This window comes from Spirochaeta thermophila DSM 6192, from assembly GCF_000147075.1.
GTDB lineage: Bacteria > Spirochaetota > Spirochaetia > Winmispirales > Winmispiraceae > Winmispira > Winmispira thermophila_A.
Genome location: NC_014484.1, coordinates 2402360 through 2456693, shown reverse-complemented (window position 1 = coordinate 2456693; position 54334 = coordinate 2402360). Strand labels below are relative to the sequence as shown.

54 protein-coding genes, 3 tRNA genes and 1 other RNA gene (2 of these 58 cut by a window edge) are annotated in these 54334 nt (G+C 61.3%); 31 read left to right on the top strand and 27 right to left on the bottom strand.

What is annotated here, in order from left to right:
- The 9 genes from STHERM_RS11190 to STHERM_RS11155 all read left to right on the top strand — a co-directional run.
- Window positions 1–87 (top strand) — tRNA-Ser (locus tag STHERM_RS11190); it begins 1 nt to the left of the window's first position.
- Window positions 88–232: 145 nt separating this feature from the next.
- Window positions 233–320: transfer RNA gene (locus STHERM_RS11185), tRNA-Ser, on the top strand.
- 6 nt (window positions 321–326) lie between these two features.
- Window positions 327–424, top strand: an RNA gene (gene ffs / locus STHERM_RS11545) — signal recognition particle sRNA small type.
- 72 nt (window positions 425–496) lie between these two features.
- Window positions 497–1639, top strand: coding sequence for a cation:proton antiporter (locus tag STHERM_RS11180; RefSeq protein ID WP_013315002.1), 1143 nt, complete (start codon window positions 497–499; stop codon window positions 1637–1639).
- A gap of 52 nt (window positions 1640–1691) precedes the next feature.
- Window positions 1692–2528 (top strand): PTS sugar transporter subunit IIA, encoded by an 837-nt coding sequence (locus STHERM_RS11175; protein WP_013315001.1) that lies wholly within the window; start codon window positions 1692–1694, stop codon window positions 2526–2528.
- An 11-nt stretch (window positions 2529–2539) separates the two neighbouring features.
- Window positions 2540–4072, top strand: a complete 1533-nt coding sequence (dnaX, locus tag STHERM_RS11170) for a DNA polymerase III subunit gamma/tau (RefSeq protein WP_013315000.1) — start codon at window positions 2540–2542, stop codon at window positions 4070–4072.
- A gap of 9 nt (window positions 4073–4081) precedes the next feature.
- On the top strand, window positions 4082–4387 hold the full coding sequence (locus STHERM_RS11165; protein WP_013314999.1) for a YbaB/EbfC family nucleoid-associated protein: 306 nt from the start codon (window positions 4082–4084) through the stop codon (window positions 4385–4387).
- Window positions 4384–4992, top strand: a complete 609-nt coding sequence (recR, locus tag STHERM_RS11160; RefSeq protein ID WP_013314998.1) for a recombination mediator RecR — start codon at window positions 4384–4386, stop codon at window positions 4990–4992. Before STHERM_RS11165 ends, recR begins: the two co-directional genes overlap by 4 nt.
- A complete protein-coding gene (locus STHERM_RS11155) occupies window positions 4989–6020 on the top strand; it encodes an NAD-dependent epimerase/dehydratase family protein (protein ID WP_013314997.1) in 1032 nt (343 codons plus the stop codon). The genes recR and STHERM_RS11155 overlap by 4 nt, the downstream gene beginning before the upstream one ends.
- On the opposite strand, the gene STHERM_RS11150 is transcribed toward STHERM_RS11155, so the two are convergent.
- Genes STHERM_RS11150 through STHERM_RS11135 form a run of 4 tightly spaced genes read right to left on the bottom strand, consistent with a single transcriptional unit; the run spans window position 6004 to window position 10068 of the window.
- Window positions 6004–7143, bottom strand: a complete 1140-nt coding sequence (locus tag STHERM_RS11150; protein ID WP_237223288.1) for a hypothetical protein — start codon at window positions 7141–7143, stop codon at window positions 6004–6006. The genes STHERM_RS11155 and STHERM_RS11150 overlap by 17 nt on opposite strands.
- Window positions 7144–7177: 34 nt before the next feature.
- On the bottom strand, window positions 7178–7759 hold the full coding sequence (locus tag STHERM_RS11145) for an ATP-binding protein (RefSeq protein WP_013314995.1): 582 nt from the start codon (window positions 7757–7759) through the stop codon (window positions 7178–7180).
- A 19-nt stretch (window positions 7760–7778) separates the two neighbouring features.
- The gene (locus STHERM_RS11140; protein WP_013314994.1) at window positions 7779–8111 is read right to left on the bottom strand and encodes an STAS domain-containing protein; all 333 of its coding nucleotides are present in this window, start codon (window positions 8109–8111) and stop codon (window positions 7779–7781) included.
- 37 nt (window positions 8112–8148) lie between these two features.
- Window positions 8149–10068 (bottom strand): PP2C family protein-serine/threonine phosphatase, encoded by a 1920-nt coding sequence (locus STHERM_RS11135; RefSeq protein ID WP_013314993.1) that lies wholly within the window; start codon window positions 10066–10068, stop codon window positions 8149–8151.
- A 294-nt stretch (window positions 10069–10362) separates the two neighbouring features.
- Here STHERM_RS11135 and STHERM_RS11130 point away from each other — a divergent pair, with 294 nt between their 5' ends.
- From STHERM_RS11130 to deoD, 5 genes are read left to right on the top strand one after another with little or no spacing between them, the layout of a single operon-like run.
- On the top strand, window positions 10363–10818 hold the full coding sequence (locus STHERM_RS11130) for a hypothetical protein (RefSeq protein WP_013314992.1): 456 nt from the start codon (window positions 10363–10365) through the stop codon (window positions 10816–10818).
- Window positions 10815–11825 carry a FecR family protein gene (locus STHERM_RS11125; RefSeq protein ID WP_013314991.1) on the top strand — a complete coding sequence of 337 codons (1011 nt, stop codon included), beginning with the start codon at window positions 10815–10817 and terminating at the stop codon, window positions 11823–11825. The genes STHERM_RS11130 and STHERM_RS11125 overlap by 4 nt, the downstream gene beginning before the upstream one ends.
- Window positions 11826–11867: 42 nt before the next feature.
- The gene (locus tag STHERM_RS11120) at window positions 11868–12266 is read left to right on the top strand and encodes a hypothetical protein (protein WP_013314990.1); all 399 of its coding nucleotides are present in this window, start codon (window positions 11868–11870) and stop codon (window positions 12264–12266) included.
- Entirely contained in the window at window positions 12266–13144 is an 879-nt protein-coding gene (locus tag STHERM_RS11115; RefSeq protein WP_013314989.1) for a lipoate--protein ligase family protein, read from the top strand. The genes STHERM_RS11120 and STHERM_RS11115 overlap by 1 nt, the downstream gene beginning before the upstream one ends.
- Complete coding sequence (deoD, locus tag STHERM_RS11110; RefSeq protein ID WP_013314988.1) at window positions 13141–13860, top strand: purine-nucleoside phosphorylase; 720 nt, start codon at window positions 13141–13143, stop codon at window positions 13858–13860. Before STHERM_RS11115 ends, deoD begins: the two co-directional genes overlap by 4 nt.
- 21 nt (window positions 13861–13881) lie before the next feature.
- On the opposite strand, the gene STHERM_RS11105 is transcribed toward deoD, so the two are convergent.
- Window positions 13882–15297, bottom strand: a complete 1416-nt coding sequence (locus STHERM_RS11105; RefSeq protein ID WP_013314987.1) for an MGH1-like glycoside hydrolase domain-containing protein — start codon at window positions 15295–15297, stop codon at window positions 13882–13884.
- Between the two features lie 177 nt (window positions 15298–15474).
- Between STHERM_RS11105 and gatC the strand changes: the two genes are divergently transcribed.
- Genes gatC through aspS form a run of 4 tightly spaced genes read left to right on the top strand, consistent with a single transcriptional unit; the run spans window position 15475 to window position 19837 of the window.
- Window positions 15475–15753 (top strand): Asp-tRNA(Asn)/Glu-tRNA(Gln) amidotransferase subunit GatC, encoded by a 279-nt coding sequence (gatC, locus tag STHERM_RS11100; RefSeq protein ID WP_013314986.1) that lies wholly within the window; start codon window positions 15475–15477, stop codon window positions 15751–15753.
- 23 nt (window positions 15754–15776) lie between these two features.
- Entirely contained in the window at window positions 15777–17138 is a 1362-nt protein-coding gene (locus STHERM_RS11095; protein WP_041623802.1) for an amidase family protein, read from the top strand.
- A 3-nt stretch (window positions 17139–17141) separates the two neighbouring features.
- Entirely contained in the window at window positions 17142–18566 is a 1425-nt protein-coding gene (gene gatB / locus STHERM_RS11090) for an Asp-tRNA(Asn)/Glu-tRNA(Gln) amidotransferase subunit GatB (protein ID WP_013314984.1), read from the top strand.
- A complete protein-coding gene (gene aspS, locus STHERM_RS11085; RefSeq protein WP_013314983.1) occupies window positions 18563–19837 on the top strand; it encodes an aspartate--tRNA(Asn) ligase in 1275 nt (424 codons plus the stop codon). The genes gatB and aspS overlap by 4 nt, the downstream gene beginning before the upstream one ends.
- Before the next feature lie 47 nt (window positions 19838–19884).
- Here aspS and STHERM_RS11080 read toward each other — a convergent pair whose 3' ends face one another.
- From STHERM_RS11080 to STHERM_RS11070, 3 genes are read right to left on the bottom strand one after another with little or no spacing between them, the layout of a single operon-like run.
- Complete coding sequence (locus STHERM_RS11080) at window positions 19885–20823, bottom strand: SPFH domain-containing protein (protein WP_013314982.1); 939 nt, start codon at window positions 20821–20823, stop codon at window positions 19885–19887.
- Window positions 20820–21758 (bottom strand): SPFH domain-containing protein, encoded by a 939-nt coding sequence (locus tag STHERM_RS11075; RefSeq protein WP_013314981.1) that lies wholly within the window; start codon window positions 21756–21758, stop codon window positions 20820–20822. Before STHERM_RS11075 ends, STHERM_RS11080 begins: the two co-directional genes overlap by 4 nt.
- Before the next feature lie 33 nt (window positions 21759–21791).
- Window positions 21792–22253, bottom strand: a complete 462-nt coding sequence (locus tag STHERM_RS11070; protein ID WP_013314980.1) for an NfeD family protein — start codon at window positions 22251–22253, stop codon at window positions 21792–21794.
- A gap of 87 nt (window positions 22254–22340) precedes the next feature.
- Between STHERM_RS11070 and STHERM_RS11065 the strand changes: the two genes are divergently transcribed.
- Both STHERM_RS11065 and ppk1 read left to right on the top strand, forming a co-directional pair.
- Window positions 22341–23864 carry an HD domain-containing protein gene (locus STHERM_RS11065; protein WP_013314979.1) on the top strand — a complete coding sequence of 508 codons (1524 nt, stop codon included), beginning with the start codon at window positions 22341–22343 and terminating at the stop codon, window positions 23862–23864.
- Window positions 23861–25906 (top strand): polyphosphate kinase 1, encoded by a 2046-nt coding sequence (gene ppk1 / locus STHERM_RS11060; RefSeq protein ID WP_013314978.1) that lies wholly within the window; start codon window positions 23861–23863, stop codon window positions 25904–25906. Before STHERM_RS11065 ends, ppk1 begins: the two co-directional genes overlap by 4 nt.
- A gap of 4 nt (window positions 25907–25910) precedes the next feature.
- On the opposite strand, the gene STHERM_RS11055 is transcribed toward ppk1, so the two are convergent.
- Window positions 25911–26234: an LB_289 family protein gene (locus STHERM_RS11055; RefSeq protein ID WP_013314977.1), complete on the bottom strand. Its 324-nt coding sequence runs from the start codon at window positions 26232–26234 to the stop codon at window positions 25911–25913.
- 116 nt (window positions 26235–26350) lie between these two features.
- On the opposite strand from STHERM_RS11055, the gene STHERM_RS11050 reads away from it, so the two are divergent.
- Window positions 26351–27775 (top strand): MATE family efflux transporter, encoded by a 1425-nt coding sequence (locus STHERM_RS11050; protein WP_041623656.1) that lies wholly within the window; start codon window positions 26351–26353, stop codon window positions 27773–27775.
- Here STHERM_RS11050 and STHERM_RS11045 read toward each other — a convergent pair.
- Window positions 27770–28915 carry a M23 family metallopeptidase gene (locus STHERM_RS11045; RefSeq protein ID WP_269464877.1) on the bottom strand — a complete coding sequence of 382 codons (1146 nt, stop codon included), beginning with the start codon at window positions 28913–28915 and terminating at the stop codon, window positions 27770–27772. The two genes, STHERM_RS11050 and STHERM_RS11045, sit on opposite strands and share 6 nt — an antisense overlap.
- Window positions 28916–28997: 82 nt before the next feature.
- Here STHERM_RS11045 and STHERM_RS11040 point away from each other — a divergent pair, with 82 nt between their 5' ends.
- The 3 genes from STHERM_RS11040 to STHERM_RS11030 are packed head-to-tail and all read left to right on the top strand — an operon-like array spanning window position 28998 to window position 31545.
- Entirely contained in the window at window positions 28998–30176 is a 1179-nt protein-coding gene (locus STHERM_RS11040; RefSeq protein WP_148223915.1) for a CapA family protein, read from the top strand.
- 35 nt (window positions 30177–30211) lie between these two features.
- Window positions 30212–31057: an FAD-dependent thymidylate synthase gene (gene thyX / locus STHERM_RS11035; RefSeq protein ID WP_013314973.1), complete on the top strand. Its 846-nt coding sequence runs from the start codon at window positions 30212–30214 to the stop codon at window positions 31055–31057.
- Window positions 31054–31545 carry a SixA phosphatase family protein gene (locus STHERM_RS11030; RefSeq protein WP_013314972.1) on the top strand — a complete coding sequence of 164 codons (492 nt, stop codon included), beginning with the start codon at window positions 31054–31056 and terminating at the stop codon, window positions 31543–31545. Before thyX ends, STHERM_RS11030 begins: the two co-directional genes overlap by 4 nt.
- Here STHERM_RS11030 and STHERM_RS12705 read toward each other — a convergent pair.
- Entirely contained in the window at window positions 31519–34038 is a 2520-nt protein-coding gene (locus STHERM_RS12705; RefSeq protein WP_013314971.1) for a tetratricopeptide repeat protein, read from the bottom strand. The two genes, STHERM_RS11030 and STHERM_RS12705, sit on opposite strands and share 27 nt — an antisense overlap.
- A complete protein-coding gene (locus STHERM_RS11020) occupies window positions 34039–35514 on the bottom strand; it encodes a fibronectin type III domain-containing protein (RefSeq protein ID WP_013314970.1) in 1476 nt (491 codons plus the stop codon). It abuts the gene before it with no gap.
- Window positions 35515–35540: 26 nt separating this feature from the next.
- On the opposite strand from STHERM_RS11020, the gene uvrC reads away from it, so the two are divergent.
- Window positions 35541–37379: an excinuclease ABC subunit UvrC gene (gene uvrC, locus STHERM_RS11015; protein WP_013314969.1), complete on the top strand. Its 1839-nt coding sequence runs from the start codon at window positions 35541–35543 to the stop codon at window positions 37377–37379.
- Here the strand turns inward: uvrC and holA are convergent.
- From holA to STHERM_RS10950, 13 genes are read right to left on the bottom strand one after another with little or no spacing between them, the layout of a single operon-like run.
- Window positions 37324–38304, bottom strand: a complete 981-nt coding sequence (gene holA / locus STHERM_RS11010; protein ID WP_013314968.1) for a DNA polymerase III subunit delta — start codon at window positions 38302–38304, stop codon at window positions 37324–37326. The genes uvrC and holA overlap by 56 nt on opposite strands.
- Entirely contained in the window at window positions 38297–38902 is a 606-nt protein-coding gene (lexA, locus tag STHERM_RS11005; protein WP_013314967.1) for a transcriptional repressor LexA, read from the bottom strand. Before lexA ends, holA begins: the two co-directional genes overlap by 8 nt.
- Window positions 38899–40269, bottom strand: a complete 1371-nt coding sequence (locus STHERM_RS11000; RefSeq protein ID WP_013314966.1) for a sigma-54-dependent transcriptional regulator — start codon at window positions 40267–40269, stop codon at window positions 38899–38901. The genes lexA and STHERM_RS11000 overlap by 4 nt, the downstream gene beginning before the upstream one ends.
- On the bottom strand, window positions 40266–42020 hold the full coding sequence (locus tag STHERM_RS10995; protein ID WP_013314965.1) for a sensor histidine kinase: 1755 nt from the start codon (window positions 42018–42020) through the stop codon (window positions 40266–40268). The genes STHERM_RS11000 and STHERM_RS10995 overlap by 4 nt, the downstream gene beginning before the upstream one ends.
- Complete coding sequence (locus tag STHERM_RS10990) at window positions 42017–42523, bottom strand: hypothetical protein (protein ID WP_013314964.1); 507 nt, start codon at window positions 42521–42523, stop codon at window positions 42017–42019. Before STHERM_RS10990 ends, STHERM_RS10995 begins: the two co-directional genes overlap by 4 nt.
- Window positions 42520–42786: an HPr family phosphocarrier protein gene (locus STHERM_RS10985; protein ID WP_013314963.1), complete on the bottom strand. Its 267-nt coding sequence runs from the start codon at window positions 42784–42786 to the stop codon at window positions 42520–42522. The genes STHERM_RS10990 and STHERM_RS10985 overlap by 4 nt, the downstream gene beginning before the upstream one ends.
- Before the next feature lie 17 nt (window positions 42787–42803).
- Window positions 42804–43790, bottom strand: a complete 987-nt coding sequence (gene hprK, locus STHERM_RS10980; protein ID WP_013314962.1) for an HPr(Ser) kinase/phosphatase — start codon at window positions 43788–43790, stop codon at window positions 42804–42806.
- Window positions 43787–44101, bottom strand: a complete 315-nt coding sequence (gene hpf, locus STHERM_RS10975; RefSeq protein WP_013314961.1) for a ribosome hibernation-promoting factor, HPF/YfiA family — start codon at window positions 44099–44101, stop codon at window positions 43787–43789. The genes hprK and hpf overlap by 4 nt, the downstream gene beginning before the upstream one ends.
- A complete protein-coding gene (gene rpoN, locus STHERM_RS10970) occupies window positions 44091–45491 on the bottom strand; it encodes an RNA polymerase factor sigma-54 (protein WP_041623654.1) in 1401 nt (466 codons plus the stop codon). The genes hpf and rpoN overlap by 11 nt, the downstream gene beginning before the upstream one ends.
- Before the next feature lie 56 nt (window positions 45492–45547).
- The gene (lptB, locus tag STHERM_RS10965) at window positions 45548–46279 is read right to left on the bottom strand and encodes an LPS export ABC transporter ATP-binding protein (RefSeq protein WP_013314959.1); all 732 of its coding nucleotides are present in this window, start codon (window positions 46277–46279) and stop codon (window positions 45548–45550) included.
- Entirely contained in the window at window positions 46272–46922 is a 651-nt protein-coding gene (locus tag STHERM_RS10960; RefSeq protein WP_148223914.1) for an LptA/OstA family protein, read from the bottom strand. The genes lptB and STHERM_RS10960 overlap by 8 nt, the downstream gene beginning before the upstream one ends.
- Entirely contained in the window at window positions 46915–47460 is a 546-nt protein-coding gene (lptC, locus tag STHERM_RS10955) for an LPS export ABC transporter periplasmic protein LptC (protein ID WP_013314957.1), read from the bottom strand. The genes STHERM_RS10960 and lptC overlap by 8 nt, the downstream gene beginning before the upstream one ends.
- Window positions 47457–49088 carry a CTP synthase gene (locus tag STHERM_RS10950; RefSeq protein ID WP_013314956.1) on the bottom strand — a complete coding sequence of 544 codons (1632 nt, stop codon included), beginning with the start codon at window positions 49086–49088 and terminating at the stop codon, window positions 47457–47459. The genes lptC and STHERM_RS10950 overlap by 4 nt, the downstream gene beginning before the upstream one ends.
- A gap of 120 nt (window positions 49089–49208) precedes the next feature.
- Between STHERM_RS10950 and STHERM_RS10945 the strand changes: the two genes are divergently transcribed.
- Window positions 49209–50027, top strand: coding sequence for a CheR family methyltransferase (locus STHERM_RS10945; RefSeq protein WP_013314955.1), 819 nt, complete (start codon window positions 49209–49211; stop codon window positions 50025–50027).
- Window positions 50028–50035: 8 nt separating this feature from the next.
- Window positions 50036–51232 (top strand): protein-glutamate methylesterase/protein-glutamine glutaminase, encoded by a 1197-nt coding sequence (locus STHERM_RS10940; RefSeq protein WP_013314954.1) that lies wholly within the window; start codon window positions 50036–50038, stop codon window positions 51230–51232.
- Here the strand turns inward: STHERM_RS10940 and STHERM_RS10935 are convergent.
- Complete coding sequence (locus tag STHERM_RS10935; protein WP_041623651.1) at window positions 51181–52026, bottom strand: TIGR00282 family metallophosphoesterase; 846 nt, start codon at window positions 52024–52026, stop codon at window positions 51181–51183. The genes STHERM_RS10940 and STHERM_RS10935 overlap by 52 nt on opposite strands.
- Window positions 52027–52151: 125 nt before the next feature.
- Between STHERM_RS10935 and STHERM_RS10930 the strand changes: the two genes are divergently transcribed.
- Together STHERM_RS10930 and STHERM_RS10925 are read left to right on the top strand one after the other, a co-directional pair.
- Entirely contained in the window at window positions 52152–52664 is a 513-nt protein-coding gene (locus tag STHERM_RS10930; protein ID WP_013314952.1) for a ferritin-like domain-containing protein, read from the top strand.
- A 54-nt stretch (window positions 52665–52718) separates the two neighbouring features.
- A tRNA-Leu gene (locus STHERM_RS10925) sits at window positions 52719–52802 on the top strand.
- A gap of 74 nt (window positions 52803–52876) precedes the next feature.
- Here the strand turns inward: STHERM_RS10925 and STHERM_RS10920 are convergent.
- Window positions 52877–53047, bottom strand: coding sequence for a DUF362 domain-containing protein (locus STHERM_RS10920; RefSeq protein ID WP_041623649.1), 171 nt, complete (start codon window positions 53045–53047; stop codon window positions 52877–52879).
- A 106-nt stretch (window positions 53048–53153) separates the two neighbouring features.
- On the opposite strand from STHERM_RS10920, the gene STHERM_RS10915 reads away from it, so the two are divergent.
- Together STHERM_RS10915 and STHERM_RS12700 are read left to right on the top strand one after the other, a co-directional pair.
- Window positions 53154–54200: a metallophosphoesterase family protein gene (locus STHERM_RS10915; RefSeq protein ID WP_013314951.1), complete on the top strand. Its 1047-nt coding sequence runs from the start codon at window positions 53154–53156 to the stop codon at window positions 54198–54200.
- Window positions 54197–54334, top strand: the start of a protein-coding gene (locus STHERM_RS12700) for an ATP-binding protein (protein ID WP_013314950.1). 2013 nt of this gene lie beyond the right edge of the window; 138 of the gene's 2151 nt are visible here — the first part of the coding sequence; it begins with the start codon at window positions 54197–54199; its stop codon lies off the right edge, out of view. Before STHERM_RS10915 ends, STHERM_RS12700 begins: the two co-directional genes overlap by 4 nt.

The window sequence follows — 54334 nt, the reverse complement described above, 5'->3', positions numbered from 1 at the left end:
GAGAGGTGCGAGAGTGGTTGAATCGGGCGGACTCGAAATCCGTTGTACCGCGCTGCGGTACCGAGGGTTCGAATCCCTCCCTCTCCGGACCGGCTGCCGTGAGGCAGCCGTTTTTTTCTCACCGTGTGGAAAACTTGGGGAAAGCGGGGATACATCGAGGGAATTTCCTGTGGACTCCTCGTATACTCTCTCCTTGATCTTCCCCTGCAAGTTGGGTATAGTGAGTATCCGTGGAGAGATGACCGAGTGGCCGAAGGTGCACGCTTGGAAAGCGTGTGTACCCTAACCGGGTACCGGGGGTTCGAATCCCCCTCTCTCCGCCTACCTGTCAGGCCCTGTATGACGTGAGCGCTCCGAACCCCGTCAGGTCCGGGAGGAAGCAGCGGTAGGAGCTGCTCCCGTGTGTACGGTACGCCTGGCAGGTTTTTTTTTGCCTCCTTCACTTTCCCCGCCCTTTTCTTTTACGATAGGGGAAACGAGTGGGGAGTATACGCGGATGATCCACGAACACGTCCTGGTCCACCTCGCCGTGATCCTGGTGCTCGCGAAGTACGGATCGGCTCTCTTCGTGAGGCTCAAACTCCCTCCTGTTCTCGGCATGCTCCTCGCGGGTCTCCTCCTCGGTCCCTCGGGGCTCCACCTCCTGGAAGCCGATGTGGCCATACAGTGGTTGGCGAGGCTCGGTGTGATCTTCCTGCTTTTCGCCGCAGGACTCGAGACCGATCTCGATCAGATGCGCCAGCAGGGAAGGATCTCCGTGCTCGTGGCCCTGGGGGGGGTGTTGCTCCCTTTCCTGGCCGGCATGGGGCTCGAATTCGCCTACGGGGCTTCCTCGGCGAAGGCGGCGGTGATGGGGACCATGCTCACGGCCACGAGCGTGAGTGTGACGGTGATGGCCCTCATCGATCTCAAACGTCTCCGTTCTCCCGAGGGGACCACCATCCTTTCCGCCGCGGTGATCGACGACGTGATCGGGTTCCTCCTCCTCACCTTTTCGTTCGCCATCTATGGAGGGGGGGAGCACATCCTCTGGGTGATCGCGAAGGTGGTCCTCTATTTCGGGGTCACTTTTCTGGTGGGGAGCTTCCTCTTCCGGCCCTTCATGGAACTGTCCAGGAGGATTCACATCGAGAAGGCGGTCGTTTCCATGGGGATCGCCCTGTGTTTCATCTTCGCCTGGGCGGCGGAACAGGTGGGTGTCGCGGAGATCACGGGTGCCTATCTCGCCGGACTCTATCTCAGTCAGACCGAGTTCAGGCGCACCATCCTCGAGGGAATCGAGGATCTCGGACAGAGCTTCTTCGTCTCGATATTCTTCATCACCATAGGGCTCGAGACCTACATCGAGGGGATCTCGGGCGATCCGGTCTACATCGTGCTCCTCGCCTCCATCGCCCTCTTCACCAAGCTCATAGGGGCTGGAAGCGGTGCGCTCCTGGGGGGATTCTCCCCGATCCAGGCCCTACGCGTGGGGGTGGGGATGATCCCCAGAGGGGAGGTGGCCCTCATCGTGGCCTCCATGGCCATGGATAGGGGGATCTTCTCCCACGTGGAGTTCTCGCTCACCGTGCTGGTGGTGGTGATCACCGCACTCATACCCCCGCCGGTCCTCAAACTCTCGTATCGGGGCTCGGCATGAGATTGAATTTTTTTCTCCCAGGAGGGAAAATGAAACCTCGAAGGAGGGGGCCATGTATGTGATCGACTATCTCAAGCCCGAGGGGATCTTCCTCAACATGAAGGCCTACAAGAAGAAGGAGGAACTCTTCAAAATACTGGTACGCAGAGCGTGCGAAGTGGGTCTCGTGCCGGGAGAGATGGAGGAGCCGGTGCTGAACGAGCTCCTCGCGAGAGAGGCGCAGAGCACCACGGGAATAGGAGAGGGAATCGCCATCCCCCATTGCAAGATGGAGGGACTCCCCCATGCGGTCATCATCGCGGCCACCATACCCGAGGGGATGAAGTACGGGAGCGTGGATGGAAAACCGGTCCGTCTCCTCTTCAGCTTTCTCTTTCCTGCGGATCAGGGGACTCAGTATCTCCAAGTGCTCGCGAAACTCTCCCGCATCCTCAAGGAGGAGGCCCTCAGAAACAGGCTGATCCTCTCCTCTTCCCCGGAGGAGTTCCGTGACATCCTCGCGCAGGCTGATGTGGTTCCCCTCGTGAAGGAGGGGAAGGCGGCGAAAGTCGTCTTCCTCCTCTGTATCAACGAGGAAGGGAAGGAGCAGGAAGTCTCTTCCAGTCTGGTGGAGGTGGGGGCTCAAACGACCGTGATCCTGGAGACAGAGACCCTTCAGAAGAAGCTCCTCTACGACATACCCATCTTCGCGGGGGTGAAGTTCTTCCACTCCCGTACTCCTTATTCCAAGACCTACATGGGGATACTCTCCAGTGTGGAACAGGCCGACTATCTCGCAGACCTCCTCAAGAAACAGGGGATAGATCTCACACGCCCGGGCTCCGGATTCCTGGTGGCCTTCGAGGCGGGAAAGGTGATAGGAGGGATCCCGGAGGAACTCGATGTGTAGGGGAGGTGTTCATGTCCTTTGAGGTGACCGCCAACAGGCGAAGGCCGCAGACGTTCAAGGATCTCAAGGGGCAGGAGTTCGTGGTCTCCACCCTCACCAATGCGTTGAAGGCGGGGCGTGTGGCTCACGCGTACCTCTTCTCGGGACCTCGCGGGGTGGGAAAGACGTCCGCAGCCAGGATACTGGCGAAGGCTCTCAACTGTGAGCAGGGCGTGACTCCCGAACCGTGCGGGACGTGCACCAGCTGCAAAGAGATCTCCCAGGGTACCGCCATCGATGTGATCGAGATCGATGGTGCTTCCAACACGTCTGTGAACGACGTCAGGGTGATACGTGAGGAGGTCCTCTTCGCCCCCGGCAAGGCGCGCTACAAGGTGTACATCATCGACGAGGTGCACATGCTCTCCAACAGCGCCTTCAACGCCCTCCTCAAGACCATAGAAGAGCCGCCTCCCTACGTGGTCTTCATCTTCGCGACCACCGAACTCCAGAGGGTCCCTGCAACCATCCGATCGAGGTGTCAGCAGTATCATTTCCGGCTCATCTCTCCAGAGGTGATAGCGAGCCTCCTCAGAGAGGCGGCCTCGGAGATGCAGGTAGAGGTCGAGGAGGAGGCTCTTTCCTGGATCGCAAAGGAAGCCGACGGATCCTTGCGCGATGCCTACACCCTCTTCGACCAGGTGGTCTCCTTTTCCGAGGGGAGGCTGTCGTACGCCCTCATCCAGGAGAAGCTGGGTCTCGTGGGGTTCGAACGCCTCCAGGCAGTGGTCGAGGCCTGTGCGAGGGAGGAGGTGAAAGGTGCTCTCGATCTCGTCCATGAAATCCTGATGTCCGGGGTGTCGGTCGAGCAGTGCGTGGTGGATCTTGCCGAGTACTTTCGGGCGCTCACCCTGGTTGAGGCCGGCATCGAACGGGAGAGCATCCTGGGGGTCGCACCTTCGCGGTTCTCGAAATCGGTGCGTACGGCCTTTTCTCCCGCCCAGCTCGAGCGGGCGATGGAACTGATCCTGGAGACGTATCGCAACATACGATATTCCCTCAACCAGCGGTATGATCTCGAACTCCTCGTCTCCCGACTCGCCCACCTTCGCAGGTGGGTCTCTTCCGAGGATCTGGTGTCGAGACTCGAACGCCTGCGGGCGGGGCTCGTCGGAGGAGCGGTTCAGGCCTCTCCTCCTCCCGAGGGTGCGCCGGATTCCCGAGAGGAGGGTGCGGGACCCCGGTCCCCTGGAGAGATCAGGGAAGCGGTGCTCGCAAGGGCCCGCGCCCATTCCCCCACGCTCCAGGCGGCTCTTTCACAGGGGCAGTGGCGGATCCAGGGACGACGGGTGGAGATCCTGTTCTCTTCCAAGGCTCCCCTCGCCCTTTGCGAGGAACAGGTGGATGTCATAAAGAGATTGTTCGAGGAAGTGGCGGGGAGGGGTGTGGAGTGTGTCCTGGGACGGATGCGAGGACAGGAGGACAGGAGCCCGGGGGAAGACGTGCAGATCGAGGAGCCGGTTGAACAGGTTCGGCGTATATTCAAAGGCGAGATCGTGAAGTGAGGAGTGATTATGAACCCCTTTGATGTGCTGAAGCAGCTCCAGGACCTTCCGGAGCGGATGCAACGTATTCAGGAGACCCTCACCGAGCTTCGGGTGACCGGATCGGCCGGGGGAGGAATGGTGGAGGTGGAGGTGGGGGGTGATTTTTCCGTGCACCGTGTGAAGATCGATCCCGAAGCCGTGGATCCGAACGACGTGGCGCTTCTCGAGGACCTGGTGAAGGCCGCGCTCACCAATGCCCTGGGGAAACTCCGTACTGAGCTCGTGGGCAAGCTCCAGTCCGGGCTCTTCCCTCCTCTCCTGGGGGGAGTATGAACTCCCTCGAGGTGCTCATCGGCCATCTCTCCCGTCTGCCGGGGGTGGGGAAGAAGAGTGCGAGCAGGATCGCCCATTGGTTGCTCAAGGCGGACAGGGCGTTCGTACAAGCCCTGGGTCGGCTCATCATGGAGCTCCCGGATCGCGTGAAGCGGTGCAGCCGGTGTGGCATGTACTCGGATGCGACTCTCTGCGAGATATGTAGTGACCCTGCACGTGACCATGGGACCATATGTGTGGTGGAACAGCCCTCTGATGTGTGGGCGATCGAGGCGACGCATACGTACAGGGGCCTCTATCACGTCCTGCACGGCGCCATCGCCCCCCTGGAGGGGGTTCGCCCCGAGGACCTCACCATCGATGCCCTCGTGAGACGCCTCGAGAGGGAACCGGTGGAAGAGGTGATCATCGCCACCAATCCCACGGTGGAGGGCGATACCACCGCTCTCTATCTCGTCAGGCTCCTCAAGGACTGGGGGGGGAAGGTCTCCCGTCTCGCACTGGGACTCCCGGTGGGTGGAGACCTCGAGTACGCCGACAGGGTCACGCTCGCGCGGGCGCTTGAGGGCCGTCAGCGCATTTCCTCCGGGGAGGGGGACGGATGAGGATCTTGTTCATAGGGGGCACAGGGAACATCTCTTCCGCCTGCGTGAGGGAGGCGCCCGCAGAGGGGGTGGAGACATGGATCCTCGTTCGGGGCTCGTCTGACCGCCCTGTGCCGGAGGGAGCCCGCGTACTCCTTGGGGACATCACGGACAAGGATTCGATACGGGATCTCCTCCGGCCCTATTCCTTCGATGTAGTGGTGGACTGGGTGGCCTATACGCCTCGCGATGTGGAGCGGGATCTCGAGCTCTTCGAGGGGAGGACGCAGCGGTACGTCTTCATAAGCTCTGCCTCCGTGTATCGGAGACCTGCACCCGGGGTGTTCCATCGGGAGAGCGACCCCCGCGGGAACCCCTTCTGGGACTACGCGAGGGAAAAGATCCGGGGAGAGGACCTCCTCCTCGAGGCGGCACCTTCCCGGGGGATCCAGCCGCTCATCGTGCGGCCCTCCCACACCATAGGGGAGGGATGGATTCCCACATCGTTCGGGTCGCGCGACTTTACGGTGCCCGCGCGTATCCTTCGCGGAAAGCCGATCGTGATCCACGATGATGGGCTCGCCCTCTGGACGCTCACCCATGCCGAGGACTTCGCGAGGGCCTTCGTCCCTCTCATCCTCAAACCCTCACTCCGCCATGCGGCCTATCACATCACCTCTCCCTTCGCCTATACCTGGGAGGAGATACACGAGCGCCTCGCGGAGGCCCTCGGAAAGCGCTCCCGGGTGGTCTACGTCCCCTCACGCCACATCGCCCGCCTCCTTCCCAGACAGGGGGCGAGTCTCATGGGGGACAAGCGGTACACCACCCTCTTCGATACCTCCCGTCTCAGGGAGGAGGTGCCCGACGTGCAATTCCGCATCCCTCTCGAGGAGATGATCTCCCGGTCGCTCGCGTGGTACGAGAGGCATCCGGAGAAGCAATGCATCGACTCCCGTCTGGATGAAGCTATCGACAGGCTCGTCGCCCTCCAGGATCGGGTGGAGTCCCTGTGGAAAGAGGGTGAGGGTGTCAGATCTGAAGGGTGAGAGTCACTGCTGCGGCGTCGTTCCGTGAGAGATGGGTGATGGTCGCGTCGAAGTGGATGGAGACGGCTTCGCATTCCTGCTTGAGCGACTGTATGTAGAATCCCGTCATGTCGATGGAGCCGAAGGGGATGTCCCCTCCCGAGGCGAGGTACTGCTCGAGGCTCTGCTCGGTGAGGGCCGCCTTGGTGTCGTGGAGGGACTCCTGGGTGAGGTGCGCGCGGTACTCCCGGTTGTACACCGAGATCTGAAACCGTACCGCAGACCCCTGCCGCGCCTCCACGGTCTTGAAGAGCCACATGACGTAGAGCTTCTGCTCCTCCTTCGACATGTGGGTGAGGACCATGTTGCGAAGCTTTTGATCGAAGAAGATCTGATCTATCTTGATTCCCGGGATGTTCTTTCTCGTGGCGAAGGAGTAGATGTTGGCGTTCTCGGTGTTCATGATGAGTTCGATGAGGGTGGCTCCGAGGAAGTCCCCGATCTTCGACCGTCTCACGTATTGGAGAATGAGATCGGAGACGGCGGTGTAGAGGCTCTTATCGTCCCTGTCCTTGATGAAGGCGAAGAGATACCAGGTGAAGGGGGCCTGGTGGAGGAAGAATTCCCTCGCCACCTCCTTCTGGAGGGCGGCTTCCGGTGTCTCCGCCCCTTGCTCCTTCTCGACCGCGAAGTAGACCGGGGCGAGGAGGATGCCCTGGATCTTTTGGAACACCTCCCCATGGCTTTGGAGCAGCTGTTTCTGCGCAGCCTCGCTCACCACGGTGTTCTCGGTGATGGCCTTCTGCGGATTGGTCCTATTCCAGTGGGCCACCATCCGGGACTTGAGGAGGACCCTCTTGAGGTCCTCGTTGAATCGTTCCTGGAGGAGGGCCCTGAAGAGCATGCGGTTGAGGGTGAGGATGTCGTCACGCCGGGAAAGGATATCGCTGTCCGAGGCCTCTATGCCGTCCACATAGTGTTTGGAGAGGAGCTGGGAGAGTGTCTGGGCATTGATCCCGTTCACCACGAGCCCGAAGGTTTCGCGTGTGTCGGCGAAGCGGATCTTCTGGAGGGGGCGTCTGTTCTGGAGAAAGAGGTTCACCCCCTCCGGGCTGAGCGCGATCTTGAGTGGGATCTGAATCACACTTTTTTCGGATGGACTCTTCATCCCCTGCCTTCTATATGGAAGCCATCTTCTGTATCTCTTCTATTGTAATCCCTCTATGTCGTTTTGGGAAGGTCTTGAGGACGGCGACGGCGTTCCGCTTGTCGTTGTAGACCATGCCTCCGTTCCAGTACTCGATGGCGGCGAAGAGGGCGTTCCCTCCGTCCATCTCGTCGCTCTCCTCGGTGCGAAAGGAGATATACTTCTCCAGGGTGTCGAAGTCCTGGCGGAGAAAGGCCTCGGTACGGATCCTATGGAACTCGTTCCACTTTTCGAGGTTCTTGAACCCTTCCCCTTCGTCCTCCACGATGAGGTGGGCGAGTTCCGGAGTGAACCGGTACCATACCTTCACCTTCTTGTTGATGTCGCCTTTGTTGCCGTGCTTGATGGCGTTGATGATGAGCTCGCTGATCTGCTGTTCGAGGAGGTTCACCTCGCGGATCTCGGGAGGGGCCTTCTGTACGATGAGGAGCGTGAAGTAGCGCACCTGTCTCAGATCGCTGGGGAATTCCTTGTAGAACATGCCTTTCCGGTCGAAGAGCGGACTGTTCTCGTCCACCACGAGCTGTCTGATCTCATAGTCCTTGTCTTCCATGGTCGATCCTCCTTCCTGGTTACATCTTCTGGATGGCTTCCTCGTCGGAGTTGGCGATGGGCAGGTATCCGATGAGCTTTGTGAGCTCTATCACCCTCCGGACGGAGCCGTTCACGTGGGTGAGGAAGAACTTTCTCCCCGCCTTCTTGAAGAGTGAGTTCGTATAGATGAGGACACCCACCCCACGACTGTCGATATAGGGGACCTTGTTCATGTTGAGTATCATCTTCTGAGCCCCGGCGTTGAAGAGCCTGTCGATCTCCTGTTTGAGGGTGACGCAACTGAAGACGTCGAGGTCACCCTCCAATTCGACGATGTACACATCGCCTTTCGTGTTCGTCTGTACCTTCATGTTCACCCCTCTCAAAGAGTATAGACGGATGAAAGCGTCATTCCACTTTCATCAGCAAGAACGTCTGGTCGTCGTGCTGCTTCGCCCTCCCCACGAAGGAGGAGAGGTCTTCCCTCACCTCCCTGGCGATCTCGTCGAGCGGTTTCTCCACGTTCCGGAGGAGTACCCGGAGGAACCGTTCCAGACCGTATTGCTCCCCTTCCATGTTCATGGCCTCGGTGATCCCGTCGGTGTAGAGGACCACTACGTCCTCTTTCTCGAGGGGGATGTGTTTTTTCTCATAGACCGTGTTGGGTTCTATGCCGATGGGAAGGCCTCTGGTGTCCACCCGGATCACCTTGCGTGCGGAGGGCCGCAGGATGAGCAGGGGGTGGTGGGCCGCGTTGGTGTACTCGAGGGTGCGGTTCTGTGCATCGTAGACGGCATAGGAGACGGTGGCGTAGTGGTCCATGCTGATCCGGCCGAAAAGACCGCGGTTGAGCCAGGTGATGGTCACGGCCGGATCCCGCTGCGGGGTGGCGATGAGGTGGAGGATCGAGTGGATCATCACCATGATGAGGGCAGCCGGGACGCCCTTGCCCGCGACGTCACACATGAAGAGCCCCAGTTTGTGCTCGTTGAGCGCGAAGATGTCGTAGTAGTCGCCGCTCACACCGTGGAGGGGAACGGAATACACGTTGAGGGAGACTCCCGGCATGGATGGCATGGATTGGGGGATGAGCTTCTGCTGGATCTCCGCGGCGATGTTCACCTCCCTCTCCATCTCGCGCTTCTCGATGAGTTCCAGGTAGGTGTACACCATGTCTATCATGAGTGATGCGTAGTCGGCGAACGTCTGGATGTGGGTGAAGTCGTTCTGGGTGAAGTAGCGGTTCCTCCGCCTCTTGGAGACCGAGAGGACGCCGAAGACCCTGTTGCTCGCGATGAGTGGAACCGAGATGTAGGAGCTTATGTAGAGCAGGTCGTCGCCCCGGTTGTACTTGAGTCTCTCGTCCTGGGCCGAGTTGCGGATGAAGACGGGTTTCACCTCTCGGACGGTCTCCGCGAGCACGTTGTCACCCGCGATGGGAACCGGTTGGGATCTGAAGTACTCCTCGAAGGCGCTCGATTTGGTCTTCACCATGGAAGGTACGGGGAACGGAGGAGGATAGAACCCCGAGACCGCACGCACCCTGAGGGACGAGGGGTCGTATTCGTCTACGATGAGGATGGCTGCACCGTCGGCGTCGGTGTTCTGCATGGCTGATTCGGCCACGTACTGGAGGATCTCGTCCATGTTGAGCTCGGAGCGGGCTACGGTGGACACGCGACGCATGAAATCGAAAAGGCGCTCGATATCGGCGGTGAGGGCACCTACGTTGTGTTCCTGCTGGGAGAGGTAACGGTGGATGTAGTAGGAATAGAGGACGCCGAGGAAGAGAAGGGGGAAGAGGGGGATGTACTGGCCCACCCGTGTGGTGGAGTACCCGAAGAGAGAGAAGAGGAGCGGGGGGAGGCCGAAGAGGGGGAGTGCGACGGGTCTGATCGCGATGATGTCCTCGGCCCCTTCGGTATTGTGTATGGTGATCTGGGAATACTCCACCATGAAATAGATGGCGAGGAGGAGGAGGGGAACGACGGCGGTGAAGAACAGAAGGGGCTGGATGCCCGATATCTCGAGGACGGCGAGGAGGAGACCGAGGGTGAAGCCGACGGTGAAGACGGGGATATCGGCTTTCCTGGGTCCGGAGTAGGCCCTGATCCAACGGACGAGGAGGAGAAAGGAGAGAAGGTCCACGAGGAGATTGATGCTCTGCCAGGGCAGGAACAGGATGAGGATGTCCCTCAGGAGGAAGAGGGCAGGGATGAACAGTAGGGGTCTGAGGGCCCGATCGGGTATCCGTCTCGTCCAGTAGAACGAAAAGACAAGGAGTACGATCTCTATGAAGATACGGAGTGTGTAGCCTGTTCCCAACATTACATTTCTCTTTCCAGCGGTCCAGCGGTGTCCTTGTAGTCTAAAGAAAGTATATGCTCATATACAGAACGCTGTCAATGAAGTTTTTCATGAACAGGGACACGGTGGCCGTCTCGGTGGTTGTGTGGGGGAGGGGGGGGACGTGCCGCTGAGTACGGCGCCTCTGCTTGGGGGGAGAAGTGTGTGGATCCGTACCGGTATGGGGCGGCCGCCTCTTTCCGTGGATCTCATGGGCTCCGGCCCTGGTAAGACTGAGGGTTTCGTGTCATAGTTATATACAGGAAGGAGACGGTCATGCGACGATCGGTAGTATTGGTGGGGCTGGGGGCGCTGCTCTTGGCCGGATGTGTGACGGTGCCCTACACCCCGGATGAGGATGCGGTCTCCCGGGTCGTGGCGCTCATCGACGGGCACGACGTGGGGGCGCTTATGGAGGTTTCGAGGGTCCCGTTCCTCTTCGAGTCGGAGATCCTCCTCCGGCCTGCGGACGTGGAGGGCCTCTGGAGGGGGCTCGCGGATGCAGGAGTGGTGATAGGTTCCTTTCGGATAAAGGAGGTGTTCCGCGTGGATGAGCGGAGGCCCGAATGGTCGGGGGTGGATATGGAGGTGGCGGCGTTCTTCTCACGGTACACCGACAGGGACACCACGTGTGTGATCCTCGAGACGGTCTACGGTGAGATCGCCTTTCTCCTTGGCCGCCCTGTACGGGGGGTGCCTCAGATCCTCGGGATGAGGGGGCCTGCGCTATGAAGCGGATCCTGGTCCTGGTCTGGCTTCTGTGTGGTCCTGTGCTCTTGGCTCAGGAGCTCACCGCGGTCTATGTGGAGGGCTGGGTGGACAAGAAGACGCGTGCGGGGACCCTGGAGGAGCTCTTCCTGGGGGATGTGCTTGGTGTCGGGGAGGGGGTGGTGACCGGCGCGGATGGGTTTACGGAGCTTGAGATGGAGGGGGGGACGGCGGTGAGGGTTGGGCCCCACTCGGTCTTCATGGTGGAGGAGATGCCGGCAGAGGAGGGAACCACCACGGGGTTCGCGGCGCTCGTGGGAGAGGTGGGGTACAAGTTCGGGGCGTTCACCGGGGCCGAGCCGGCGGTGCGGACCCAGAGCGCGGTGGCGGGGGTGAGGGGGACGGAGTTCGTGGTGTACGCGGGAGAGGACGGGAGTTCGGTGATCGCGGTGAGCAAGGGGGTGGTGGAGGTGGAGGCGCAGGGCGAGCGGGTGGTGCTCAAGGAGGGGGAGGCGGTGGAGGTGCCGTTCGGTGCACCGCCTTCCGAGAAGTTCTCCTATCACGGGAAGCCGCTCGATTTCTCGACGTGGAACGAGAAACGCCTCGAGGCGATGCTCGCCGATCCGGTAGGGGCGCTCCGGCGGGTGAGGGACCAGATCGCCTCTTTCATGGACAAGGCGGATCTGCTCAAGGAGGAGCAGGAGCGGATCGGGGCCGAGGTGGAGGCGCTCGGCGAGGAGTACGAGAGGATCAAGCAGGAGCAGGGGCTCGATGCGGCGCAGGCCTTTCGACGGGAGCAGATCGATCCTCTCACGGTGCAGGCGGCCTACCTGGGGTTCAATTACCGGTACTACGCCCTCTCGGCCCTGTCGATGAGGCGGTTCGTGGTGGCGCGGCTCTACGTGCCCCTGCGGACGAGGGCCTTTGCGGGGGGTGGGGCGGAGTGGGAGGCCTTCCTCGAGGCTTACCGGGCGTTCCTCGCCTTCTTCGAGGAGCGGGTGGTGCCGTACCTGGTGGAGGCGGATATCTAGTGGGCCGTCCGGCCTGCGCATCTCTCGACGGAGGTGACGACGATGAAGGGACGATACCTCATACTCGGCGTGCTGAGCCTCGCGATCCTCGGCGTGTTCGCCGGGTGCGACCTCTTCGGAGGGATCTCGATAGAGGAGCGGATCGAGATGTTCTTCGATGATGTGAACCATCATCCGGAGGATGTCTACACGAACTTCCACCCCGACGCCGATGCCTACGATGCGGTGAAGGACTATGGGAATACGCTGGGGCAGGTCCTCCCCTCGGGACAGGGGTATACGTATCGGGATCTTTCGGTGGATGGGGATGTGGCGACCGCAAAGGTGGACGGCGGCTCGGGCTTGTATGAGTACACCGGGGAAGAGATTCGCTTCGAGATGAAGAAGGAAGGGCCCGACTGGTTCATCTGGACGGTGACGTTCAAGGGATCCACGTACTGATGGTGCTCCTCTCCTCCTCCCGGGATGTGTTCCTGAACCTCGCGTACGAGCAGTACCTCCTCAGGGCGGGGAGGGAGGGGGTGCTCTTCCTCTACGTGAACGACCCGGCGGTGGTGGTGGGGAGGTTCCAGATCCCGTGGGCCGAGTGCTGGCCCGAGAGGCTGGAGGAGAGGGGGGTGGTGCTCGCGCGGAGGGATTCCGGGGGGGGCGCGGTCTTCCACGACGGGGGGAACCTGAACCTGGCGTGGGTGGGGCGGGCCGGGGAGCGGGGAGGGCTCGCGCGGTTTCTCGTGGGGGTGCTGGAGGGGATGGGGGTGCGGGTGGAGGTGGGGGAGCGGGGGGATCTGTGGCTCGAGGACGGGCGCAAGGTCTCCGGCGCGGCCTTCCGGATCACGGGGGGATGGAAGCTGGAGCACCACACCCTCCTGGTGGAGACGGATCCCGTGTGTGTGGAGGAGGCGCTCCGGCCGGTGCCGGGGAGGTTCGAGGGGAAGGGGGTGGGGTCGCGGCGGGCGCGGGTGGGGAGGATAGGGGAAGTGGCGGGGTGCGGGCTGGTGGGGGTGCGGGAGAGGGTGGCTGCGTCCTGGGGAGGGGAGGTGCGGTGGGTGGGGAAGGAGGAGATGCGGGGGGTGTGTGGGGAGGAGGTGGCGCGGCTTTCGGGGAAGGAGTGGGTGCTGGGGAAGTCGCCGGGGTTCGTGTGGGACTGGGGGGGGATGCGGGTGCGTGTGGAGGGGGGGAGGGTGGTGGAGGGGGTGCCGGGGATGGAGGGGGAGTGGTTCGCGCCGGAGCGGGTGATGGGGGCGGTGGGGCTTGAGGAGACGGAGGCCGGCGGTGTAGGGTTCGGGAGGGAACGACGTTTCGAGAGGAGGGATCCATGAGTATACATATAGGAGCGAAGGAAGGCGAGATCGCGGATGTGGTCCTCCTTCCCGGCGATCCGCTCAGGGCCCAGGAGATCGCCCAGCGGTTTCTCGACGACCCTGTGTGCTACAACAGGGTTCGGAACATGCTCGGCTTCACCGGTACCTGGAGAGGGATGAGGGTCTCGGTCCAGGGCACGGGGATGGGTATCCCCTCGATCTCCATCTATGTGGAGGAGCTCATCAGGGAGTATGGGGCCAAGATCCTCATGCGTGTGGGTACGTGTGGAAGCCTCCAGCGAGATGTGGGCCTCTACCACCTGGTGCTCGCACAGAGCGCCTCCTCCGATTCGAACGTGAATAGACGCCGGTTCCGCGGTCTCGACTTCGCGCCGTGGGCGGACTTCGATCTCCTTTCGACGGCTTTCCAGGTGGCACGGGAGAGAGGACTTCCCGTGCACGTGGGAGGTGTCATTTCCTCGGATACCTTCTATCAGCCCGATCCCGAGGAGTGGAAGCTGTGGGCACGGTACGGGGTCATGGCCGTAGAGATGGAGGCCTCCGGGCTCTACACCATCGCACTCAGGGAGGGGGTGAAGGCCCTCACCCTCCTCACGGTGAGCGACAGCCTCGTCACCGGAGACCTCACATCCGCTGAGGAACGGGAGAAAGGCATGCTCTCCATGGTGGAGGTGGCCCTCGAAACCGCCTCTCGGGTGAGAGAGGCCCTTTGACGGGCCTCTCGATCTCTTTTCCTAGATCTTGTCGATGAGGATGGAACACTTCCCCGAAGGGATGGGGAGGGTCTTCCTCTTCTTCCCCAAAATGTCGATGGTGAAGTAGTAGAGCTTCTCGGATTCGAGCCTCACTTCCCAGCCCATGTTGTTCTTGTTCGTGAGGATGGTGATGTAGTTTCTCTTGAGTGACAGGTTCTCGATGCCCATGATCTCGAGGGCGGGGATGATCCAGTCCACGGTCTTGCGCGGAAGGCTGATGGAGAGCCCTATCACGTTCTCGATCATGAGCGTGATGGTGGCGAGGGCGACATAGGGGAGGAAGTTCTTCCTCGGAAACTCGGGATGTCCCTCCCAGATGGCGGGTCCCTCCTTCGTGGGTTTGTAGGCCTCCCAGAGATCTCCTCTCGTCTTCTCGTCGGGGTAGAGGGTGTCGAGGATGAAGTAGAGATGGCGGAACGCCGCCTCCCGGGCGAGTTCGTAATGTTTGTAGAGTTCCAGCCCCTTGATCACCATGAAGGTGAAGCAGGGGTAGACCGAACCACAGGGGCCGTTTCCCTCTTCCGAGAAGAGGGGATCGGAAGCGGAGATGGTGGGGAAGGGATTGGGAGTGCCGAATTCCTTGGGGTCCCTGAGGTAGGAGATGAGTCGCTCGGCCCTCCCCTCGTTGGGGATCTGGGCCAGAAGGGTCCAGAAGGCGCCGAGGGTACGGTGGGGCAGCTGCCGCTGATCCTTGTCGAGGTCGTAGTAGAACCCCGTCTCCTCGTCCCACATGAGGTTGTTGATACGGGTCTTGAGTGCGAAGTAGTGCTTCCTGTAGAAAAAACTGAGTTCTTTGTCGTTGAGCAGGTCCCCCAGTTCCGCCATGTACCACGCGTTGAGGGCTGCGAGGGCGTTGAAGTCCACCGGGTAGTAGGCCTCTTCCCTGGAGGGGGTGGGAATCATCGTGGCGGAGAGGGGGGCGTGGTAGAGGCCTGAGTCGTCCTTGCATGTGGCCTCGAGCCAGGTGAAGTACTTCTGGAGATAGGGCATCACCTCCTTGATTCGCTTCTTGTTCCCTATTTTGTGGTAGAGGTTGTGCTCGGTCCAGGCGAGGAGGGGTGGGGCGAGACCCTCGGGGTTGTCCGGTGTGAGAAAGGGGGCCCCTTCCTCCACATCGTAGTATGCCCTGATGGCGCCGTTCTCCTCCTGCTTGCGGTAGAGGTTGTCCATCTGGGGATGGGCCGGGTACTCGTTGTTGCTGTAGACCAGGAAGAAGGTGGAGAGGGCCGATTCGAAGAGGCTGAGCAGGTCGGCCTCGGGGTGGATGAAGAACTTCTTTGCCCACCCGTTCTGTCCCTGCTTCCAGAAGTCTGCAATGAGGGCCCAGGTCTGGTTGTAGAGATCCACCAGATCCTGATCGTAGAGGTGTACCTGAGGAAACTTGGAGTCTATCACTGCTGCTCCTGTGGTGGAAAGTAATGACGCACTATTGTATCATTTCCCCTGGATTCGTCAATTGATGTCGTGGTTGTTTATAGTGAAAACATAATGAATTATCCGGTTTCTGTCAATTTGGGGTGCATCGGTGAGCCTTGACGGATCCCCGAGTCGTATGTAAAAGTCTTTGCTGTTATGCAGAGAAAAGAACTCGAGATCACCGCCGAACTCGCCGCTCTCGAGCTTTCCGAGGAGGAGTTCTCCCGTCTCCAGGAAGAAGTGGAGCAGATGCTCCATTATTTCGAAACGATGGATGAGTTGGAAGTGGAAGATGTGCCCCCGACCACCCACGCATTCATTCGAAAGAACAGACTCCGGAAGGACGTGTCCATCCCGTGGGAGAATCGTGATGTCCTCCTCGAGAACGCGCCAGAGGTGGAGGACCGGTTCATCGTCATCCCGAATGTGCTGTAGGGGGCGACATGAAGGAGTATCACATGGATCTTCTTGACGGGGGAGCGAAAGAGGAGACCTACCTCTCGAAGCTCAAGGAGAGGAACGGGGAGATAGGGGCGTTTCTCTCCCTCGATGCGGCGCGCGGGAAGGCCCTTTCGTCGGGGGACGGCGTGCTTCGTGGTCTCTCCTTCGGGGTGAAGGACAACATCGCGGTGGAGGGGTTTCCTCTCACGTGTGCGTCCCGGATACTCCAGGACCTGGTGAGTCCCTATACCGCGACCGCGGTGAGGCGGCTTCTCGAGCAGGGAGCCGTGGTGGTGGGCAAGACGAACCTGGACGAGTTCGGCATGGGGTCTTCCTGCGACATGTCGGCCCTTGGGAGGACCAACAACCCCTGGGATCTCTCGAGGGTGGCGGGAGGTTCGTCCGGAGGAAGTGCTGCCGCGGTCTCCGCAGGGATGGTACCCTTCGCCCTGGGCTCGGACACCGGAGGTTCGGTGCGTCAGCCGGCGGCGTTCTGCGGGGTATATGGCCTCAAGCCCACCTACGGTGTGGTATCCCGTTTCGGTCTCGTGGCCTACGCTTCTTCCCTCGAGGTGATCGGGGCCGTGGCCATGGACCTCGACCTCCTGGAGACGGTCTTCGAGGTGATGCGGGGTGAGGACGAAAGGGATCACTCCTCCCTTGATCCGGAGGAGGACGAGTGTGAGGTGAGGCGGATCGCCGTGCTCACCGGAGAGCTGGGACTCGAAGCACCGGTGGCCCGGGCGTACGAAAGGGCCCAAGAGGCGCTCAAGGATCTGGGTTTCCAGCTCGTGGAGGTCGGCCTCCCTGAGCTCGAATATGCCGTCCCCGCCTACTACACCATTGCAACGGCGGAGGCGAGCGCGAACCTGGCGCGGTACACCGGTATCCGCTACGGACACCGACCGATGTGGTCGGAGAACCCCCAGGAGCTCATGCGCAAGGCGAGGAGCGAGGGATTCGGTCCCGAGGTGAAGCTCCGCATCCTCCTGGGAACCTTCGTCCTTCGCTCGGGGTTCCAGGATCGCTACTACCACAAAGCGCAGCGGGTGCGCACCCTCATACGGAGGAGCCTCGAGCAGGTGTTCTCCTCCGCGGACGTCTTGCTCATGCCGGTCTTCCCTACACTCCCGTTTCCCCACGGAGAAGGAGGGCTCTCCTCCTTCCAGCAGAAGATGGCGGACCGTTTCACCACCACCGCGAATCTCGCAGGTGTGCCTGCGCTCGCAGTGCCCGTGGGAAGAGAGGAGGGCCTTCCCGTGGGCGTCCAGGTGATGGCCCCACCGTTCGGGGAGCAGCGTCTCTTCCAGGTGGCACGTGCGTATCGCCGTGTGTACACTCCGGAACACCCCGTCGCCTATCCCCCGTTATGGAGTTGAGCCGTGTATCAGGCGTATATCGGTCTTGAGATCCACATACAGCTTCTCACGAAAAGCAAGGTCTTCTGTTCCTGCAGGGCCCAGTTCGGTGATGAACCGAATACGAACGTGTGTCCGGTGTGTATGGGATATCCCGGGGTCCTGCCCGCCCTCAACGAAGAGGCGGTGAGGATGGGGTATGTGGTGGCCCGCGCCCTCAACTGTACTTTGAGCAGGCGTACGGTCTTCGCGAGGAAGAACTACTTCTATCCCGACATGCCGAAGAACTACCAGATCTCACAGTACGATGATCCGATCGGTCGGGATGGGTATATCGACATCGAGATCGGGGGGAGGATCAAGCGGGTGCGTGTCCACGAGGTGCACCTGGAGGAGGATGCGGGTAAGATGATCCACGTGGGGGACGCCTCCTTGTGCGACGACAACCGAGCGGGCACACCGCTCCTCGAGATCGTGACCGAGCCCGATATGGAGAGCGGGGAGGAGGCGGAGGCGCTCATCCAGGAATTCCGGCGTATGGTCCGCTACCTGGGCGTGTGCGATGGGAACATGGAGGAAGGATCGCTCAGATGCGACGCCAACGTGTCGGTCAACGAGGCGGGCAAGGGGCTCGGCACCAAGGTGGAGATAAAGAACCTCAATTCCAGCAGGTTCGTGCGCCTGGCGCTCGACCACGAGATCGAGCGCCAGAAGGCCCTTCTCGAAGAGGGAAGGCAGGTGGTGCAGGAGACCAGGCTCTGGAACGAGAACCGGGATGTCACGGAATCCATGCGGACCAAGGAGAGCGCCCACGACTATAGGTATTTCCCCGAGCCCGATCTTCCTCCGTTCGTGCCGGACGAGGCCTTTTTCGCTCAGGTGGAGGCCTCGCTCGTGGAGCTTCCGCTGGCTCGGAAGCAGCGGTTCCTCTCGGACTATGGGATTTCGGTGCAGCAGGCCGACTTCCTCATAGAGGAGAAGGCTCGGGCCGATTTCTTCGAGGAGGCCGTGCGCCGAGGGGTCGCTCCTTCGACTGCCGCTGCATGGCTCGCCGGCGACGTGGCCAAGCTCCTCAACCGTTACAGGGTGGAGCTCGATGCCTCCCCGCTCACCATGGACCGTTTCGTCCTGCTCATGGAACTCCTTCAGAAGGGCGAGATCCATGGGAGGATCGCCAAGCAGGTCCTCTCGGCGGTATTCGAAGAGGACAAGGACCCTTCCCGGATCATCGAGGAGAAGGGTTGGAGACAACTCTCCGAGGAGGAGCTCGTGAAGGTGGTGGACGAGGTCATCACCGCTCACCCCAAGGCGGTGGAACAGGTGAAGGGAGGGGAGGAGAAGCCCGTCGGTTTCCTCATGGGTCAGGTGATGGCCCGTACCGCGGGAAGGGCCCACCCCGAGAAGACGCGCGAGGTGCTCCTCTCTCGGATCCGAGGAGGTGAGGGATGAGGGTGCTCGCAGCACAGATCGCCTCGCATACGGGGAAGGATGTGGTGGTGAAGGGGTGGGTGCACAGGATCAGGGAGCTGGGGGGTATCTCCTTCATCATATTGCGAGATCGCAGCGGGGAAGTGCAGCTCGTCCTCGAGGGATCTGCAGACCTCACGCTCGAGTCGGTGATCTCCGTGAAGGGAAGGGTTGAGGCGAACGAGAAGGCCCCCGGTGGGGCCGAGATTCACGTGGGTGAGATTGAGGTCCTCGCCCGGGCGGAACCCGATCTTCCTATCCCCATCAATCAGGATCCTTCCCAGCTCTCCCTCGACGCCCTGCTCGATCACAGGATGCTCTCCCTCCGTATCCCCAAGATCCGCAGCATATTCACCCTTCAGGCGGGCCTCGTACAGTATTTCGCAGACTACCTCAGGTCCCAGGGGTTCTCGGAGATAAAGACGAGCAAGCTCATCGCCACGGGGACCGAAGGGGGGACCGGTCTGTTCGAGGTGAACTACTTCGACCGAAAGGTATACCTCGCCCAGTCCCCCCAGTTCTACAAACAAGCCATGGTGGCCTCCGGGATGGAGCGGGTCTTCGAGATAGGGATGGCCTACCGGGCGGAGAAGCACGACACGCCCCGCCACCTCAACGAGTACGTCTCGCTCGACGTGGAGATGGCCTTCATAGAGACCGAGCACGATCTCATGGACCTGGAGGAGGGTATCCTCGCCTACATGTTCGAGAAGGTGAAGAGCGAACACGAGGAGGTGCTCAGACTCTGGGATGCCACGGTCCCGGATCCCGAGAGGGTGAAGGACATCCCCCGCATCTCGTACGACGAGGGGAAGAAGATCGCCTCCGAGCGTGCGGGGAGGAAGATCTTCGAGATCAACCCCGAGGCCGAACGTCTCCTCTGCGAGTGGGCCCATGAAAAGGCCGGGATAGAGGCGGTCTTCGTCTACGGTTTTCCCAGGAGGGCCCGGCCGTTCTATACCTATCCGGAGGGACGGAGTTCCACCAAGAGTTTTGACCTCCTCTTCAGGGGGCTCGAGATCACCACGGGCGGAAGACGGATCAACGAATACTCCATGCTCAAGGAGACCCTGCCGCTCTTCGGCCTCACCGAGGAGGGGCTCGGGGGATATGTGGAGATCTTCAAGTACGGATGTCCACCTCACGGTGGCTTCGCCATAGGACTCGAGCGTCTCACACAGAAGATCCTGGGGCTCCAGAACGTGCGGGAGGCCTCTCTCTTCCCCAGAGACAGACGACGGGTGTCCCCCTGAGGACGGGCTCTCGAGGTCGAAGAGGGGGGAGGACGTCCCCCCTCTTTTCATCCTTCTCGGACCGCCCGTGTGAGGCTTTCCAGCACCTGGGAGAGGTCTCCCAGGTTGAGCGGAAGGACGAGGGAGGTCTCCTTGCGGGCGAGTTGGGAGAGCTCCTCCACGTATTGCTGGGAGATCTGGAGGAGCACTGCATCCTCTCCCCCTTCCCGGGTCACGGCCCCTGCGAGGGAGCGGATGCTCTCGGCGGTGGCTTTAGCGAGGGCGCGGATCTCCACCGCCTTCCCGTCCGCTTCGTTGATCCTGGCCTGCTTTTCCCCCTCGCTCTTCTGGATGAGTTCCTCCATCACACCGAGCGAATGGTTGATACGGGATTCCATCTCCCCTTCGCTCTGGGCCACGACCGCCCGCTTCTCGCGTTCCGCCTTCATCTGGATCTCCATTGCTTCCAGGATACTCTGCGGTACATGGATGTTCTGGATCTCGTACCGGACGATCTGGACGCCCCATGGTTCCGTCGCGTCGGAGATGCCCCGCACGATGGCGGCGTTGATAGCCTCGCGCTCCTCGAATGTCTTGTCGAGTTCGAGCTGGCCTATGACGGAGCGCATGGTGGTCTGGGCGAGCTGGATGGTAGCGTAGTGATAGTCTTCTATGCCGTAGCTCGCCTTCACCGGGTCCATGAGTTTGAGATAGAGGACTCCGTCTATCTCTATCCGCACGTTGTCCCTTGTGATCGCAGGCTGTTTCGGGACATCGATCACCTGCTCCTTGAGGGTGTGGACGTATTTCACCTTTTCCATGAAGGGTACGAGGAGGTGGATGCCGGCTCCGAGGGTGCGGGAGTATTTGCCCAGGCGTTCCACTACCAGCACGGTCTGGGCCGGGACGATGCGGATCGATCTGAGGATCTGGACCAGAAGCACCAGGAGGATGATCCCGCTCATGATCCAGAGGGGGATGAGTTCGGGTATGAGGAGTGGATTCATCGTTCACCTCCTTGAGACTTCCCCGAGGCAGCCTCTTCCATCACCTGGAGGAGCGATCTCACCTGCGAGAGGTCGAAGGGAAGTACGGAGATCCTTGCCTCCGAGAGGATGTCGCCGAGCCTGGTGAGGAACTGTTGCGTGATCTTGAGCTTCACCGCCTTCCTGCCTCCGGGTTCGGAGATGGCCTTCCCCACCTCGGTGAGGCTCTCCGCCGTGGCCCGGGCGATCGTCTCCACCGCATGGGCCTCTCCCTCGGCGGTGTTTATCTTCGCCTGTTTCTCCCCCTTCGAGAGGTTGATGGCGCTCTCGCGCTCACCCCGTGCGAGGTTGATCCTCGCTTCCTTTTCTCCTTCGCTCGTGAGGATCTGCGCACGCTTCTTTCTCTCCGCCTGGACCTGTCGTTCCATGGCCTCGAGCACCGTGACGGGTGGGAGGATGTCACGTATCTCGTACCGCGTCACCTTCACGCCCCAGGGGTCGGAGGCCTCGTCCACGGCCTTCACGATGGCGGTGTTGATGCGCTCACGTTCGGAGAATGTGTTGTCCAGATCGATCTTTCCGATCTCGGACCTCATGGTGGTCTTCGCGAGCTGGATGGATGCATACCGGTAGTCGTCGATGCCGTAGCTCGCCTTCACCGGATCGACCACCTTGAGGTAGAGCACGCCGTCCACGGTGACCTGCACGTTGTCCCTCGTGATGCAGACCTGCGGTTCCACGTCGAGGACCTGCTCCTTGAGCGTATGGCGGTAGGCCACTCGTTGGAGGAAGGGGACCACGAAATGGAGTCCCGCACCCATGGTCTTGCGGTACTTCCCCAGCTGCTCCACCACCCACGCCTCCTGTTCCGGGACGATGCGGATGAGCCTGAAGAACACAATGAAGGCGAGCCACAGGATGAAGAGGCTCACGAGATAGGTGAGAAAGACGTTCATCGCCACCTCCTTGTCGGTTCGTATCCCGGAGGATCAGTCTTCCTCCACGTCGTCGTCCTGGCGGGTGACCGCGAACCTCAGTCCCTCCTGCTCGAGGATGAGGACCCTGGTCCCCGGCGGGATGGGTTCCTCGTCGTAGGTGACGGCCTCCCATGTGGTACCCTGGAATCGGATCCTCCCCGGCCTTTCCGGGGAGATCTCTTCGGTCACGAGGGCGGTGCGGCCCACGGATTCGGGGGTCTGGCGGTCGAGGAGTTTTCCCCCGAAAAGAGGGGTGAGGAACCTTCTGAGGAGCGCGAACGAGAGGAATGAGGATGCGACCCAGAGGACGACCTGGAAGAGGATGTCGTTGGCGAGGCCGGGGAAGATGAGGCAGAGCACCCCTGTGAAGACCGCCCCTGTGCCGAAGAAGAACACCACGAACCCTGGTATCCAGAACTCGAGGAGGGAGAGGAGGATACCCCCCAGGATCCAGAGAAGAGGAAGGTATCTCATACGTTCACTATACTTCCTCCCTTCGACTTCCGCAACGGATATAGTGCACGTTTCGGGAGAAACGGGTATGCTGGAAGGGGAGGAACGATGGAAAAGGGATCTCCGGTGGCTGTATTGGATATAGGGACCATCGCGCTTCGGCTTGTGGTCGCCCAGCTCTTTCCAAAGGGTGAGTTCAGGATCCTCGATCGGGCGGTGCGCAACTGTCCTCTGGGTAAGGATGTGTTCGAAACGGGGAGGATCGGGCAGGAGACGATGCTCGCCGCGCTCCAGATACTCAAGGACTTCTGCGAGCTGCTCTCGGGGTGGGGCATCCCGCCTCAGGATGTGCGGGTGATCGCCACGAGTGCCTTGCGGGAGGCCCGTAACAGCGACGCCTTCGTGGAGCGGGTGGAGCGGGAGTTGGGTCTCAGGATCAAAGTGGTGGAAGGGATCGAACAGGGCCACCTCACGTACCTCGCGGTACAGAAGGGCCTCTCCCGAATCAAGGAGTTCGCTCGGACCAACGCCCTCATCCTGGAGGTGGGAGGGGGCTCCACGGAGATCATGGTCTTCAAGCGTGGGAAGATGGTCTCTTCACATTCCCTCAACCTGGGTACCGTACGATTGCTCAAGCAGGTGCCGGGTACGCTCAGGGAGTGGTCGAGGCTCGAGCATTTCGTGAGGGAGGCGATCCTCGGCATCTGGGAGCTCCTCAATTCCGAGCTTCCCCTCGAGAGGATCGCCACCTATGTGGCGGTGGGCGGGGATCCCCGTTTCGTCGCCTCCCGTGTGGGGAGGCGGGAAAAGCTCCCTTTCTGGCGTATCTCAAAAGAGGGATTCCTCGCGTTCCTCCACGAGCTCAAGGATCTCTCTCCAGAGGATTGCGTGAGAAAGTTCAGCCTCTCGTTCGCCGAGGCGGAGAACCTCCTCCCGGCCCTCCTCATCCACAGGGAGTTCCTCCTGAGCACGGCCGCGGACGAACTCATCGTTCCGGACGTGAGTATCAGGGAGGGGGTCCTGGTGGGGATGGCTCTCGGTTCGGAGGTGGAGAGGGAACAGGAGTTCTATCCTCAGATCATCGCCTCGGCGGAGAACCTCGCCCGTAAGTTCTCGTCCGATCTCTCCCATGCCCTGTTCGTGAGGGATCTCGCCCTCACGCTCTTCGACGCCCTTTCCTCCCTCCACGGTATGGATTCCCACGACAGGCTCGTACTGGAGGTGGCGGCCATCCTCCACGACGTGGGAAGGTTCGTCCATCCGGAGCGTCACGAAGTGCACGGGGCGTACCTGGTGAGGAACAGCGATCTGTTCGGGTTCTCCAAGGGGGAGCTCGAAGTGGCAGCCAGGGTGATAGAGCTCCACAGAGGGGCGTGGGTGGAGAGGATACGGGAGATCACCGACCCCGCTGTGCGGTTCCGGGTGAAGAAGCTGGCTTCTCTCCTCAGGGTGGCGGATGCCCTCGACAGGAGTCACCGGCAGAGGTTCGTCCCGGCCGGTGTCGAGGTGACCGAGAGAGAGGTCCTCGTCCGCAGTGAGAGTGGTGCCGGCGGGGAAGGGGAGGCTCTCGCGTTGCGGGAGAAGGGCGACCTCTTCGAAGAGGTATGGGGAAGGAGGATCAGGCTGGTATGAACCAGAGGTTTTTCCACAGGGACTTGAGCTGGGTGGAGTTCAACGCGCGGGTTCTCGCAGAGGGGCTTCGCGAGGACGTCCCCCTCTTGGAGCGGGTGAAGTTCCTCGCCATCACCGGTTCGAACTTCGACGAGTTCTTCCAGGTCCGGGTGGCGACCTTGAGGAAGCAGCGGCGGAGGGGGGACAGGAGTACCTGCCCCTCAGGGATCCGTCCCTCCGAGGCGATCGACAGGATCCACCGCAGGGTCCGCGAGCTGCTCAGGTCGGCCTACGAGGGGTTCGAGCAGAGGATCCTGCCTGAGCTCGAAGCGGAGGGGATCCTGAGGATTCCCAGATCGGAGTTCGACGAGGAGGTGAAGGGCTTCTTCCTCCGTGAGGTGTTCCCGCTTCTCACTCCGGTGAGACTGGAGGATGCGTTTCCCTTCCTTCATCCCGAGCGTTTCTGGATCCTCGGATGCGGTGATGAGGGGAGAAAGGTGCTGGTGGAGATCCCTCCGATGCTCCCTCCTGTGGTGTTCTTCCCCGGACCGGGGGGGAGGGTGCGCTGGACCTTCTTGGAAGAGATGATCGAGGCCTTCCTCCCGGATCTCGTGCCCGGGGTGAGGGATGTCATGGTGTTTCGGGTGCTCAGGGATGCGGATCTCTCGGTGGACGAAGAGCGGGACGAGGATTTCCTCAGGGCCATGGAGGAGGTGCTCGAGGATAGGGCCTCGAGCCGGGCGGTGGCCCTCTTCGTGAGGGAGGGTGCGGACCGTCTCGCCGAGGCGGTGCGGGAGGAGTTGGAACTCGAGGAAGACGCGGTGTTCCGGACAGGGGTGCCGCTGGCCCTTTCGTCGTTGTTCGCGCTCTACGAAGGGATCGATCGGGCGGATCTCAAGGATCCTCCCTGGCCGCCTGTGATGCCGGCGGGCTACGAGGAGGAGCGATCGATCCTGGAGGTCCTGGACGATCGGGATCTCCTCCTTCACCATCCCTACGAATCCTTCTATCCGGTCATCCGCCTCCTCGAGGAGGCGGCAGAAGATCCCGAGGTCCTCGTCGTGAAGATCGTTCTCTACAGGACGGCGAAGGATTCGAGGATCGTGGCGGCCCTGGAGAGGGCCGCCAGAAGGGGAAAGCAGGTCGTGGTCCTCCTGGAGCTCAAAGCCCGGTTCGACGAGGCGAGGAACATCGAGTGGGCGAAGAGGCTGGAACGGGCGGGAGCCATCGTACTCTACGGCATTTCCCATCTCAAGGTACACGCCAAGGCTCTCATGGTGATACGAAAGGATGGGAAGGGGATCCGGCGTTACGTTCACGTCTCTACGGGGAACTACAACGAGCGGACGGCCCAGTTGTACTCCGACATCGGGTTCATGACTTCCCGAGAGGACCTCGCGGCCGAGATCGCCCATTTCTTCAACATGGTGACGGGGTATACCAATATCACCTCCCTCCAGAAGCTGGCGGTCGCTCCTCACACACTCAAGCCCAGACTGATCTCCCTCATCGAGCGGGAGATACATCGCGTCCGCGATGGAGAGAGCGGTCGCATCATGGCGAAGATGAACGCACTCGCCGATCCCGATGTCATCGAGGCCCTCTATCGGGCGTCTCAGGAGGGAGTGGAGGTGCTCCTCAACGTGAGGGGGGTATGTATGCTCGTACCCGGAGTGCCGGGTTTGAGCGAGCGGATCAGAGTGGTGAGTATTGTGGACAGGTTCCTGGAACATTCGCGCATCTACTACTTCGAGAACGGGGGAGAGCCCGATCTCTTCATCGCAAGTGCCGATTGGATGCCGAGAAACCTCGAGCGGCGGGTGGAACTCATGATCCCCGTCGAGAGTCCGGGGCTCAAGAGGAAGGTGATACGTATCCTCACCACCTATTTCGCCGACACCACCCACTCCTATCTGCTTACGCCCCACGGGTCGTATACCCGGGTGACGGGGCCCGAGCCGGTGCGGGCCCAAGAGGTGCTCTACCGGCTCTCTCAGAGGGAGGATGTTTCGTTTTCCTCGTACGAGGAGGAGGGTCGGTTCAGAGTGAGGAAAAAGAGGTGAGAGATCAGCTCTCCAGATAGGTCTTGAGTTGGGTGTAGGCGATCTCCTTTTCTTTCACGCCCGTGCTCTTGACGGCCTTTCGGATGACGGTCTCCCATTCCTCCCTGGGGAGCTCCTGCTTCATCTCCTCGATACAGGCGAAGATGTCCGGATTGTTCGGAATGTTGTAGATCATCTCCTCATCGTAGAAGAAGAGCGAGGCGAGTCGTTTGATGTACTCTCCCACCACATTCCCCTTCTTCTTCTGCTGCTTTCGGGCGAGACTCTCTTGTTTCTTCTGGGCCCGCCGCAACTCCCGTTCCATCTTCTCTATCTCGTTCATCTTCATGTCGCACCCCCTCGCTGTGATGGGACCTCTACGCTGTATCGTTTACATTACTATGATACTCATGGAGGTGGCAAGGTGGTCGGCAGGAAACCCGTTCCATGCTATGGTACGCGGATATGAAGTGGAGAGCAGCACGTGGAGTACTGAAACGGCTCAGTCCTCACCCCTTCTTCATGAGGAGGGTGTGGATGCTCGCCTTTCCCATCGCCGTCCAGAACCTCCTCTTCTCGGTGCTCAACATGGTCGATACGTTCATGATCGGCCAGCTCGGTACCGAGGAAGTGGCGGGTGTGGCCCTCGCCAACCAGTGGTACTTCGTCTTCTTCCTCTTCGTCTTCGCGATAGGATCGGGTGCCGCGATCTTCACCGCGCAGTTGTGGGGTAAGGGTGATGCGGAGGGGGTTCGCCGGTTCGCCGGTATCGCCCTGATCTTCGCTCTCTTCATCGGGGCGGTCTTTTCGATCGTGGCCCTCCTCTTCCCCTCCTTGATCCTCAGGGTCTTCACCGACGACGGTGAGGTGATCGCCCTGGGGCTTTCCTATTTCAGGTGGATCTGGATCTCGTATCCCTTCACCGCCTTCTCCTTCCTCTACGGTATCGTGTTGCGGTCCACAGGGGAGGTGGCGCTTCCCTTCCGGGCCTCCACCATCGCCCTGGTGATGAATACCGTGGGGAACTATCTCCTCATCTTCGGTCCCGGGCCTTTCCCCAGGCTCGGCGTGGAAGGGGCGGCGATCGCGACCGTGATCGCCCGCATCTTCGAGGCGGGGTATGTCCTGATCGCGGTATACCTCCGGCGTACCGTGCTCGCCGCCGGGCTCCGCAGCCTCCTCTCCTTCTCGGGGAGGGAGGTGCGAGACTACCTCGAGAGGGCCCTGCCCGTGGTGGGCAGCGAGGTGGGGTGGGCACTGGGTGTTTCGGCCTACCAGGCGGTCTTCGCCCGGGTGAGCACCGAGGCGGTGGCGGCCTATACCCTCGCCAACACGCTCTTCAACTTCGCGGTGGTGGTCTTCGTGGGGACGAGCAATGCATGCAGCATCATGATAGGGAACGTCCTGGGGAAGGGGCGGGTCCGGAGGGCGCAGGAGTATGCGGTGAGTTTCTCCCTCTGGGCGGTGCTCCTGGGTGCGCTCTCGGGGCTCTTCCTGATCGCTGGATCCTTCTTCTTCCCCTCCTTCTTCAGGATATCCCCGCTCGCAAAGGAGTTCCTCCGCGCTTCGCTGGTGGTGGTGGGGGTGGCGATGCCCTGGAAGATCTTCAACTGGCACGCCACGGTGGGGATCTTCCGCAGCGGGGGCGACACCTTCTTCGGGATGCTCCTCGAACTCGGCGGGGTGTGGGGAGTGGGGGTGCCCATCGCGGTGTGTTCGGGGCTCCTCGCCGGTCTTCCCTTCCCCGTGGTGCTCTCTCTGGTGCAGCTGGAGGAGGTGGTGAAGGCTCTCGCCGGTGTGGTGAGGATACGAAGGGCGAAGTGGATACGGATGGTGCGGGGGGTGCCTGCCGGGGAGGTCCTCATCTCTCCGGAGGGGGTCTCCTCATGAGTCCTCCTGCCCGGTGAATGCGTACGTGTAGCGGTAGCCGTAGCGGAAGGTGCGGGCCGAGGGGAGGGGACGCAGGAGGGTGAGGAAGCGCTCGGTGCGTGGGGGGATGGTGATGCTGAGCTTCCTTGGGGTGGTGGCCTCCATGCCCGAGAGCACGAGCTCCACCTCCACCCGTGCCGGTCGGTCGAATCCGTTGCCCACGTACACCACCACGGTGTCGTCGATCTGCTCGGTGCGGAAGACGATTCTCTCCACGGGTTCCACGGGAGCCTCGTGGTCCTTGAAGTCCTCGTTGCTGAGGAGCCTTCCCAGGACCACGGGGAAGGCAGGGCCGCCGGGGTGGAAGGCATAGTAGTACGAGCCTTCCTCGGGGATCACGGCGGTTCCGTCGTAATTGAGGAACCTGATGGGTATGGAGGTGAGCCCTTCTGTGGTGGGTATGCGCACGTCGAAGTGGAGGTGGGGACCCGAGCTCTGACCGGTGTTGCCGCTGTAGCCTATGAGCTGGCCGGCCTCGACCCGGTCGCCCGGTTCCACGAGCGCACCGTCCTTCCTGAGGTGGACGTAGTTCCCGAAGGTGCCGTCCTCGTGGTAGATGAGGATGTAGTTTGCGTCGTCCCCATAGGAGGCCGAGGTGCCTCCCACAGAGGAGTCCTCCTTCACGTAGGCCGTCACGCCTCCCCGTGCTGCGTAGACCGGTGTGCCTTCATCCATGGCGAAGTCGACCGCATACTCGTTCTCGCCGCGGTGGGTGAAGGCGCCGTGGAAGGCCTGGTCCACACGGTGCTTCGTTCCGTGGGCGAAGGGAAAGAGGTAGAGGTGGTTCTCGTCGGGGTGTACGGCGCGTATGTCTCCCGGAAGGGTCTTCCACCTGATCCTCACGCGGCGGCCTTCCTCGGGTTGTATCGTGAGGATGGGGAGGGGGCCATCCCCTGGGCCGAGGACCGCGGTGAAGGGGATGTCGCCGTCCATGCTCCCGCCGCTGAGCTCCGAGAGGACGAAGGTCCCCGGGATGGGGAGAGGGTTGCGGGCCTCCACCACGATGAGTCCGTCGTCCCGCTGGGTGAACTGGACGATGAGGAAGTCCTCTGCCGCGAGGAGGGAGGAACAGAGGAGGAGGAATGCGAGGAGGGGTTTCATTATATAAGAGGATACTCCCGCAGGGCCCTCGGGGGCAAGCTTCTGTGGACAGATGATGCGGGGGTGGTGCATACTTACTCGTATGATCCCTCTCCTCCTTTTGGGAGTGCTCCTCCTCGGACCCCTGTGGGGGGGCGAGGAGTCCTCCCGGTCCGTCCCGACGTCCGTCCATTCGAGCGAGGGGGGATGGGTGTTGCTCACCTTCGCCGGGGACCTCATGGCACACAACGTGAACTACCGGATGGAGGACTACGATGCCATCTATGAGGACGTGGCCCCCCTCCTCCGGCGGGACGATCTCTCGTTCGTGAATCTGGAGACCGTGGTGAGGGGATCGGCCCCTCCTTCCAGCTTCCCCCGGTTTTCGGTGGACCCTGCCTACGTGGAGGCGGCGGTGCGGGCGGGGTTCGACGTCTTCTCTCTCGCAAACAATCACACGTGCGATCAGGGGGAGGCGGGGGTGAGGAGTACGTTGAAGGAGATGGCGCGCCTCTCGTCGCGGTATGGGATCCACTACAATGGTGCGGTCACCCGGAGGGAGGATCGCTTCACCGTAACCCGGATGGAGGTGAAGGGGGTACGGATCGGGTTCCTGGCGGTCTCGGAGTTCATGAACGAGATCGAGGGCAGCGGGCTCGTGAACTTGGTGTACTTCCCCCACGAGGGGCGCAGGCGGGCCTTCCTCGACTTCCTCTCCCGGGTGACCCCGCAGTACGATTTCTTCGTGCTCTCGGTGCATGGGGGCGAGGAGTACCGTCGGGTCCCGCTCGAGGTGAAGCGGGCCTTCTTCCGTGAGGCGGTGTCGCGTGGGGTGGATGTGGTGTGGTCCCACCACCCGCACGTACTCCAGCCGTGGGAATGGATCCGCACGCCGGAGGGGCGGCGGGCCCTCGTCCTCTACTCGTTGGGGAACTTCGTCTCCGGTCAGACCTGGCGGCTGGGGCCTTCCGACTGGGAGGAGGAGCGGGCCTACACCGGTGAGTCGGTACTCTTCCAGGTGCGGATCCGCAAAGAGGGGGAGCGGGTCGTGATGGTGCCGGGGCAGGTGGTTCCGGTGGTGAATGTGGTGAGGAAGGAGGGGGAGAGGAGGGGTGTGTATGTGGTGAGGGCCTTTTCCGTGCTCACCGGGAGGGTGGAGGTGGATCCCCCCTGGGAGGAGTACTTCAGGAGGCGATACCGGATGTTCCGGGCGTGGGTGGTGGGATGGGGGCTCGATCCCGTACGGGGAGGAAGTCTTCCCTCGAGTGGGGCTTTTCGATAAGGTGAGACACCACAGCGACTATCATGGAGGGACGTATGGCACACTGTGTGGTACCTGAGGCCGAGGAGATCCTCGACAAGCCGTTTCCCGTGCTGGACAGGGGGTTCGTACGACTGGTGGACTACATGGGGAGCGACGAGCGGATCGTCCAGGCGGCGCGGGTCTCCTACGGGAAGGGGACCAAGTCGTACAGGGAGGACAAGGCGCTCATCGACTATCTCCTGAGGAACGAGCATACCTCTCCGTTCGAGCAGGTGGTGTTCACGTTCCATGCGAAGATGCCCATATTCGTGGCCCGACAGTGGGTGCGCCACAGGACCGCCCGGATCAACGAGATCTCGGGTCGGTACAGCGTGCTCCAGGAGGAGTTCTACGTACCGTCGCCTGAGGTGCTTGCTCCTCAAAGCGCGAGCAACAAGCAGGGGAGGGAGGAGGCTCCGTTTCCTCCCGAGGTGGCGGAAGAGATCCGCAAGGAGATGGCCGCGTTTCAGGAGGATGCCTACAGGAGATACGAGGGATTGCTCGAACGAGGGGTGGCACGGGAGCTGGCGCGGATCAACCTCCCCTTGAGTCTCTACACGGAGTGGTACTGGCAGATGGATCTCCACAACCTGTTCCGTTTCCTCTGGTTGAGGCTCGATCCGCACGCCCAGTACGAGATCAGGGAGTACGCGAAGGTGATCCTGGAGATCGTGCGCAGGGTGTGTCCGCTCGCGGTGGCTTCGTTCGAGGAGCACGTGAGGGGTGCGGTGCGCTTCTCTGCGAAGGAGTGGCGGTTCCTCTCCTCCCGGATGGAGCTTCCCGAGGAACCGCCGGAGGGGTTTTCGGGGAAGGAATGGGAGCGGTTCAAGGTGAAATTGCGTGAAGGGAGGCAGGTATGAAGAGGATACTGCTCTGCAGACACGCGAAGGCCGAGAAGGCCCGTCCCGGGGTGGACGATCGGGAGCGGGTGCTCGAGGACCGGGGGGTTCAGGATGCGGCCCGGGTTGCCACGTTGCTTGCGGAGGAGCCGGTGGAGCGGGTGTACGCATCGAGTGCGCCTCGGGCAGCGGAGACGGCGAGGTTGCTGTTCCCCGGGCGGGAGGTGGAGTATGTGGATGCCCTCTATCCTGGTTCGGGAGAGGGATACCTCCGGTTCATCCAGGGGCTTCCGGATGAGTATGGATACGTGGCGCTCGTAGGGCACAACCCGGCGATGGAGGAGTGCGTGAGGTTCCTCGTGGGGCGTGAGGTGGTGCTCAAGACTTCGTGGTGCGCGTTGGTGGTCTGTGAGGTTGAGGGGTGGAGGGAGTGCGACGGGAAGAGGAAGGGACGTCTGGCGTGGGTGGCGATGCCCGAGGGGTTACGTGGATCGGCGGATGGGGGATGAGAGGTCGGAGACCGTGTAGGTGGTGAGGGACTGGCGGAGCCAGGAGAGCTTGGTGCGGTAGGAGAGCGACTCCATCTCCACCTTCTTGTCGTGGGGGAGGAAGGAGACGAGGTACTCGAGGTAGGCGATGAGTGAGGAGAGGCGTGTGGGGTCTCCGGAGGGTGGAGCGGGGGGTGGGGGTTCGGAGGGGGTGCGGGGTTCCGGTTGGGACGGGGTGGAGGGGGGAGGGAGGGGGGAGGCGTGGTCGGAGGGTGTCGGGGGCGGGGTGGGGGGAGCGGCGGGAGCGAGGGGGGGGGTGTATGGGGGCGGAGGAGGTGTGGGTGGTGCCTGGGTGGGTGGTGCCTGGGTGGGTGGTGCCTGGGCGGGTGGTGCCTGGGTGGGTGGTGTCTGGGTGGGCGGTGTCTGGGTGGGTGGTGCCTGGGTGGGTGGTGTCTGGGTGGGCGGTGTCTGGGCGGGTGGTGTCTGGGTGGGTGGTGTCTGGGCGGGTGGTGCCTGGGTGGGTGGTGCCGGAGGAAGGGGCTGTGGTGGCGGAGGGGTGACGGGTGGGGAAGGCGGGACGGCTGTGGAGGGAGGAGGGGGTGTGGGGGTGGGGGAGACGGCCTGGGTAGGGGTGGGGTGCAGGGGTGGGGAAAGAGGGGGCTGCGGTGGAGGCGGGGGGACGGGGCTGCTCGAGGATCCGGTCGAGGGGGACGTGCCGGGGAAAGGCTCTGCTGAGGTGTCGGCGAGATCGAGGAGGGTGGGGCCTTCCTCATCGAGGAGGTGTACATAGGGAGCGATGTTCTCCTCCTCGGGTCCTTCGGATTCTTCTTCCGGTTCGGGTTCCTCCTCCACGACCACTTCCTCGAAGTCGAGGAGGGTGGGGGCTTCTTCCTCTTCAGAGGCCTCGACCTCCCATTCGGTCTCGCTCAACCGAACGAGATCGGTGAGCTTCCTGAGGTTGTGTTCCCATGTGGATCTGTCGTGATCCCCAAAGGACTGGATCGTTTCTTCATAGAGTTCGAGGCTCCTGTTGAGTCCGGTGAGGTCCTCGGGCGTCGCCCTGCTCCCCTGGATGCCCACCAGCGTGTCGATGAGGTCGATGGCCCGTTCCCTCTGTCCGGCTCGCTGGTAGAGTCTCGCACAGGCGGTGAGCACGTCGGGATCCGAGGGGGTCTCCTCCCTCATCTTCTCCAGCAGGGGAAAGGCTTCTTCGATGTTCCCTAGTTCGAGATGGATCTCTCCGAGGAGGAGACGGGCGTTGCGATCATCGGGGTGTGAGGAGAGGTATTCGTTGAGGCGGGTGAGGGCAGCGCGGTATTCCTTGCGATCTTTGAGCGTCTTGATGAGGTCGAGGAGGTAGTCCTCCCGGTGGGTGAGCCGTCGGTAGTGCTCGAAATAGGTGTGTGCGCGGTCCTCCTTCCCGTGGAGGAAGGAGATGATACCCAGGAGACGGGGTATCCTGGGATCGTCGGCTCCCTTTTCTTCGAGGAGGTGCAGTTCCTCTTCGGCCCTGTCGTAGTCTCCTTTGCGGAAGAGGGCCTCTGCATAGGAGACTCTGAGTTGCTCGAGGCCGGGGAATTCGAGGAGCAGGAGGGAGAGTTCCTGTTCCACGTCGAAGAAAGCCTCCTGTGAGGTGAGGAGGTGGAGGATGTTGTGGAGTGCGCGCTCATAGCCCGGTTGGATTCTGAGTGCCTGTACGAACCAGTCGAAGGCCTCCTTGTAGCGGCCGAGGAGGGCCAGGATGCTTCCCATGTTGTTGGCCGCCGCTGCATGGAGCGGGTCGAGGGTGAGTGCTTCCCTGAAGCATGCGAGGGCGGCCTCGTGATGCCCCCTCGATTGTTCCACGATGCCCAGGTTGTTGAGGGCTTCCACCCATCCGGGTCGTTTCTGGAGGGCTCGGTGGAAGGATGCACGGGCCTCTTCGTATCGACCTTCTCTCTGATAGAGGACGCCAAGGTTGTAGAGGAGCGTGGGATGATCGGGATCTGCCGTGAGCCCCTTCTCGAGGACGGCGACGGCCTTGTCGATGGCCCCTCTCTGTTGATAGAGGGTGGCGAGATTGTTGTAAGCCGAGACCAGATGGGGATCGTGTTCGAGGGCCTTCCGATAGGCTGCCTCCGCTTCTTCGAAGAGGCCCGCGTCCTTGCAGGCGTTGGCGAGGTTGTAGAGGATGTCCGGTCTGTCGGGGTCCGCGGCGAGGGCCTTTCTGAAATACTCGATCGCCTTGCGATGGTCGCCTTCCTTGCGGTAGATGACGCCAAGATTGTTGAGGGCCTCCGCCTCTTCCCCACCCAGCTCGAGCGCCTTCGTGAAGGCCTCCTTCGCCTCTTCGTTGCGATCCTGTCGGAGGGCGATCATGCCGGAGAGGAGGTGGACTCCGCTGCTCAGGGGTACCTCATGGAGGAGTTCGTGGACCAGCTTCGAGGCGGTCTCGATGTCTCCGAGGTGGTAGGCGTTCCGGGCCTTCCTGAGGCGCTCCTCCTGGGCCTTCATGTGCAATGTGGGCTCCGACATCTAGAATCCTCCTGCGCGCACTCCGATCTCGTACGAGAACTCGCTCTCATGGGGAGGTACGCTTCGGTCATAGGTGGTGATCGAGAAGTAGTACATCCTCCCCGGCCTGAGCCCGGTGATAGTGTACTCGGTGACATTCCCCGCGTCTATGGGAACCTCGTGGGATTCGTCTTCCCTGCCGAAGTAGAACCCCGGTCTCGTCCCGTAGTAGATACGATAACCTGCGACGTCCTCTTCCCTCACGGGGCTCCAGAACAGACGCACGCCCCCTTCCACGGGTTCTCCTCCCAGCTTTGCCGGTGGCGGCGGGGGGGTGTCCGGCTCGTAGTGAATGTGTATGGCGCGGAGGTGCGGGAGTCGGATGGGATCGTCGGAAAAGAGTGTCACGGAGAACTGGATGAACCGGGTCTCCGTCTTCACGTCTCGGGAGGGGAGTGGTCTCCATGGGCTATCCTGCAGCTCGTGCGGCGCCTGTGCGGTTCGGTAGCGAAGGCCCACGGCGGTTCCTTCCGGGGTGTCGGCTTCCACCTCTATGCGGGTGACGAGTGACCCATGAAAGCCGAGATCTACGGGGACGGTGGTGAAAGAGCCTTCGAGGTGACGGGTGGGAAAGAAGGGCGAGGGGCCGACGGCGCGGGGGAGGACGGCCACCGCGTCGAGGAAACCCGTGAAGCCCTCCCCCATACGGATCGGCTCCTGGGAGATCTCCCCGAGAGAGAGCTGGAACGGAGGGGTCTCTTCGTCTCGGGAAGGGGTGGCGTGAGTGACGGCTTCGATCTTTCCATCTATGAGGAGGATGAGGATCCCTGTGGCGGGATCGTAGGTGATCTGAACGAAGTACCACCGGTCGGGAAGGAGTATGGACCTGGAGGTGAGCGAGAGTGAGTGGAGGGATCCGTCAGGATCCTTGAAGACATTGATGAAGCTCCATCCGATATGCCGTTCTTCCATCCGGCAGACGATCTGCTGGGGGACCCCCCGGGAGGCGTCGAGTCCCGTCCAGTTGAAGAGGACCCCTTGGTCCTGGAAAAAGGCGGTCTTCACCCAGAACTGGATGGTGGAGGGACCCCACTCCTTTCCCGGGGAGAAGATCGTCTCCTTCCTGGTGAAGAGCCGGAGACTCTTGCCCTGCTCCACGGCGAGGGCGTACGTTCCCTCGGGTGCGAAGACCTCCCGGGGCGTGAGGTCGGTCCTGACCTCGAAGTGACCGGTGATGTCCTCGACCACGCCGTTTTCGAAGGAGAGAAACAGGTGGGCGTCCTCCGGGGGAGCCTCACAGGTGGAGAGCGTCACTCCTGTGACGCGTAGCTGTCCTTGGATCTCAGCGGTGGTGAGTTCCACCCGGTGTGCTTCCCCCAGGAGGGTGTTCCACGGCATCGCTTCCGATCCGAGACGGAGGATCTCTTCCATGCTCCACGTCTCGGCGGCTGCACCGAGAAGCCCCACCGACAGAAAGAGTACGCTTCTTATTCTCATCGTTCCTTGCTACATTATATATCGGAATGGATGGCGAAAGCTACAAAGGGTTTGGGGATATCCTTCGACAGGTGGAGGCGGCTCCTTCTTCTCCCGGGGTCTACCTCATGAGAGACGAGGAGGGGAAGGTCATCTACGTGGGCAAGGCGAAGGTGCTCAGGAACCGCCTGCGCTCCTACATCTCGGGGACCAAGGATCGCAAGACCACCCACCTCATGCGGCGGGTGAGGAGCATCGAGTGGATCGTCACCGATACGGAGTACGACGCCCTGCTGCTCGAGAACACGCTCATCAAGAAGTACCAACCGAAGTACAACATTGACCTCAAGGACGGGAAAAGCTATCCCGTCATACGTCTCACGGCCGAGGATTTCCCCCGGGTCTTCAGGACCAGGAAGATCGTCCACGACGGGTCACGCTATTTCGGTCCGTACGGGAGCGCCCATCTCCTCGATCTCTATCTCGATTTCATCGATCGGTTCTTCCCCTTGAGGAAGTGTCGGGGGCCTCTCAGGAAGCGGGCCCATCCCTGTCTCTACTACCACATCGGACGGTGCCCTGCGCCCTGTGTGGACAAGATCTCCCGGGAGGATTACCTCGCGAGGGTGGAGGACGTGGCCCGCCTCCTCTCGGGAGAGGTGGAGGATCTCCAGACCTCCCTCAAGGGGCGCATGGAGGAAGCGGCCTCACGCCTCGCCTACGAGACCGCGGCGCGCTATCGGGACGCGCTCCAGGCCGTGGAGGAGATCCTCAAGAACGAGCAGAAGGTGGTGGATTTCGCTCGCGAGAAGAGGGACTATGCCGCCTATGTGAGGGAGGAGCCGTATGCGTGCTTCGTGGTCTTCAAGATGCGGGACGGAAAGCTGGTGGGACGGGATGCCTACGTCACCCACGCCTTCGACGAGGACGACGAGGATTTCTCGAACTTCCTCGTGCGGTACTATGACGCGGACATAGCCCTTCCGGAGGAACTCCACCTCTTCCAGGGGACACAGGAAGAGATACTCGCTCCCTACCTCGCCGGGAAGTTCGGGATCAGACTCATAAGGGAAGGGGAGGGGCATCCCATCCTCAACCTGGTGGTACAGAACGCCCGTGAGGAGCTCGCGCGACACCTCAAGATCAAGGGGAATCCCGAGGCCGTGCTCGCGCTCCAGGAAGCGCTCGAATTGCCTGTCCCTCCGGTGAGAATCGAGGGGTTCGACATCGCCCATCTCCAGGGGACCTTCCCCTATGCCTCGATGGTGCAGTTCCTGGGCGGTGTGCCGCACAAGTCCGAATACCGGCTCTTTCGCGTGAAGACCCTTCAGGGTCTCGTCGATGACTACGAGGCCCTCCGGGAGGTGACTGCCCGTCGGTACACCCGTCTCAAGAACGAACGCAAACCCCTGCCCGATCTCATCCTCATAGACGGAGGGAAGGGCCAGGTGAACGCCGTGAGAGAGGTGCTCGATGCCCTCGGCCTATCCCATATTCCGCTGGTGGGGCTCGCCAAGCAGCGGGAGGAGATCTTTTTCCCGCACGCCTCTGCCCCTCTCCTCCTGGAGGAACGCAGTCCCGCTCTCAGGCTCCTACAGTACGTGAGGGACGAGGCCCACCGTTTCGCCACGACGGCCCACGCGAGGGCACGGGCCGTGAAGATCGATGGATCCATCCTCGAGACGGTGGAAGGTATAGGGAAGAAGCGGGCTGTACGGCTCCTCACGCACTACGGTTCGCTCGATGCGATCGCCCGAGCCGAGGCGGAGGAGATAAAGGAGGTGGCGGGCTGCCCGGAGCATGTCGCCTTACGGGTGAAGGAGGCCCTTCTCAGGCTGGTCGAGCAGCGCGGGGATGCCGTACGATCCGATGGAGCGCGAGAGTGAAGATGAGAGGATGGAGCTCCCGGCGGTGGAGTCTCACCTGTTCATCGCACGAGACGAGCTCCACGATCGCCCGTTGGGTCTCCTCGAGGGTGTAGTTCCGGAGAGCGGTCTCCATGGTCCTCTTGAAGCCCATTCCTCTTATTCCTGCTTCCCGGAAGGCCTCCTCACGCCCGTAGCGTTCCCCGAGGAGCCTCATGACCGTGAGGAGTCTCCTGAACTGCCAGAGGAGGCCGCCTATGATCTGATGTACGGCCTCGGACTGGGAGAGGAGGGCCGAGGTGCACTCCAGGGCTGCTTCGATGTCGCGTCGTGCGAGGTGTGCGAAGAGGGTGAAGACGTTCTCCTCTCTGGAATGGAAGAGGAACTGCTCTATGTCCTTCTCGGTGATGGTGTGGCCTTCGGGAAAGAAGAAGGCGAGGCGGGAGGCCTCTTCGACAAGGGCCGAAGAGACGGGGGAGACCATCTGCAGGAAGAGGTCGACCGCCTCGGACGCTATGGAGCGGCCCGATCGCTTGAGTGTCTGATGGATCATGCGAGCCTTCTGATCCTCCCTCAATTCCCAGAAGACTTCTCTGGTGTGGTGTGAGGCGAGTTTCTCGAGGCGTTGCGGAAGACGTATCTCGTCGGAGAGGATCACGAGGGTGGAAGAGGGGGAAGGGGTCTGTGCATAGAGGGCCAGGAGGTTCTGATCCTGGGTGGAGAGGCGTTCGGCGTTGTGGATGAGGAGCAGGGTGTGCTCACCAAAGAGGGAGGCGTTCTGGAGACGGGGGAGCGCATCGCTGAAGGAGTCCTCGAAGGCGTAGAGGTGTTCCTCTTCGATGGCCCCGTATGCCTTCGTGAGATCCTGTTTCAAGGTGTGGAGGTATTCCTCTTTCAGGCCCGTCTCCGGTCCCAGAAGGAAGAAGATGTGTTCCCTTTTACTCATACGTCCTCACAATGCCGACCAGCTTGCCGAGGATCTTCACCTGGGTGGTATAGATGGGGGGGTAAGAGGGGTGGGAGGATTCGAGGCGTATCCTGTGCTTCTCCTTGAAGAACCTCTTGAGGGTGGCGTTCTCCTCCAGCAGGGCCACCACGATGTCACCGTCCACGGCCCAGTCCTGTTCCCTTATGATGGCGAGATCTCCCTTGAGGATGCCTGCCCCCTCCATACTCTCTCCCTTCACCCTGAGCACGAAGAAGCGCCCTCCTCCGCGTGGAAGGAAGGATTCCGGAACCACCACTTCTCCCTCTATGTGCTCCTCGGCGAGAAGGGGCCTCCCCGCGGCAACCTCCCCCACGAGAGGGAGATACACCACGGGAGGGGGGTCTTCCTCCACGATCTCGAGGGCCCTCGATTTGTGGGGGCTGTGACGGACGTAGCCTTTTTCCTTGAGGGCATTGAGGATGTCGTAGATGGCACGCACGTTCACGGAGAAGTGTCGTGCGATCTCCCGATACGAGGGGACGTAGCCGTGCAGTTCCCTGAACCGCTGGATGAAGGAGAGGACCTCCTTCTGTCGAGTCGTCAGCTGTTCCTTCATTTCGGTATCTTTATCCCGAATTTCTTGATCTTGGAATGAAGGTTGCTCGGATAGATCCCCAGGCTCGCAGCGGTCCTGGAGATGTTGTAGTCGTGTTCCTCGAGTTTCTTCTCTATGAGCCGCTTCTCGAATGCATCCCTGGCTTCACCCAGCGGCAGGTGGGAGTACTCGTCGAGGACGGTGCTGTGGGTACGGGCATGGAGCGCTTCTCCGAGGAACTCCTTTATCGTCTCGGGTGAGATCTCCGCCTCGTCCGAGAGGATGCAGAGCCGTTCCACGAAGTTCTTGAGCTCCCTGATGTTCCCGGGCCAGGGGTATTCTTTGAGCATGGTGAGACCTTCCCGGGATATCCGCTTGGGTGTCTCTCCCGGGGGTGTGAACTTCTTGAGGAAGTAGTCGATCAGGGAAGGGATGTCTTCCACCCGCTCTCTCAACGGAGGCACGTAGATGGGAATGACGTTGAGCCGGTAGTAGAGATCCTCCCTGAATCGCCCGGCCTTGACCTCTCCCTCGAGGTCCTTGTTCGTGGCGGCGATGAGACGCACGTCGACCGTGATGACCCGTTCGCCTCCGATGCGGGTGAACTGGAGTTCCTGCAGGACGCGGAGGACCTTCGCCTGGGCGCTCAGGGACATGTCCGCCACCTCGTCCAGGAAGAGGGTCCCGTTGTGCGCGAGTTCGAACTTGCCGCGTCTTGAGGAGAGGGCGCCGGTGAAGGCCCCTTTCTCGTGGCCGAAGAGTTCGCTCTCGAGGAGGGTGTCGGGGATGGCGGCACAGTTCACCTCCACGAAGGGGCCCGAAGCCCTCCTGCTCCGCCGATGGATCTCTCGGGCCACCAGCTCCTTGCCCGTGCCGTTCTCACCCAGGATGAGGATCCTCGAATCCGAGGCCGCGCTCTGGGCGATCCGTTCCCTGATTACCTGCATGGCGGGCGAGGTCCCGATCATCTCGTCTTCTTGGTAGAGTCTCTGCCTGAGCCGCGTGTTTTCGTTCTGGAGCTCCCTCATCCTGAGGGCGTTGCGCACCACGGTGAGGACCTTCTCCAGACTCAGAGGTTTCTCGAGAAAGTCGAAGGCCCCTTGCTTCACCGCCCTCACGGCGGTCTCGATGGTCCCGTGGCCCGAGATGATGACGATCTCGACGGATGGATCTTTTGCCCTGATCTCTTCCAGGATTTCCATGCCCCCGCGGTGGGGGAGCCAGAGATCGAGGAGCACCACGTCCACGGGATAGCGGTCCATGAGCCGGAGACCTTCGATGCCGTCTTCGGCGGTGAAGACGGTATACCCTTCGTCCGTGAGGATGTCCTCCAGGGCGAGGCGGATGTTCTCTTCGTCATCGATGACGAGGATGTGTGCGTCGTTCATGGCTCTACCGGAAGCTCGATATAGAAGGTGCTCCCTTTCCCCACCTCTGAAGTGAACCAGATTTTCCCGTTATGATCCAGTACGATGCGCTGCACGATGGCGAGACCCAGCCCCGTGCCCTGTCTCTTGGTGGTGTAGTAGGGGAGGAAGACGAGCCTCTGTTGATCCTCGGGTATCCCGTGGCCCTCGTCTCGGATCTCGATGGTGGCGTAGGATCTCCCGTCGCGTGAGGTACGGAGGAGGCGGACGGTGATGGTCTGCTCCTTCCCTGCTCCGGCATCGATGGCGTTCTGGATGAGGTTGCTGAGCGCCTGCTTGAGGTGCTCCTCGTCGGCCTGGATGACGATGTCCTCGGGCGTGTCGAGATGAAACCGATAGGGGGTCTGCGGCGCATCGTAGGAGGAGAGGATATGGGAGAGGAGTGACCGCAGGTTGCAAGGTGTCAGGGTCGGCTCGCGGAGACGGGAGAAGTCCCGGAACTCCTCGAGAAGTCTCGTGAGACGGTTCACCTCGTGGAGGATGATCTGGGTGCTCTGATCGAGGACACGCTGGAGGGCCTCGTCCTCCACCCCCTCGGCCTTGCGTCTGATACGTTCGGCGGCGAGGCGTATGGGGGTGAGGGGGTTCTTGATCTCGTGTGCGAGTTGCTGAGCGATGTCCTGCCAGGTGGCGATCTTCTCGGCTTGGAGGAGTTTCTCCCTGTTCCGTTCGAGTTCGGTGAGCATGGTGGCGAACGCCCGTATGAGGAAGGCGATCTCGCTCCTGGGGGTGAACGTGGGGCGGAAGGAGAGTTCGCCCGCTGCGATCCTACGCATGTCGTGTTCCAGCTGGATGAGCGGCTTGAGGAAGTCGTCGCTGAGGAGGAACCCGAGGAGGAGGGCGAGAAAGACGAGGGGGAGGGCGAAGAATCCGTAGAAGAGGATGAGGGAGAGGAGGAAGGGCCCCTGGTAGCGATCGAGGAGGAGGAAGCGGTCACGAAGCTCGGTGAGGCGGTTCGATTGATCCACGTACCAGGGAGGCATCGAGAGGCTGATGACGGCGAGGGAGAGGGTGGAGCCCCTCTCGAAGACCCGACGTACGCGGAGGACGGTGAGACCTTCGATCGACTCCCTCGTCACAGGGCTGGTGAGGGTCTCCTCCTCTTCCGGACTGGGAAGGAGGAAGGAGGGGTCTCCTGCCCAGAAGACCCTTCTCCCGTCCTGGATGATTTCGAAGGAGGAGATCTCCTGGTACAGGGACCGGAGGAGACGCCATGTCTCCTCCGGTGCGTCCTGCTGGAGGGAGTGGAGATAGAGGGGATGGTTGTTCACCCTGCCGAGGAGTTCCACCCGTTCCGTGTAGTACGAGACCGCGAAGTTCACCCCCGACTGGAGGGCCTCGGTGACCCCCATCTGGAACCATCCCCCGATCACCTCCCTGATCACGTTGATGGCGAGGAGTCCCTGAGGTACGCTCGCAACGAGCGTGAGGAACGAAAAGAGGAGGATGAGCCTGAGCTTGAGGAAGATCCCTGGCTTCCTGGCGCGGACTTCCTGGAGGGTCTTCACCACATAGGCGCCGAGGACCACCAGCACGGCGAGGAAGAAGGCCAATCCCGAGAGGAGGAGGAAGGTTCCGGCGGGCCCCGTGGAGAAGGGGATGCGGGTGATGGCCCTGTGGGCGAGGAGGAACATGAGGACGACCATGAGCAGGTAGGTGAGGATGAGACTCACGAGGGTGCGACGGGAGAAGAAGAATCCGGGTATCCTCACGGCAGAGCCCCTGAAGGCACGGTGATCTCATAGGCTGCGAGATCCCTTCTCCTCAGTTGCGAAGGGATGATGGTGAAAGGTGGACTGAGCGCCACTCTCTCGACATCCACGCGGATGAGTGCACCACCCCCCGTGAGGAGGGAGCGGGGAATCGAGAAGCGGAAGGCATCCCGGAGAAAGAGCTCCTCCGATGGATACGACGTCCTCCGCCCGTCCCCGGTCTCCACCACCCATTCTCCCTCGGGGAGCCTCCTGAGCCTCCTCTCCTCGGCCCAAAGGGTGGAGGGGAGGAAGGGGAGCGGCCATCGAGTGGTACGGAGTCTGAGGGTCATCTTCGATGAGAAACCTTGCTCAAGGAGGGAGAGGATGTGCCGTCTCTCTTCATGCGGCAGTTCACATACGAGTACACCACCTTCCTCTCGAAGGAGGAGGTTGGGGGTGGACGTATGACTGCATGCCGAAAGGAGGATGAGTACTCCCAGCGAGAGGGACAGCCTCCTCATTCTTCCTCGAATTTCTTGTCGAAGAGTTCCGCCAGTGCCTTCACGGCCTCCTCCTCGTCCTCGCCATCGGCGATGATCCGGAGTTTCGTGTTGTACCCTGCGCCCAGGGTGATGATTCCCATGATGGATTTCGCGTTCACGCGTTCACTGTCTTTCTCGAGGAAGATCTGAGAGGAGAACTTGTTCGCCGTGTTCACCAGCAGGGTGGCAGGTCGCGCATGGATCCCTGCCCTGTTCTTGATCACCACTTCTCTTTCCGTCATTGGTCCTACCGCTCGTGTTATTCCATATGGTTCTTGTGCAAATATATGGTACGGACGTTTTCACTTTCAAGCCACTTCATCACCTGCTCGTTGAACTCACGGGAGGAGTGGACGCCCATCTGTTTCAGCCGTTCGTTCATGGCCGCGGTCTCGATGAGGATGGGAATGTTCCTCCCCGGTTTTATGGGTATCTCCACGCAGGGAACCTTCACTCCCAGGATGTCTCGGGTCTTTTCCTGGGATCCGAGTCTGTCGTACTCCTTCTCGGGGTCCCATTGTTCAAGATGTACCACCAGCTGGATACGCTTCTCGTCCCGAATGGCCCCTACTCCGAACAGATGCGTCACGTTGATGATGCCCAGGCCCCTGATCTCCATGTGGTGTCCGAGGAGCCTGTTCGCACTCGTGCCCAGGAGGTAGTTTCCTGCCACACACCGGATCTCCACGGCATCGTCGGCGACGAGTCTGTGCCCGCGTTCGAGCAGTTCCAGGGCCGCCTCACTCTTCCCCACCCCGCTCTCTCCGAGGAGGAGCACGCCGATGCCGAAGACCTCGATGAGTACTCCGTGTACCACCTCCCTGGGGGCGAAGATGTTGTTGAGTACCCTGAGGATACGGGAGGTGAACGTGGCGGAGGGGAGCTGGGTCTGCAGCACCGGGCAGCCGCTCTCCTCTGCGATGGAGACGAAGAACTGGGGCGGGGTGAGACCATGGGTGAAGATGACGCAGGGGATCTCGTAGGAGAAGATCTTCCTCACATTCTCGTAGCGGCCTTCCTCTTCGAGTTTCCTGAGATAGGCGTGTTCCCCCCTGCCGAAGATCTGGATTCGTTTGTAGGCGAAGCTCTCGAAGAATCCGCTCAGGGCGAGTCCCGGCCGGTTGATGTTGGGGACCTCGATGACCCGGATGAGCCCCTTTCGTCCTGCAATGCACTTGAGATCAAGGACGTCGTGCTCTTTGAGCTCCTGGCTCAGGAGGTCCAGGACGGTGAACTTCTGTTTCATTCCTTCTCCGGTTTTTCGACATGGTGGTCCTGGATCTTGCTCTTCTCCTTGGCTATCTTGTAGTCGAGTTTGTCGAAGAGTTTGTCTATGGCCTCTACGAGATCCTTCGCCTCTTCTTTGAGGTGGAACAGTTCACCCCAATGGGTATGGACGTTGACCTCGGCGGTGAACGAGGTGTTTTCCTTGGTGAGGGTGAGATGGAGGTCCTCGATGAACCTTTCCCCGTACGAGATCTTTCTGAACTTCTTTTCGAGGTACTCTTTGGTGGGATCCTTCAGGTCGAAATGGACGGCTTTGATGTCAGTTCTCATGTAACCTCCTCCATGTGTTCCGCTCGAACGAGGAGCGGATGTTGAGTTCCTTCCGGTACTTTGCCACGGTCCTTCTGGCGATGGGGATCCCCCTCTTGTTGAGGAGTTCCGCGAGTTTCTTGTCGGAGAGCGGCCTGCCGGTCTTCTTCGTCTCCTCTTCGATGATCTCCTTGATGATGTGCTTCACAGCTTCTTTGGAGTAGCGTGAACCGCCCGATCCAGCGCCGCTCACCGAGTTGGTGAAGAAGTACTTGAGCTCGTAGATGCCCCATTCCGTCTGCACGTACTTGTTGGTGGTGATGCGGGAGACCGTAGCCTCGTGAAGCTCCACGGTCTCCGCCACGTCCTTGAGGGTGAGGGGGACGAGATACTGCGGACCTCGGATGAAGAAGTCGCGCTGGAACTCCACGATGGCACGGGCGACCCTGAGGAGGGTGTGGTTCCTGTGATGGATGCTCTGGATGAACATCTGGGCTTCCCGCACCTGTTGTTTTACGAAACGTTGTACGTCTTTCTTGTCGCTCTCTTTCTGCATCTCCCGGAAGAAGGGGTTCACCCCCAGGACCGGGATTTCCTCTTCGTTGAGGACGATCACGAGATGGCCGTCTTTCACCTTCACCTCGAGGTCGGGGATGACGTAGTGAGGTCTCGAGGAGGAGTAGAGCGAGCCCGGGAAGGGGGTGAGGGTCTTGATGAACTCCACGACCGAGAGGACGTCCTCCTCTTCCATTCCCAGGGCCTTCGCGATCTCCTTTGTCTTGCCCTTTTCGAGGAGAGGCAGATAGCGGGAGATGACCTCCTCTGTATGGGGGGGGGCGTCTTCCCGTTGTCGGGCCTGGACGAGGAGGGATTCCACGGAGTCCTTCACGCATGTGCCCGGTGGATCGAAGCTCTGGATGAGAGGGATGAGCTTCTCTATGAGGTGCCGCTCCCGTTCGTTCTGAGCGAAGATGAAGGGATCCTCCCTGTGAAAACCGTGATCGTCCAGGTTCTGTATGAGAAGCTCCCCCAGGCGTATCTCCTCCGCGGTGAGTCCCGGGTGGAGTCGGAGTTGCCAGAGGAGGTGCTCGTGGAGGCTCTCCCCCCGTGCAACGGCCCCCTCGAGGAATCTGCGTTTCGCATCCTCGTCGTCCGAGCCCCTTGCGTAGGAGAAACCGGGATCAGATGTGTTCTCGAAATATTCGTAGACCTCGGGAGGCTCCTGAGCGGTATCGAGCGAGATCGTCCCCCGCTCCTCGAGGATTTCGAGTGCGGGGTTCTTTTCCACTTCCTCCTGGATCTTGAGTTTGAGGTCCGCAAGGGGGAGATGGAGAAGCTGGATGCTCTGGATCATCTGAGGGGCAAGCTTGAGTTTCTGAGTCTGTGAGAGTATGGGCTTCTGAGTCTGCAAGGTGCCTCCCTTTTTCATTATTGGACCCGCCCGGTGCTTTGTCAACGGGGAGGGGATCAGAGCTGGAAGTGTTCTCCCAGATAGATACGGCGGGCGATCTCGTTGTTCACGAGGTCCTCCCGGGATCCCTGCACGAGGATCTCTCCGAGGTTGATGATGTAGGAGCGGTGGGTGATCTCGAGGGTGTCCCGTACGTTGTGATCGGTGATGAGTATGCCTATCCCCTTGTTTGAGAGCTGCGCGATGATCTGCTTGATCTCGTAGACGGCGATTGGATCTATCCCTGCGAAGGGTTCGTCGAGGAGGAGGAAGGCGGGTCTGATCGCAAGGGCTCGTGCGATCTCGGTCCTCCGTCGTTCTCCCCCCGAGAGGGTGTAGGCCTTCTGCTTCCGGATGTGGGTGATCCCCATCTCCGCAAGGAGTTCCTCGAGGGTCCTCTGTTTCTCCTCCCGGGTGAGGTCCTTCCTCGTCTCGAGGATGGCCCACACGTTCTCCTCGACTGTGAGGCGGCGAAAGATCGAGGGTTCCTGGGGGAGGTAGGAGATGCCCAGGCGTGCTCTCTTGTACATGGGGAGGCGGGAGATGTCGTGGAAGTCGAAGTAGACCCTCCCCTCGGTGGGGGTGAGGAATCCCACCACCATGTAGAAGATGGTGGTCTTGCCCGCCCCGTTTGGTCCCAGGAGGCCGACGACTTCCCCGGTGCGCATCTCGAAGGAGACGTCCTTCACCACGGTTTTCTTGCCGAAGCGTTTGACGAGACCATCCACGCCCAGGACGTGCTCACTCATGGGGTTCCTGTGCCTCCTCTTCCTCCTGAAGGATGGTTCCTTCTATCCTGCCTTCCATCTCCACCTCGTCGGTGTCGAGGTGGACGATGACCCGGGTGGCTCTGTACTCGTCGTGCTTCTTGTAGAGAACCGGAGAGCCCGAGAGGGTGAGGATCTCCTTGTCCCTGTCGTAGTGAGCGAACTCCCCTCTTCCGGTGATGTCCTCTTTGAATATCCGCACCCCGATCTGTATGAAGGCCTGTTGAGAGCGTTCGTCATAGTCCAGGATATGAGCCCGGATCACGGTGTTGTTCTTCTTGTCTTCGAGGAGGATGTTGCCCTCGATGTGCGTCTTCTCCGTCTCCCTGTCGTGGAACAGTCGTTCTGCCTGTATGTAGAGGCCGTCCTCGGGGTTCTGGAAGACTACTCCCCCGGTGCAGAGGACGTAGCGGAAATCGGGTCCGGAGAGCTCTATGGTCTCTGCCGTCATGATGCGGGCTCCGGAGACGACCTTTGCGTTGCCCTTGAGTATGGTCTTCTCCTTGCCTCGGGCGAGGGTGGCCGAGAGGGTGTCCGCGGAGAACGAGAACTCCTCGCCGACGAGGACCGAGACGGCGAGACACAGGAGACACATCACGGACCGCATGGTGGGGCCCCTACTCACCGTCCTCCTCCTGGGTGTACGTGCCTTGTGGATTGCCGGTGAACCGGAGGGAGAGGGTCCCAGCGTCCGCGGAGAAACCCGTGCCTCTGAGCCTGTAGTTCTCTCCTTGGATCTCCACCTCCACACCAGGTGGGGCCGAGATCGAACGTTCCTTCTTCTTCCAGGTGAAGTCCGATCCCCGGATGGTGATGTCTTCCGTCCTGTCCTGTACCTCAACCTCCCCTTCGGTCTCGATGTCCTCGGTGTCCCGGTGGAACCGCGCGTGCGCAGCCCGACCCTGTCTCACGACATTTCCCTCCCTGTCGAACTCCTGGAACAGGACCCCAGTGACCGCGAGGATCTGTGCGTCCCGATACTCTTCGGCCTTCTCTGCGGTCACGGAGAGGAGGAGCGCTCCGTCCTGTACCACACGGTGGGAAAGGTGTTCTATGGTCATGTTCGGGTATTCCCGGGTGCTCGGTTCCCACATGGCCTCCTCGTAGTTGAAGCTGCAGGAGAGAAGAAGGCCTGTGAGGAGGAGCGCGATCCGGATCCTCATTCGAAGAGCTCTTTCTGTTTCTTGGAGTGTTTGTAGTCGAGGGCCGCCCGGATGAAGCTCGAGAAGAGCGGGTGAGGGGCGAGGGGTTTGGACTTGAACTCCGGATGGAACTGGACTCCGATCCCCCAGGGATGTCCTTCCCATTCCACACCCTCCACCAGGTTGTTCGCCCTGTATACCGCGGCGATGCGCATCCCCGAGGAGGCGAACTGCTCGCGATATTGATTGGAGAATTCGTAGCGGTGGCGGTGACGTTCCTGGATGGTCTCGACTCCGTAGAGAGATCTGAGGAGACTTCCGGGCATGAGTTCGGCCTCGTAGGCCCCCAGACGCATGGTGCCGCCCATCATGGTGATGTCCACTTGCTCCTCGAGGAGGCTCACCACCGGATGTGGGGTGGTGGGGGTGAACTCCGTGCTGTCGGCGTCTTTGAGGCCCAGGACGTTCCGGGCGAACTCTATCACCATGACCTGCATCCCGAGACAGATCCCGAGGTAGGGTATGTTCCTGGTGCGTGCATATTCGGCCGCCCTGATCATCCCCTCTATTCCCCGTTGTCCGAATCCCCCGGGCACGATGATGGCGTCCACGTCCTTGAAGGCGTTGTCGAGATCTTCGGTCTTTTCCAGGCTCTCGGCGTCGATCTTCTTGAGTACGACCCGCACCTCGTTTGCGACCCCACCGTGGTAGAGCGCCTCGTCCACCGACTTGTAGGCATCGCCCAGCTCGATGTACTTGCCCACGAATCCGATGGTCACGCTCTCCTTGGCGTTCACGAGGATGTCCACCACCTGTTCCCAGGCCGAGAGGTCAGGGGTCTTCACGGGGAGGTTGAGTTTCTCCAGGATGATGGTATCGAGGTCCTGTTTGTGGAAGCTGAGGGGGATCTCATAGATCGTGTGGGGCACGTCGTAGGCGGAGATCACGGCCCTAGGTTCCACGTTCGTGAACAGGGAGATCTTCTTCCTGAGGGGTTCATCGAGGGGCATGGGGGCGCGGCAGAGGAGGATGTCGGGTTGGATCCCGAGGCCGAGGAGTTCCTTCACCGAGTGCTGGGTGGGTTTAGTCTTGAGCTCGCCGCCCGAGACGAGGGGTACGAGGGTGAGGTGTACCGAGAGGGCGTTGCGATGTCCTTTCTCGTGTATGATCTGTCGTACGGCCTCCAGGAAGGGGAAGGATTCGATGTCCCCCACCGTGCCGCCTATCTCCACGATGGTCACATCCACCCCTTCTTCGTCGCCTATGGCCTTGATGCGGTGTTTGATCCTGTCGGTGATGTGAGGGATCACCTGGACCGTCCGCCCGAGGAAACGGCCTTCCCTCTCCATCTGGATGACGTCCATGTAGATCTGACCGGTAGTGATGGAGTTCGCCCGGGAAAGGGGTGAGTTGGTGAACCGTGCGTAGTTGCCCAGGTCGAGATCGGTCTCGGCACCGTCGTCCGTGACGTAGACCTCGCCGTGCTGGTAGGGGCTCATGGTGCCTGCATCGACGTTCAGGTAGGGATCTATCTTTATCATGCGCACGGTGAGGCCCTGAAGTTCGAGTAGGGAGCCGATGGATGCTGCGGCGATACCTTTCCCCAGGCTCGAACACACGCCGCCGGTGACGAAGATATATTTTCCCATATGAACTCCATGTGAAGAGGGGTCTTCCTGTAACTATTTCACACTCCGCTTTTTCGTGTCAATCGTTTGCTTGACACGGCATCATGCCTGTTCCTAGACTGTAAGGAGACGAGGTGATGAATGGCTTTCCTCTCGGAGGACCTGTTCGAGAAATTCAGGACGCTCGTGTACGAGGCGAGCGGGATATCCTTCACCGAGACCAATCGAGCCGTGCTCGAGAGCAGGGTGAAGGACAGGCTGCGCACGAGGGGGATCTCCACGCCCGAGGAGTACTACAGGGAGGTCTCCTCGAGCGAGGAGGAGCTCCGGGAGTTCCTGGATGTGGTGACCACCAATCTCACCCGCTTCTTCCGCAACCAGGGTCACTGGGAGACCTTCAGGCATGCGGTGATCCCCGACCTGGTGGAGCGGAAGCGGGCGCAGGGGGTGCGTTCCTTGTTGGTCTGGAGTGCGGGGTGTTCCACAGGAGAGGAGCCGTATACCATCGCCATGGTCCTCAGCGAGCACCTTCCTCCGGGGTTTTCATTCCTTGTGGTGGGATCGGATATAAGTCTCTCCTCTCTGCTGGTGGCGAAGGAGGGGTTCTACACGGATGCGAGGGTGGAGGGCGTGCCTGAGCACTACCTGGCCAAGTATTTCGAGAAGAAAGAGAACGGCTACAGGGTGCGCGACGAGCTGCGAACCCACGTCCAGTTCGATTACCACAATCTCAAGCACCAGAGTGATCTCAGGGATGTGGACGTGGTCTTCTGTCGCAATGTGCTCATCTACTTCGACGAGGCGGCTCAGAAGGCGACGATCCAGGGCCTCTGGAACGTGATGGCCCCGTATTCCTACCTGTTCATCGGGCACTCGGAGTCCCTCTTCGGTATGAACACGGGCTTCGAGTTCGTGAAGACGGAGTGGGGGACGGTGTACAGGAAGAATGTGGCCCAATAGGAGGGGAGATGCAGGATCCGATCCGTGTGCTCATCGTGGACGACTCGGCGCTCATGCGGACCATGGTTTCGCGTATCCTGGAGGAGGCCCCGGACATGGAGGTGGTGGGCACTGCGATGCACGGGGGGTTCGCCCTGGAGAAGATTCCCCGACTCGATCCCGACGTGATCGTCCTCGACCTGGAGATGCCGAAGGTGGACGGGCTCGCCTTTCTTCGAGAACGGAGGGAGCGCGGTATCGACATACCGGTGATCATCCTCTCCTCTCGGGCCAAGCGGGGAGCCCGCATCACCATGGAGGCGCTCTCACTGGGGGCGAGCGATTTCATCACCAAGCCCTCAGGTGCGATCTCCCCGGACGTGCACCTGGTGGCGGATACCCTGAGGGAAATGATCAGGGGCTACGGGAGGAGGTACCGCCTTCTCAAGGGGCCGGCACGGGAGAGGGGTGGGAAGAGGGACCTGCCTCCGGCGGCGAATGAGCGGCCTGCAGGTCCCGTCCTGCAGTCGCCCGGGAGATCCGCCCCGGTGCTTCCCCCGCAGGTCGTCCTCCCTCCCCGGAGGGTCGTCCCGCTCAGGAGGCCGGGGGTGCCGGAGGTGGTGGCCATCGGGGTCTCGACCGGAGGGCCGAGCGCCCTCAGGTCCCTCCTCGGTGCCCTTGGAGAGGGCTTCCCCCTTCCCCTCCTCATCGTCCAGCACATGCCGCCCGGGTTCACCAAGGAGTTCGCGGAGAGTCTCAATCGGATGTGCGCACTCACGGTGAAGGAGGCCGAGGAGGGTGACGAGGTGAGGAGGGGGATGGTCTTCATCGCGCCGGGGGACTTCCACATGATGGTGGAGGAGGAGGGGGGACGGAAGGTCGTCAGGCTCCTGGATGCCCCGCCGGTGAACGGACACAGGCCTTCGGTGGATGTGCTCTTCGAATCGGTGGCGAGGGTCTATGGAAACCGGAGCATCGCGGTGATCATGACGGGGATGGGGAGGGACGGTGCCCGTATGCTGGGCGAGGTCTTCCGGCAAGGAGGGATCACCATCGGCCAGGACGAGGAGACCTGTGTGGTGTACGGCATGCCACGGGCCGCGCACGAGATGGGGGTGCTCCACCTCCAGCTGCCCTTGGGGGAGATTCCCCTCGTGCTGGAGAAGCTGGCCCGTCAGAGTGCCTCGTCCGGAGGGGATGTCTCCGATTCCTCTTCCTCGTCCTGAAGGTGGGGGGGCGGGGGGCAAGGGATGTTGAGGCGTTCGAAGGAGACGGCCTTGCCGTTCTCGTCGGTTTCGAGAAGGACGCCGCAGAGTGCGAGGCCGTCCCAGGAGGTTTTCCCCTTCTGGGGGAGGGCGGTGAGGAACCGCTGTATCTCGGGCTGAGGATCGAGGCCCTGGACGCTCATCTGACTTCCGGTCCGTCCGGCGTCGCAGATCACGGCGGTGCCGCCCGGGAGGATGCGTTCGTCGGCGGTCTGGACGCGTGAGTTGGTGCCGAAGACCCCCGAGACCATGCCGTCGGCCATGAAGAACATGGTGTACTTCTCTGCTGTGGTGTGCGCGTGGAAGTCCACGATGATGTGGGGCGTGCTCTCCTTGAGCCGGGAGACGAGGGAGGGAAGGTAGGTGTAGGGGTTGCTTCCGTGGATCCTCGGGAATCCTGACTGTCCGATGAGGTTGATCACTCCCAGGGTTTTCCCTCCCTTGTGATAGGTGCGATACCCCCTCCCCGGTGCTGCGGGAGGGAAGTTCGCGGGCCTGAGGAGGTAGGAGCTCTTGGCGATGTGAGGGACCATGTCCTTCTTGAAGTAGATCCAGTCTCCCGAGGTGAGGACGTCGATTCCGAGCTTGTGGAGGTAGATGGAGTGGTTCTTCCCTATGCCCCATCCTCCGGTGGTCCCGTCGGCGTTCGCCACGATGAAGTCGGGGCTGAAGCGTTTCTTGAGTTCGGGGAGCAGGGTCTTCACGGTGTAGACCCCTTCTTTGCCCACGATCTCGCCGATGAAGAGTATTCTCATGAGGCCCCCTCGTCCGGAATGTGGCAAGCTTACAGGGGGAGGCGATCAAGATCAAGGCGCTTCCTTTTTGTGGCTCGCTGTAGTATCATATCATCACACGGCAATGTTCCTAAAGGAGTGAAATCATGGGAGAAAAAGGTAAGGAAATCAGTCGGGTCGATGTGAACGAGCTCCTCGAGCTCCTCAACGCGGCGCTCGCCGAGGAGTGGCTCGCCTACTACCAGTACTGGGTGGGGGCCAGGGTGATGGAAGGTCCCATGCGGAGTGAGGTGGAGCCCGAACTGCTCACCCACGCGACCGAGGAATTGGGTCATGCGGAGCTCCTGGCGGGGAGGATCATCCAGCTCGGGGGAACTCCGTTGCTCTCGCCCTTCGAGTGGCAGAAGGTGGCGGGTTGTGACTACGCGGTTCCTTCCGATCCTTACATCGAGGAGATCCTCTCACAGAACCTCGAGGGGGAGCGGTGCGCGATCCGTCGCTACGAGCAGATCGCGGACTTCACCAACGGGAAGGATCACACCACCTACCAGATGGCGGTACAGATCCTGAACGACGAGCTGGAGCACGAGCAGGATATCGAGGATTGGCTCAGGGACATCGAGCGGATGAAGGAGGAGCTGAAGAAGCTGCGGCTCTGACAGGGGGCTGATTGACACCTGAGCGGGATTGTCGCATAATAACATCCGCTGCGTGCCCAGGTGGCGGAACTGGTAGACGCGCTAGATTCAGGATCTAGTGGGTGTAAACCCGTGGGGGTTCAAATCCCCCTCTGGGCAGACCCGTCCGTTCGAGGACGGGTTTTTTCGTGCACGGAGGGAAAAAACGCTGCCCGGGGGGGCAGCGTCCTGGATCAGTTGCCGGGATGGATGGCTTCTGCGGGGCACACCTCTGCGCAGGAGCCGCAGTCGGTGCACGTGTCAGGGTCGATCACGTAGGGGTTCCCTTCGCTGATCGCCTCCACCGGGCATTCGGGAAGGCAGGTCCCGCAGGCCACGCAGTCATCGGTGATGACGTATGCCATGATCGCCTCCTGTGGGAGTGATATCAGGGTGACTATACTCCAACCGGGGGGAAGGATCAATGGAGAGGCGTTGATCGGTCCCCCCGGTGTGCGGTAGGCTTTGGGTATGGCACGGGTGAGGTTTCTTCATGCGGCGGATGTGCACGTGGCCCTCAGGGAGCGCGAGTACTGTCTGGAGGTGGTGGATGAGGTGGCCGAGGTGGCGAAGGATGCGGGTGTGGATTTCGTCGTGGTGCCGGGTGATCTCTTCGATTCCTTCGAGGATATGGCGGCCCTCTGGGGTGAGGTCTGGAGGAGGTTGTGCGGGGTGGGTGTGCCGGTCTACTACTGTGTGGGGAACCATGAGTTTCTCAAGAAAGGTGCACACGAGTTCTCGGAGTTCTCTACGCCCGAGGGGCTCTTCTGGTCGTTCGATGGAGTGGGGGTATGGGAGGGGGAGGGATACGAGGTGGTGGGGGTGCCTTACCGGCGGGAGGGGTACGAGGGGAATGGAGGGCTCGCACGGAAGAGGGGGGTGAGGGTGGTGATGGCCCACGGTACGGTCCAGGATGCCTTCTGGTTCTCGAGCGAGGAGGATCCTGCGATCCTCGATCCGGTGTTCCTGAGGGATTTCGAGCCTGACTATGTGGCGCTGGGGCATATCCACCGGGACTGTGAGGTGCGGTTCGGCGATGTGGTGTTCAGGTATGCGGGGTCGGCGCGGGTGTGGAGGGAGGGGGAAGAGGGGCCTCGGAGGGTGCTCGTGGTCGAGGCGGACGAGGGGGGGGTGCGGGTGGAGCCTGTGGCGCTGGATCGGGCGGGGCGGTTTCGGGTCACGGAGGTGGTCTTCGGCGTGGAGCGGGTTGAGGAAGAGGAGGGGTTCTGGGACGGTGTGGGGCCGTACGATCGGGTGCATGTGGTGCTCCGGGGGGTGGTGGATGGGTTGGATCGGGTGGAGTCCTGGAAGCGGGGGCTCCTCGAGAGATATGGCGACAGGGTGCGTACGATCACTTTCGAGGAGGAGGTGGCGGCCTTGAGGGTTCTCTCCTCCCATCGGTTCGTACAGATGTTCCTGGAGGAGATGGAGCGGTCCCGAGGCGGGTGTGAGGAGCGGGTCTGGAGGGACGCCCTCCGCCTCGGGCTTCTGCGGATACGAGAGGAGATCGAGCGATGAGGCTCAGGGGGATAAGGCTGATCGGGTTCGGAAAGTTCTCGGAGGTACGGTTCGAGCTGGGGCCGGTGACGGTGTTCCACGGGCCCAACGAGGCGGGGAAGTCCACGGTGTGCGATGCGCTCTACGATCTCATC

Excerpts from the sequence above, each read along its gene's own strand:
- STHERM_RS11180 (WP_013315002.1), top strand. The coding sequence starts at position 497 with ATGATCCACGAACACGTCCTGGTCCACCTCGCCGTGATCCTGGTGCTC.
- STHERM_RS11175 (WP_013315001.1), top strand. The coding sequence starts at position 1,692 with ATGTATGTGATCGACTATCTCAAGCCCGAGGGGATCTTCCTCAACATG.
- dnaX (WP_013315000.1), top strand. The coding sequence starts at position 2,540 with ATGTCCTTTGAGGTGACCGCCAACAGGCGAAGGCCGCAGACGTTCAAG.
- STHERM_RS11165 (WP_013314999.1), top strand. The coding sequence starts at position 4,082 with ATGAACCCCTTTGATGTGCTGAAGCAGCTCCAGGACCTTCCGGAGCGG.
- recR (WP_013314998.1), top strand. The coding sequence starts at position 4,384 with ATGAACTCCCTCGAGGTGCTCATCGGCCATCTCTCCCGTCTGCCGGGG.
- STHERM_RS11155 (WP_013314997.1), top strand. The coding sequence starts at position 4,989 with ATGAGGATCTTGTTCATAGGGGGCACAGGGAACATCTCTTCCGCCTGC.
- STHERM_RS11145 (WP_013314995.1), bottom strand. The coding sequence starts at position 7,759 with ATGGAAGACAAGGACTATGAGATCAGACAGCTCGTGGTGGACGAGAAC.
- STHERM_RS11140 (WP_013314994.1), bottom strand. The coding sequence starts at position 8,111 with ATGAAGGTACAGACGAACACGAAAGGCGATGTGTACATCGTCGAATTG.
- STHERM_RS11135 (WP_013314993.1), bottom strand. The coding sequence starts at position 10,068 with ATGTTGGGAACAGGCTACACACTCCGTATCTTCATAGAGATCGTACTC.
- STHERM_RS11130 (WP_013314992.1), top strand. The coding sequence starts at position 10,363 with ATGCGACGATCGGTAGTATTGGTGGGGCTGGGGGCGCTGCTCTTGGCC.
- STHERM_RS11125 (WP_013314991.1), top strand. The coding sequence starts at position 10,815 with ATGAAGCGGATCCTGGTCCTGGTCTGGCTTCTGTGTGGTCCTGTGCTC.
- STHERM_RS11120 (WP_013314990.1), top strand. The coding sequence starts at position 11,868 with ATGAAGGGACGATACCTCATACTCGGCGTGCTGAGCCTCGCGATCCTC.
- STHERM_RS11115 (WP_013314989.1), top strand. The coding sequence starts at position 12,266 with ATGGTGCTCCTCTCCTCCTCCCGGGATGTGTTCCTGAACCTCGCGTAC.
- deoD (WP_013314988.1), top strand. The coding sequence starts at position 13,141 with ATGAGTATACATATAGGAGCGAAGGAAGGCGAGATCGCGGATGTGGTC.
- gatC (WP_013314986.1), top strand. The coding sequence starts at position 15,475 with ATGCAGAGAAAAGAACTCGAGATCACCGCCGAACTCGCCGCTCTCGAG.
- STHERM_RS11095 (WP_041623802.1), top strand. The coding sequence starts at position 15,777 with ATGGATCTTCTTGACGGGGGAGCGAAAGAGGAGACCTACCTCTCGAAG.
- aspS (WP_013314983.1), top strand. The coding sequence starts at position 18,563 with ATGAGGGTGCTCGCAGCACAGATCGCCTCGCATACGGGGAAGGATGTG.
- STHERM_RS11080 (WP_013314982.1), bottom strand. The coding sequence starts at position 20,823 with ATGAATCCACTCCTCATACCCGAACTCATCCCCCTCTGGATCATGAGC.
- STHERM_RS11075 (WP_013314981.1), bottom strand. The coding sequence starts at position 21,758 with ATGAACGTCTTTCTCACCTATCTCGTGAGCCTCTTCATCCTGTGGCTC.
- STHERM_RS11070 (WP_013314980.1), bottom strand. The coding sequence starts at position 22,253 with ATGAGATACCTTCCTCTTCTCTGGATCCTGGGGGGTATCCTCCTCTCC.
- STHERM_RS11065 (WP_013314979.1), top strand. The coding sequence starts at position 22,341 with ATGGAAAAGGGATCTCCGGTGGCTGTATTGGATATAGGGACCATCGCG.
- ppk1 (WP_013314978.1), top strand. The coding sequence starts at position 23,861 with ATGAACCAGAGGTTTTTCCACAGGGACTTGAGCTGGGTGGAGTTCAAC.
- STHERM_RS11055 (WP_013314977.1), bottom strand. The coding sequence starts at position 26,234 with ATGAAGATGAACGAGATAGAGAAGATGGAACGGGAGTTGCGGCGGGCC.
- STHERM_RS11050 (WP_041623656.1), top strand. The coding sequence starts at position 26,351 with ATGAAGTGGAGAGCAGCACGTGGAGTACTGAAACGGCTCAGTCCTCAC.
- STHERM_RS11045 (WP_269464877.1), bottom strand. The coding sequence starts at position 28,915 with ATGAAACCCCTCCTCGCATTCCTCCTCCTCTGTTCCTCCCTCCTCGCG.
- STHERM_RS11040 (WP_148223915.1), top strand. The coding sequence starts at position 28,998 with ATGATCCCTCTCCTCCTTTTGGGAGTGCTCCTCCTCGGACCCCTGTGG.
- thyX (WP_013314973.1), top strand. The coding sequence starts at position 30,212 with ATGGCACACTGTGTGGTACCTGAGGCCGAGGAGATCCTCGACAAGCCG.
- STHERM_RS11030 (WP_013314972.1), top strand. The coding sequence starts at position 31,054 with ATGAAGAGGATACTGCTCTGCAGACACGCGAAGGCCGAGAAGGCCCGT.
- STHERM_RS12705 (WP_013314971.1), bottom strand. The coding sequence starts at position 34,038 with ATGTCGGAGCCCACATTGCACATGAAGGCCCAGGAGGAGCGCCTCAGG.
- STHERM_RS11020 (WP_013314970.1), bottom strand. The coding sequence starts at position 35,514 with ATGAGAATAAGAAGCGTACTCTTTCTGTCGGTGGGGCTTCTCGGTGCA.
- uvrC (WP_013314969.1), top strand. The coding sequence starts at position 35,541 with ATGGATGGCGAAAGCTACAAAGGGTTTGGGGATATCCTTCGACAGGTG.
- holA (WP_013314968.1), bottom strand. The coding sequence starts at position 38,304 with ATGAGTAAAAGGGAACACATCTTCTTCCTTCTGGGACCGGAGACGGGC.
- lexA (WP_013314967.1), bottom strand. The coding sequence starts at position 38,902 with ATGAAGGAACAGCTGACGACTCGACAGAAGGAGGTCCTCTCCTTCATC.
- STHERM_RS11000 (WP_013314966.1), bottom strand. The coding sequence starts at position 40,269 with ATGAACGACGCACACATCCTCGTCATCGATGACGAAGAGAACATCCGC.
- STHERM_RS10990 (WP_013314964.1), bottom strand. The coding sequence starts at position 42,523 with ATGAGGAGGCTGTCCCTCTCGCTGGGAGTACTCATCCTCCTTTCGGCA.
- STHERM_RS10985 (WP_013314963.1), bottom strand. The coding sequence starts at position 42,786 with ATGACGGAAAGAGAAGTGGTGATCAAGAACAGGGCAGGGATCCATGCG.
- hprK (WP_013314962.1), bottom strand. The coding sequence starts at position 43,790 with ATGAAACAGAAGTTCACCGTCCTGGACCTCCTGAGCCAGGAGCTCAAA.
- hpf (WP_013314961.1), bottom strand. The coding sequence starts at position 44,101 with ATGAGAACTGACATCAAAGCCGTCCATTTCGACCTGAAGGATCCCACC.
- lptB (WP_013314959.1), bottom strand. The coding sequence starts at position 46,279 with ATGAGTGAGCACGTCCTGGGCGTGGATGGTCTCGTCAAACGCTTCGGC.
- lptC (WP_013314957.1), bottom strand. The coding sequence starts at position 47,460 with ATGAGGATCCGGATCGCGCTCCTCCTCACAGGCCTTCTTCTCTCCTGC.
- STHERM_RS10950 (WP_013314956.1), bottom strand. The coding sequence starts at position 49,088 with ATGGGAAAATATATCTTCGTCACCGGCGGCGTGTGTTCGAGCCTGGGG.
- STHERM_RS10945 (WP_013314955.1), top strand. The coding sequence starts at position 49,209 with ATGGCTTTCCTCTCGGAGGACCTGTTCGAGAAATTCAGGACGCTCGTG.
- STHERM_RS10940 (WP_013314954.1), top strand. The coding sequence starts at position 50,036 with ATGCAGGATCCGATCCGTGTGCTCATCGTGGACGACTCGGCGCTCATG.
- STHERM_RS10935 (WP_041623651.1), bottom strand. The coding sequence starts at position 52,026 with ATGAGAATACTCTTCATCGGCGAGATCGTGGGCAAAGAAGGGGTCTAC.
- STHERM_RS10930 (WP_013314952.1), top strand. The coding sequence starts at position 52,152 with ATGGGAGAAAAAGGTAAGGAAATCAGTCGGGTCGATGTGAACGAGCTC.
- STHERM_RS10920 (WP_041623649.1), bottom strand. The coding sequence starts at position 53,047 with ATGGCATACGTCATCACCGATGACTGCGTGGCCTGCGGGACCTGCCTT.
- STHERM_RS10915 (WP_013314951.1), top strand. The coding sequence starts at position 53,154 with ATGGCACGGGTGAGGTTTCTTCATGCGGCGGATGTGCACGTGGCCCTC.